Annotated in this window: 53 protein-coding genes, 1 tRNA gene and 1 pseudogene (1 of these 55 cut by a window edge); 30 read left to right on the top strand and 25 right to left on the bottom strand. The window is 60.4% G+C overall.

Translation table 11 applies throughout. From position 1 onward, the window contains the following. From glpR to HMPREF2896_RS05495, 4 genes are all read right to left on the bottom strand, one after another. Positions 1 to 920, bottom strand: partial view of a divisome protein SepX/GlpR gene (gene glpR / locus HMPREF2896_RS05510; RefSeq protein ID WP_070718332.1) — the 5' portion only. The gene continues 316 nt to the left of window position 1, outside the view; 920 of the gene's 1236 nt are visible here — the first part of the coding sequence; its start codon is at positions 918 to 920; its stop codon lies off the left edge, out of view. A 169-nt stretch (positions 921 to 1089) separates the two neighbouring features. Then, complete coding sequence (locus HMPREF2896_RS05505) at positions 1090 to 1806, bottom strand: GNAT family N-acetyltransferase (RefSeq protein WP_070718330.1); 717 nt, start codon at positions 1804 to 1806, stop codon at positions 1090 to 1092. A gap of 18 nt (positions 1807 to 1824) precedes the next feature. Further along, positions 1825 to 3117, bottom strand: a complete 1293-nt coding sequence (gene glp, locus HMPREF2896_RS05500; protein WP_070447222.1) for a molybdotransferase-like divisome protein Glp — start codon at positions 3115 to 3117, stop codon at positions 1825 to 1827. An 88-nt stretch (positions 3118 to 3205) separates the two neighbouring features. Next, a complete protein-coding gene (locus tag HMPREF2896_RS05495; protein WP_070447224.1) occupies positions 3206 to 4135 on the bottom strand; it encodes a UTP--glucose-1-phosphate uridylyltransferase in 930 nt (309 codons plus the stop codon). A 70-nt stretch (positions 4136 to 4205) separates the two neighbouring features. On the opposite strand from HMPREF2896_RS05495, the gene HMPREF2896_RS05490 reads away from it, so the two are divergent. The 3 genes from HMPREF2896_RS05490 to mscL all read left to right on the top strand — a co-directional run bounded on the left by HMPREF2896_RS05490 (position 4206) and on the right by mscL (position 6315). Beyond that, entirely contained in the window at positions 4206 to 4772 is a 567-nt protein-coding gene (locus HMPREF2896_RS05490) for a 5-formyltetrahydrofolate cyclo-ligase (protein WP_070718327.1), read from the top strand. 91 nt (positions 4773 to 4863) lie between these two features. Continuing rightward, on the top strand, positions 4864 to 5508 hold the full coding sequence (locus HMPREF2896_RS05485) for an SAF domain-containing protein (protein WP_070718324.1): 645 nt from the start codon (positions 4864 to 4866) through the stop codon (positions 5506 to 5508). A gap of 378 nt (positions 5509 to 5886) precedes the next feature. Next, on the top strand, positions 5887 to 6315 hold the full coding sequence (gene mscL / locus HMPREF2896_RS05480; RefSeq protein ID WP_070447230.1) for a large conductance mechanosensitive channel protein MscL: 429 nt from the start codon (positions 5887 to 5889) through the stop codon (positions 6313 to 6315). 91 nt (positions 6316 to 6406) lie between these two features. On the opposite strand, the gene HMPREF2896_RS05475 is transcribed toward mscL, so the two are convergent. The 7 genes from HMPREF2896_RS05475 to HMPREF2896_RS05445 form a co-directional block, all read right to left on the bottom strand. Then, the gene (locus HMPREF2896_RS05475; protein ID WP_070447232.1) at positions 6407 to 6673 is read right to left on the bottom strand and encodes a hypothetical protein; all 267 of its coding nucleotides are present in this window, start codon (positions 6671 to 6673) and stop codon (positions 6407 to 6409) included. Further along, positions 6673 to 7266 carry a MogA/MoaB family molybdenum cofactor biosynthesis protein gene (locus HMPREF2896_RS05470; RefSeq protein ID WP_010187605.1) on the bottom strand — a complete coding sequence of 198 codons (594 nt, stop codon included), beginning with the start codon at positions 7264 to 7266 and terminating at the stop codon, positions 6673 to 6675. Before HMPREF2896_RS05470 ends, HMPREF2896_RS05475 begins: the two co-directional genes overlap by 1 nt. A 109-nt stretch (positions 7267 to 7375) precedes the next feature. Next, the gene (locus HMPREF2896_RS05465) at positions 7376 to 8821 is read right to left on the bottom strand and encodes a S1C family serine protease (RefSeq protein ID WP_070731063.1); all 1446 of its coding nucleotides are present in this window, start codon (positions 8819 to 8821) and stop codon (positions 7376 to 7378) included. A gap of 132 nt (positions 8822 to 8953) precedes the next feature. Beyond that, a complete protein-coding gene (locus HMPREF2896_RS05460) occupies positions 8954 to 10564 on the bottom strand; it encodes a sensor histidine kinase (protein ID WP_070447234.1) in 1611 nt (536 codons plus the stop codon). Further along, positions 10561 to 11259: a response regulator transcription factor gene (locus HMPREF2896_RS05455; protein WP_070718320.1), complete on the bottom strand. Its 699-nt coding sequence runs from the start codon at positions 11257 to 11259 to the stop codon at positions 10561 to 10563. Before HMPREF2896_RS05455 ends, HMPREF2896_RS05460 begins: the two co-directional genes overlap by 4 nt. Positions 11260 to 11516: 257 nt before the next feature. Next, positions 11517 to 11690 (bottom strand): 50S ribosomal protein L32, encoded by a 174-nt coding sequence (gene rpmF, locus HMPREF2896_RS05450; protein WP_010187615.1) that lies wholly within the window; start codon positions 11688 to 11690, stop codon positions 11517 to 11519. A gap of 15 nt (positions 11691 to 11705) precedes the next feature. Beyond that, a complete protein-coding gene (locus HMPREF2896_RS05445) occupies positions 11706 to 11975 on the bottom strand; it encodes a type B 50S ribosomal protein L31 (protein ID WP_005530151.1) in 270 nt (89 codons plus the stop codon). On the opposite strand from HMPREF2896_RS05445, the gene HMPREF2896_RS05440 reads away from it, so the two are divergent. The 7 genes from HMPREF2896_RS05440 (at position 11976) to HMPREF2896_RS05410 (ending at position 15337) form a co-directional block, all read left to right on the top strand. Beyond that, positions 11976 to 12215 (top strand): hypothetical protein, encoded by a 240-nt coding sequence (locus HMPREF2896_RS05440; RefSeq protein ID WP_070718317.1) that lies wholly within the window; start codon positions 11976 to 11978, stop codon positions 12213 to 12215. It begins immediately after the preceding gene. A gap of 299 nt (positions 12216 to 12514) precedes the next feature. Next, positions 12515 to 12751: a 50S ribosomal protein L28 gene (gene rpmB / locus HMPREF2896_RS05435; RefSeq protein ID WP_010187623.1), complete on the top strand. Its 237-nt coding sequence runs from the start codon at positions 12515 to 12517 to the stop codon at positions 12749 to 12751. A gap of 2 nt (positions 12752 to 12753) precedes the next feature. Next, positions 12754 to 12918 carry a 50S ribosomal protein L33 gene (gene rpmG / locus HMPREF2896_RS05430; RefSeq protein WP_010187624.1) on the top strand — a complete coding sequence of 55 codons (165 nt, stop codon included), beginning with the start codon at positions 12754 to 12756 and terminating at the stop codon, positions 12916 to 12918. A gap of 3 nt (positions 12919 to 12921) precedes the next feature. After that, positions 12922 to 13227 (top strand): 30S ribosomal protein S14, encoded by a 306-nt coding sequence (gene rpsN / locus HMPREF2896_RS05425; RefSeq protein ID WP_010187625.1) that lies wholly within the window; start codon positions 12922 to 12924, stop codon positions 13225 to 13227. Between the two features lie 15 nt (positions 13228 to 13242). Further along, positions 13243 to 13497: a 30S ribosomal protein S18 gene (gene rpsR, locus HMPREF2896_RS05420; RefSeq protein WP_010187626.1), complete on the top strand. Its 255-nt coding sequence runs from the start codon at positions 13243 to 13245 to the stop codon at positions 13495 to 13497. A 240-nt stretch (positions 13498 to 13737) separates the two neighbouring features. After that, on the top strand, positions 13738 to 14532 hold the full coding sequence (locus HMPREF2896_RS05415) for a hypothetical protein (protein WP_070447238.1): 795 nt from the start codon (positions 13738 to 13740) through the stop codon (positions 14530 to 14532). 88 nt (positions 14533 to 14620) lie between these two features. Further along, on the top strand, positions 14621 to 15337 hold the full coding sequence (locus HMPREF2896_RS05410) for a TetR/AcrR family transcriptional regulator (protein ID WP_070718314.1): 717 nt from the start codon (positions 14621 to 14623) through the stop codon (positions 15335 to 15337). Positions 15338 to 15354: 17 nt separating this feature from the next. Here the strand turns inward: HMPREF2896_RS05410 and HMPREF2896_RS05405 are convergent, their stop codons facing one another. Together HMPREF2896_RS05405 and HMPREF2896_RS05400 are read right to left on the bottom strand one after the other, a co-directional pair. Further along, positions 15355 to 16035 (bottom strand): DNA-binding response regulator, encoded by a 681-nt coding sequence (locus tag HMPREF2896_RS05405; RefSeq protein ID WP_246821857.1) that lies wholly within the window; start codon positions 16033 to 16035, stop codon positions 15355 to 15357. A gap of 134 nt (positions 16036 to 16169) precedes the next feature. Next, positions 16170 to 17492 (bottom strand): serine/threonine protein kinase, encoded by a 1323-nt coding sequence (locus tag HMPREF2896_RS05400; RefSeq protein WP_070447244.1) that lies wholly within the window; start codon positions 17490 to 17492, stop codon positions 16170 to 16172. 144 nt (positions 17493 to 17636) lie between these two features. On the opposite strand from HMPREF2896_RS05400, the gene HMPREF2896_RS05395 reads away from it, so the two are divergent. Further along, a complete protein-coding gene (locus HMPREF2896_RS05395; protein ID WP_070646108.1) occupies positions 17637 to 18305 on the top strand; it encodes a hypothetical protein in 669 nt (222 codons plus the stop codon). A gap of 23 nt (positions 18306 to 18328) precedes the next feature. On the opposite strand, the gene HMPREF2896_RS05390 is transcribed toward HMPREF2896_RS05395, so the two are convergent. Next, complete coding sequence (locus tag HMPREF2896_RS05390; protein ID WP_070718311.1) at positions 18329 to 19219, bottom strand: serine hydrolase; 891 nt, start codon at positions 19217 to 19219, stop codon at positions 18329 to 18331. Between the two features lie 68 nt (positions 19220 to 19287). Then, a complete protein-coding gene (locus HMPREF2896_RS05385) occupies positions 19288 to 20211 on the bottom strand; it encodes a hypothetical protein (protein WP_070718307.1) in 924 nt (307 codons plus the stop codon). A 271-nt stretch (positions 20212 to 20482) separates the two neighbouring features. On the opposite strand from HMPREF2896_RS05385, the gene HMPREF2896_RS05380 reads away from it, so the two are divergent. Next, positions 20483 to 21316, top strand: coding sequence for a flagellar basal body-associated FliL family protein (locus tag HMPREF2896_RS05380; RefSeq protein ID WP_070718305.1), 834 nt, complete (start codon positions 20483 to 20485; stop codon positions 21314 to 21316). A gap of 224 nt (positions 21317 to 21540) precedes the next feature. Here the strand turns inward: HMPREF2896_RS05380 and purH are convergent, their stop codons facing one another. From purH to HMPREF2896_RS05365, 3 genes are read right to left on the bottom strand one after another with little or no spacing between them, the layout of a single operon-like run. Then, entirely contained in the window at positions 21541 to 23073 is a 1533-nt protein-coding gene (purH, locus tag HMPREF2896_RS05375; RefSeq protein WP_070718304.1) for a bifunctional phosphoribosylaminoimidazolecarboxamide formyltransferase/IMP cyclohydrolase, read from the bottom strand. A gap of 39 nt (positions 23074 to 23112) precedes the next feature. Beyond that, positions 23113 to 23718, bottom strand: coding sequence for a phosphoribosylglycinamide formyltransferase (purN, locus tag HMPREF2896_RS05370; protein WP_010187645.1), 606 nt, complete (start codon positions 23716 to 23718; stop codon positions 23113 to 23115). A 41-nt stretch (positions 23719 to 23759) separates the two neighbouring features. Beyond that, positions 23760 to 25430, bottom strand: coding sequence for a cell division protein PerM (locus HMPREF2896_RS05365; protein ID WP_246823997.1), 1671 nt, complete (start codon positions 25428 to 25430; stop codon positions 23760 to 23762). A gap of 447 nt (positions 25431 to 25877) precedes the next feature. Between HMPREF2896_RS05365 and HMPREF2896_RS05360 the strand changes: the two genes are divergently transcribed. The 5 genes from HMPREF2896_RS05360 (at position 25878) to HMPREF2896_RS05340 (ending at position 31978) form a co-directional block, all read left to right on the top strand. Beyond that, a complete protein-coding gene (locus tag HMPREF2896_RS05360) occupies positions 25878 to 26630 on the top strand; it encodes a M23 family metallopeptidase (protein ID WP_070646100.1) in 753 nt (250 codons plus the stop codon). Positions 26631 to 26883: 253 nt separating this feature from the next. After that, a complete protein-coding gene (locus tag HMPREF2896_RS05355) occupies positions 26884 to 27426 on the top strand; it encodes a PadR family transcriptional regulator (protein ID WP_070646097.1) in 543 nt (180 codons plus the stop codon). Next, positions 27423 to 28139: an ABC transporter ATP-binding protein gene (locus HMPREF2896_RS05350; RefSeq protein ID WP_070447267.1), complete on the top strand. Its 717-nt coding sequence runs from the start codon at positions 27423 to 27425 to the stop codon at positions 28137 to 28139. The genes HMPREF2896_RS05355 and HMPREF2896_RS05350 overlap by 4 nt, the downstream gene beginning before the upstream one ends. Position 28140: 1 nt before the next feature. Beyond that, positions 28141 to 30837, top strand: coding sequence for an FtsX-like permease family protein (locus HMPREF2896_RS05345; RefSeq protein ID WP_070718298.1), 2697 nt, complete (start codon positions 28141 to 28143; stop codon positions 30835 to 30837). A gap of 385 nt (positions 30838 to 31222) precedes the next feature. Then, the gene (locus tag HMPREF2896_RS05340; RefSeq protein WP_070718294.1) at positions 31223 to 31978 is read left to right on the top strand and encodes a M23 family metallopeptidase; all 756 of its coding nucleotides are present in this window, start codon (positions 31223 to 31225) and stop codon (positions 31976 to 31978) included. A 4-nt stretch (positions 31979 to 31982) separates the two neighbouring features. On the opposite strand, the gene pcrA is transcribed toward HMPREF2896_RS05340, so the two are convergent. After that, positions 31983 to 34508: a DNA helicase PcrA gene (gene pcrA / locus HMPREF2896_RS05335; RefSeq protein WP_070710664.1), complete on the bottom strand. Its 2526-nt coding sequence runs from the start codon at positions 34506 to 34508 to the stop codon at positions 31983 to 31985. A 122-nt stretch (positions 34509 to 34630) separates the two neighbouring features. Here pcrA and HMPREF2896_RS05330 point away from each other — a divergent pair, with 122 nt between their 5' ends. The 3 genes from HMPREF2896_RS05330 to pgi all read left to right on the top strand — a co-directional run bounded on the left by HMPREF2896_RS05330 (position 34631) and on the right by pgi (position 37690). Next, the gene (locus HMPREF2896_RS05330; RefSeq protein WP_070447280.1) at positions 34631 to 34993 is read left to right on the top strand and encodes a chorismate mutase; all 363 of its coding nucleotides are present in this window, start codon (positions 34631 to 34633) and stop codon (positions 34991 to 34993) included. Between the two features lie 67 nt (positions 34994 to 35060). Continuing rightward, positions 35061 to 35954 carry a trypsin-like serine protease gene (locus HMPREF2896_RS05325; protein WP_070447373.1) on the top strand — a complete coding sequence of 298 codons (894 nt, stop codon included), beginning with the start codon at positions 35061 to 35063 and terminating at the stop codon, positions 35952 to 35954. A gap of 101 nt (positions 35955 to 36055) precedes the next feature. Then, on the top strand, positions 36056 to 37690 hold the full coding sequence (pgi, locus tag HMPREF2896_RS05320) for a glucose-6-phosphate isomerase (protein WP_070447284.1): 1635 nt from the start codon (positions 36056 to 36058) through the stop codon (positions 37688 to 37690). Between the two features lie 164 nt (positions 37691 to 37854). Here the strand turns inward: pgi and HMPREF2896_RS05315 are convergent, their stop codons facing one another. The 5 genes from HMPREF2896_RS05315 to HMPREF2896_RS05295 all read right to left on the bottom strand — a co-directional run bounded on the left by HMPREF2896_RS05315 (position 37855) and on the right by HMPREF2896_RS05295 (position 46567). Continuing rightward, positions 37855 to 38922 (bottom strand): HNH endonuclease signature motif containing protein, encoded by a 1068-nt coding sequence (locus HMPREF2896_RS05315; protein WP_246815769.1) that lies wholly within the window; start codon positions 38920 to 38922, stop codon positions 37855 to 37857. A gap of 52 nt (positions 38923 to 38974) precedes the next feature. Continuing rightward, entirely contained in the window at positions 38975 to 39388 is a 414-nt protein-coding gene (locus HMPREF2896_RS05310; protein WP_070447292.1) for a YccF domain-containing protein, read from the bottom strand. Between the two features lie 10 nt (positions 39389 to 39398). Beyond that, positions 39399 to 40220, bottom strand: a complete 822-nt coding sequence (locus HMPREF2896_RS05305) for a DNA-formamidopyrimidine glycosylase family protein (protein ID WP_070718289.1) — start codon at positions 40218 to 40220, stop codon at positions 39399 to 39401. 27 nt (positions 40221 to 40247) lie between these two features. Further along, the gene (locus HMPREF2896_RS05300; RefSeq protein WP_070718285.1) at positions 40248 to 41516 is read right to left on the bottom strand and encodes an alpha-hydroxy acid oxidase; all 1269 of its coding nucleotides are present in this window, start codon (positions 41514 to 41516) and stop codon (positions 40248 to 40250) included. A gap of 86 nt (positions 41517 to 41602) precedes the next feature. After that, positions 41603 to 46567: an Lhr family ATP-dependent helicase gene (locus HMPREF2896_RS05295; protein ID WP_070718283.1), complete on the bottom strand. Its 4965-nt coding sequence runs from the start codon at positions 46565 to 46567 to the stop codon at positions 41603 to 41605. 34 nt (positions 46568 to 46601) lie between these two features. On the opposite strand from HMPREF2896_RS05295, the gene HMPREF2896_RS05290 reads away from it, so the two are divergent. The 5 genes from HMPREF2896_RS05290 to HMPREF2896_RS05270 all read left to right on the top strand — a co-directional run bounded on the left by HMPREF2896_RS05290 (position 46602) and on the right by HMPREF2896_RS05270 (position 49184). Then, a complete protein-coding gene (locus tag HMPREF2896_RS05290) occupies positions 46602 to 47360 on the top strand; it encodes a 3'(2'),5'-bisphosphate nucleotidase CysQ (protein ID WP_210384594.1) in 759 nt (252 codons plus the stop codon). 35 nt (positions 47361 to 47395) lie between these two features. Then, a complete protein-coding gene (locus HMPREF2896_RS05285; RefSeq protein ID WP_010187679.1) occupies positions 47396 to 48202 on the top strand; it encodes a thymidylate synthase in 807 nt (268 codons plus the stop codon). After that, positions 48202 to 48747 (top strand): dihydrofolate reductase, encoded by a 546-nt coding sequence (locus HMPREF2896_RS05280; protein ID WP_070718279.1) that lies wholly within the window; start codon positions 48202 to 48204, stop codon positions 48745 to 48747. The genes HMPREF2896_RS05285 and HMPREF2896_RS05280 overlap by 1 nt, the downstream gene beginning before the upstream one ends. Beyond that, the gene (locus HMPREF2896_RS05275; RefSeq protein WP_010187687.1) at positions 48747 to 49040 is read left to right on the top strand and encodes a mycoredoxin; all 294 of its coding nucleotides are present in this window, start codon (positions 48747 to 48749) and stop codon (positions 49038 to 49040) included. The genes HMPREF2896_RS05280 and HMPREF2896_RS05275 overlap by 1 nt, the downstream gene beginning before the upstream one ends. A 71-nt stretch (positions 49041 to 49111) precedes the next feature. Then, positions 49112 to 49184: transfer RNA gene (locus tag HMPREF2896_RS05270), tRNA-Arg, on the top strand. Positions 49185 to 49205: 21 nt separating this feature from the next. On the opposite strand, the pseudogene HMPREF2896_RS12390 reads toward HMPREF2896_RS05270, so the two are convergent. After that, positions 49206 to 49483 (bottom strand): annotated as a pseudogene (locus HMPREF2896_RS12390) (IS481 family transposase); the annotation flags it as partial. Between the two features lie 140 nt (positions 49484 to 49623). Between HMPREF2896_RS12390 and HMPREF2896_RS05260 the strand changes: the two are divergent. Genes HMPREF2896_RS05260 through HMPREF2896_RS05240 form a run of 5 tightly spaced genes read left to right on the top strand, consistent with a single transcriptional unit; the run spans position 49624 to position 55968 of the window. After that, positions 49624 to 50259: an MptD family putative ECF transporter S component gene (locus HMPREF2896_RS05260; protein WP_012714931.1), complete on the top strand. Its 636-nt coding sequence runs from the start codon at positions 49624 to 49626 to the stop codon at positions 50257 to 50259. Further along, on the top strand, positions 50256 to 50981 hold the full coding sequence (locus tag HMPREF2896_RS05255) for an energy-coupling factor transporter transmembrane component T family protein (RefSeq protein WP_010187692.1): 726 nt from the start codon (positions 50256 to 50258) through the stop codon (positions 50979 to 50981). The genes HMPREF2896_RS05260 and HMPREF2896_RS05255 overlap by 4 nt, the downstream gene beginning before the upstream one ends. Further along, positions 50978 to 52447: an ABC transporter ATP-binding protein gene (locus HMPREF2896_RS05250; protein ID WP_012714930.1), complete on the top strand. Its 1470-nt coding sequence runs from the start codon at positions 50978 to 50980 to the stop codon at positions 52445 to 52447. Before HMPREF2896_RS05255 ends, HMPREF2896_RS05250 begins: the two co-directional genes overlap by 4 nt. A 7-nt stretch (positions 52448 to 52454) precedes the next feature. Further along, the gene (locus HMPREF2896_RS05245; RefSeq protein WP_012714929.1) at positions 52455 to 54203 is read left to right on the top strand and encodes an ABC transporter ATP-binding protein; all 1749 of its coding nucleotides are present in this window, start codon (positions 52455 to 52457) and stop codon (positions 54201 to 54203) included. Continuing rightward, complete coding sequence (locus HMPREF2896_RS05240; protein WP_029158873.1) at positions 54196 to 55968, top strand: ABC transporter ATP-binding protein; 1773 nt, start codon at positions 54196 to 54198, stop codon at positions 55966 to 55968. The genes HMPREF2896_RS05245 and HMPREF2896_RS05240 overlap by 8 nt, the downstream gene beginning before the upstream one ends. Positions 55969 to 56020: the final 52 nt, after the last annotated feature.

Genomic DNA, 56020 nt, shown 5'->3' with positions numbered 1-56020 from the left:
CCCGCCAACCACCACGTCCAACCGCCCACGACGATGCCCAGGCAAACCGTTGCGACCACTGCCACGGCTAGGCCAATGAGCGTGCGCTGGCGGCGCTGGTACCGCGTGGCCGAAGCCTCCTTCTCCTTCACAGGATCCCAGCCGCCGCGGCCAAGACGGCGCTGCGCAAAGGCAAGCTCTTCCGCGGAGAGCTCGGTATCGCTGCCATTGGTTTTAGCGTCCGCAGAGTTCGTTTCTGCGACATCAATGCTCTCGCCGTCAACCGCTGTGGTCTCTTCCGGCTCCGGAGCATCATCAGCGCCGTCTGTTTCCTCGGCGTTAGAGTCCTCCGGCGTCTGACCCAGAGAGTCAATAGCTCCCGGATACATCAAATCGACCGGAGAGGTATAGGAGTCATCCAAGCCGTAGGCATCCTCTGCGACGCTAGCGTTGGCTGGAGCCGTGAAAACCTCGGCGGCGTTCGCTTCGACGCTCTCGATGTCATTATCGAGGTCGTGCTCTTTTTCGGCATCATGCTCAGGTTCCGCTGCTAGCTCGAAATCCTCTTCCGCATCTTCAGCCTCAACAACTTCGCCGTCAATCGTGTCGGCGACATCTGACTGCGCGGCAGCATCAGTCGCAGCGGTCTCAACAGGGCCGGATTGAGAATCCTCGCTGACTCCTTCGGCCTCGACCAGCTCGTAGTCTGCCTCCTCAGCACCAGCCTGCGCCTCTGCCTGGGAACTCATGCGGATATCTTCCTTACCCAAGCGCGGCTTACGGCGGCCCGGCACGGAGCCGGAATCGCCTTCGAAGAGCACGCGGGTCTCTTCAAAGGCCTCACCTGTATGGCTCATCGGGCGTTGCGAACGCAAAAGCAACGGGGCGAGGATGAAGAGCCACAACACGATTACGAGAATGATCGGCACGGCAGTCATCATGCGGCTGTGTCCCACTTTCAGGGGTCGACGAAAAAGGGAATATAACTAGGCCCCCTACTCTAGCCGCCCAGCCCTGGCCTGTGGGCATCAACGAGCCCATAAATTACAAGGTTGTTACTTAAGTGAAAGCAGAGGTAGTTGACCAAAATATCGACCGGTTCAGCATTGGCTAAACACCGCTGAGGCGGCCCGTCGCGCGCAAGCGCTCGACCGCCCCGGACGCAAAATCCTCACGGTTCAGTGCCAAGAAGTGGTGATCCCTCCACGCACCGTCGATATGCAGGTTGCGGCGCAGGAAGCCCTCATCCCGAAACCCGTTGCTGTGCAGTACCTTGCCGGAAGCAGGATTCTCCGGCAGATAGGTGGCCGTCACACGATGCAGCCCTACACGGTAAAAGGCATGGTCCACTCCGAGAGCGCAGGCGGCAGTAGCCACCCCCGCGCCGTGTACCGCGGAATGAACCCAATAGCCAATCCAGCACTCGCTGACCCCTCCGTGCTGGATATTGCCTAAGGTCAACTGACCCCGGAACTGCCCGTCGACATCAATGACGAGCGGCACCACCGTTCCGGCGCGAGCCGAATCACGCAGAAACATCAAGTGATTCCACCATGCCGACTGCGAATGTGCCGCATCCCATGACGTCGGCAGAGTCGGCTCCACCGGTTTAAGAAAATCCCTATCCTCGATGCGCTGCCACCGCCAAGACTCACCGTCCCGGCGCAGCAGGGGGCGCAGGCGCACTGTCGCGCCGCGCGGGAAGACACGAGATTCTCGCAATCGGACCGCAGGCGTAGCTTCTGGCCACCCCGGATGGTCGGGGTTTGCCTCACCGCTGGCGGGGGTGGAAAAGCGCCCCGCGGCGGTACCGAAAGGATCAAGCATGATGTCGGCGGTGACCAGCTAGGCGCGTTGGGTCAGGAACAGGACGTCCACCACGTCCCCGGGGCGGATCTCTGTAACTTCCTCCGGGATACGGATCATCGCGTTGGCCTCGGATAGTCCAGCCAGCAAATGCGCCGGCGCGCCAGCCGCGCCGCCCAGTCCTTCCACCAGGTAGTCGGAGGTGTCTGCATCTCGCATGAGCCGGGCACGAATATAGCCGCGGCGCCCCGGGCGGGATTCCATGTGATTAAGCACGCGTGCGCGCACCATGCGGCGTTGGCCGCTGCGCTTGCCCAGGGAGAGCCGGATCAGCGGGCGCACAAAGACCTCGAAGATCACCAGCGCGGATACCGGGTTCGAGGGCAACAGGAAGGTCGGGATGCGCTCCTCACCCAACAACCCGAAGCCCTGGACCGAGCCTGGGTGCATGGCTACGCGTGAGGTATCCACGTCTCCCAACTCATCGAGGACCTCGCGGATTTCTTCCGAACCCGCACCGCCCACGGCGCCGGAGATCACCAGTACCTCGCTGCGCGCCAGGTAGGTTTCCAAGGCCTCGCGCACGCGGCGCGGCTCACCGGCGGCAATGCCGACGCGATGCACATCCGCTCCGGCTTCCTTCGCGGCTGCTGCAAGCGAATAAGAGTTCACGTCGAAGACTTGACCCAGGCCGGGTTCGCGGTCGACGTCGACAAGCTCCTTGCCATAGGACACGATGGTCACGCGAGGACGCGGATACGCCAAGACCTTTGAGCGCCCCACAGCCGCGAGCAAGCCAATCTGTGCTGGGCCCAGGATGGTTCCGGAAGACACGGCAACATCCCCGGGCTGAATGTCATCGCCCACGCGGCGCACGAAGTCGCCCGAGCGTACCGGGCGGTGGGAGGTCACGCGCTTACGGCCGCGGTCCGTCCATTCGAGGGGAAGGACGGCGTCGGCAAGCGTCGGCAACGGCGCACCCGTGTAGACGCGCACCGCTTGCTTGGGCTGCAAACGCAAAGGCTGGCGCGAACCTGCGGGAACCTCCCCCACTACAGGCAGAGAACGTTCAACCTCCGTCTCCGTGATGGGAGCATCCGCGTCCTCGGAGTCGTGGCGCGAGCGCGCTTTGAGGGCTTTTTCTCCCCCGACGTCTACGGCACGCACGGCGTAGCCATCAATGGCTGCTTGCGGAAAGCCCGGAAGCGGCTGGTTTGCCTGCACCTCCTCCGCACACTTGAGACCTAGGGCATTCGCGATGGCGATGCGTACCGGTTCAGGTGTCATCGCTGCATCAAGAATGAACGCCATCTGGTCATCGACCGAACGCATGTACCGCCTGCCTTTACTCTGGGGTATGTGGGGCCTAAAGGGATGGAAGTTACTGGAGTAGAGCTTAGCGCGCTGGACGTGTGAAGGCTTAGCCCTTCAACCCCTTTTCTTCTTCGTAGTCCTCCACAATCTTCTTGATTGCCTTGTAGAGCGCAGGACCGTACTTCTCATCACGCAGACCAAAGTCAACGTTGGCCGGGATGTAGCCGCCCGGGTTGCCCAAGTCGTGGCGCTTACCCTGGTGGACTACGACGTGAACGGGGTGCCCCTCCTTAATAAGGAGCTCGATGGCGTCAGTCAGCTGCAGCTCCCCACCCTTACCTGGCTCGATACGGCGAAGGGCATCAAAAATCTTCCTATCGAGCAGGTAGCGCCCAGTAGCCACGAGATTCGAGGGCGCATCAGCCGGGTCCGGTTTTTCCACCATGCCCACGACCTTCTTCACTCCCGGCGCGTTCGTGTCCTCGACGTCGAAGACGCCGTAGTTATAGGTCTCTTCGCGCGACACCTCGAAGGCGCACAGCACGCTGCCGCCCAGCGCCGCACGAACGCGGGCCATCTCCCCCATGACGGTGGCCGGCAGGACAATGTCATCCGGGAGCATGACGGCGAAGAATTCTTCGTCATCCTCCAGCACAGATTCCGCCAAGCCCACCGCATGGCCCAGGCCCAGCGGCTTTTCCTGTTCCACGGAAATCGGGTGGATCAACTGAGCAGCGCGCTTGACCTTGGCTACCTGCTCATCTTTGCCGCGGGCGTCGAGGGTCTCGACGAGATCGGGGAACTCCTCGAAGTGCCGCATCACTTCCTGTTTGTTCGGCGCGGTAATCACCGCAAGGCGCTGGGCGCCCACGGACGCGGCCTCTTCCGCGATGAGTTCAATGCCCGGCGTATCAACGACGGGGAGCAGCTCCTTCGGCACGGTCTTGGTGGCGGGCAAAAAGCGAGTGCCCATGCCAGCAGCGGGGACAACGACCGTAGTGATCCCGGTATGGGAATCCTCGTGTGCAATAGCCATAATTTCCACTTTACAATGCAGCCCCCGCGCCCCCGTGCTGCGCTACGCCATCCCGCTATGATTAAAGCCTATGACGACCTCCCACAAGGACGCCTTAAGATCCTCACTCCTTAACGCCCGGCGCGAGCGCAGCGCCGAGCAGCGCGCTGATGACAATGCCGCGTGGTGCACCGGCGTGGGTGAGTTGCTCACTCCCGCGATGCGAATTGCCGCCTACCACCCACTGGGCACAGAGCCCGGCGGGCCCAACTTCGTAGAGACTGTGGCAACACTCTGCAAGGAGGTCTACCTGCCCATTTCCGGCAAAAACGGTGAGCTTTTATGGACGCTGTATGGCGGGCCGGAGGCCATGCGCCCGGGGGCATTAGGGATTGCAGAGCCCGTCGGGCAGCGCCACAGTAGCGATATCTTGGCGCACCTCGACCTCATCTTGGCGCCCGCGATGGCGGTGAGCGAGTCAGGTATGCGCCTCGGAAAAGGCGCCGGCTACTACGACCGCGCGCTGACACCGCTGCCCACTGGGCACCCGCCCGTCGTCGCGCTAGTTCACTCCACCGAGGTCCGCGAGGTTCCTTTCGAGGAGCACGACCGGCCAGTCGATGGCATCCTCACCGAGCGCGGAATGCGCTGGCTGTAGCCAGCACCCTTGTCTCGCACGCTTCGTTGGCTTGTGCGCTTTCCATCGATTTTTCGGGAACCATACGGCGCCGCGTGCAGTCTAAAAAGGCATGGGTTTTCTTCACGTTCTGCGCACTCCGGGGCATCAACGTAGCGTTATCCTTCGCCGCATAGCAGCCACAGTCTTGCTCCTTGCCGCGGCGGCGAGTGCCCTCGCCTCTACCCGCGAGCAGCCCCGCGTCGTGGTCATGGCCCGGGACGTCGCCGCTGGCGAGACGCTGGCGCTAAGCGATGTCTCCGTGGCGCGCGTCCCCTCCTCCGCTCTGCCCGCCACGGCGTTGGGGAGCAACCCGGAAGATGCAGTAGGGCGTGTTCTGGTGGCAGCGGCTAGCGCCGGTGAAATCCTCACCAGCACCCGCCTTCTCAGCTCTGATCTCATCGCGGATTTCGGGATGGAGGACGGCCACCTCATCCCGCTTACCCTGGCTGAGCCAGAAATTTCCCGGAACCTCCATCACGGCGATACAGTCAATATCGTCAGCACGGTCGACGACAGCGACGACATTTCTGCTCCCACTCGTGGCTCGACAATTGCACGGGGCGCACGCGTCGTATCGGTGGGCACTGACGAAGAAGATGCGCGCACGCACACACTCCTCGTCGCCCTTCCTGCTGAGGCAGCCGAAGCCGTCGCGGCCGCTTCTCTTGCGCAGCCGCTCACGGTTGTCATTGTGGGCGACCGCGCCCACAGTTAAGCCATGTTGTGAAGATCATCGCATTTGCACTGGTAAACCTCCACAAGATGTTGCCACGACATGAAAACTCTGCCTACTATAGGCACATCCACTCGGGCGCTTTATGCTCTTGCAGTCTCGTGACTGCCGCGCGACCCCCGCGGCACCACCTGCAGGATGGCGCACAGAAGTGGCTTTCGCTATTCCAGTATTTCCACATGCTTCGTCTTCCGTTGGAGTCCCTGCGCATCTAGAGCCTCTCTTAGAGAGCATTATTGCTCTATGCCTGCTTTTCTCCGACTTCTCTGAACAGCGCGCCTGCACACAGTGCGGACTACACAAAGCAGACGCTTAAGACACAAGAAGCACCTACCCCCCGTAGATAGGACAACCACCACCATGCTCAAGGGCTTTAAAGATTTCATCCTGCGCGGCAACGTCATCGAGTTGGCCGTAGCAGTCATCATCGGTGCCGCCTTCACCGCGATCGTTACCTCCATCACCGATCACATCATCCAGCCGCTAATTAACTCCCTCGGCTCCCCAGACTTTGGTGGCTTGGGCTTCGCAATTACCGATAACCCGGAGACCTTCCTGGACTTCGGTGCAGTCATCACCGCCCTTATCAACTTCCTCATCGTTGCCGCTGTCATCTACTTCGTCATCGTTGCTCCGATCAACGCCGTCACCGAGCACGCAAAGCGCCGCCAGGGCGTTGACCCGGAGGAGCCGGCTCCGACCACCGAGCAGCTACTCGGCGAGATCCGCGACCTGCTCGCTGCTGAAAACGGTGGCACGACCACCAACAAGCCTGGCTCCAACATCTAAGCCAGAAGCCCCAAGCCTAAAAATCCCGCAGAACCGGCATTTCGCCGGAGTTCTGCGGGATTTTCTTTTGCCTTCACACGCTGCTCACGCACTACTGTGTGGTGCCAAAATGCGGCGGCATGTTCTCGCGGTAGAAGGCCTCCCCCGTGACCTCGTCCTCGTTGTCACCACCGGGGCCGCCTGCGTCCATATCAAAGCTCACGGTGCGCAGCTCATCGGCCCCTGCGGCGGAAGAAGAGCCAGCGGCCCCAGACATTGGCCCGTGAGGGACATCGAAGCTGCGGTCGTAATTCTTGGCGGTCGACGGACGTTTCACGCGACGGCGCGCCCGCGGGGTACGCGGTGTGGGCTCGGCCATTAGACGCTGGATTTCTGCAGCTGATCAACGAGGTGATGCACCAACGGCGTCAAAGTGGCCATGCCATCGCGCACCGCCGCGCGGGAAGAAGCGACGTTGACGATGACCGTTGACCCAGACACGCCCGAAATGCCGCGGGAGGTGCACGCATCCACCGCGCCACAAGCCTGGCCGGAAGAGCGCAACGCTTGCGCCACGCCCGGAACCATTTGGTCCAACACCGCGCGGGTTGCCTCCGGGGTCTTATCACGCGGGCCGACTCCCGTGCCGCCAATCGTGAGCACCAGGTCTACTCCCCCGACCACGCCGGTTTCGATAGCCTGCCGGATCTTGGACTTCTTCGAGCGGACGATCACTGCACCGTCAACGGTGAACTCGGCTTCAGCCAGCAATTCACCGGCCAAGCGCGATGTGTCCTGGGCCGCTTCATCCGGGTGATCGGTGACGATCACAACGAGCGCGCGGCGCGGCGCTTGAACGCTTTGCTCTTGTTCGCTGGCAATGAGGAAGGCGTCATCGGGTTCGGTAACATCATCGAGTTCGCGTGAGGCATCGCGCCCCAACAGCTCGGTTGCGTCGGTGTTGTCTGCCACGGAGGTTCTCCTTAAAGGTGGGACGGAATCTTCCGGAAGTAGTTTCTTGAAAAGGTGTCAGGGTGCGAGGTTCACGCGGTGCTGGCGCACCGCCCAAGTATTTGTAAACTTACTCGCTTGCCAGCGTTACCTCTACCTTTCTCGCATCTTCGCTGTCGCGACTCTTCACCTCGAGAGTGACGGTTGCACCAAACTCTTGGGAACGGGTTGCCGCGATCAGGGCATCAGAGCTTTCAATGAGGCGCTCATTAACGCGGGTGACCACGTCACCGGACTTCAGCCCTGCCTTATCAGCCGGGCTATCAGGTTCCACGTCGACGATTTCTGCGCCTTGGGTCTCGCTCTGCGCGCGAACCTTAACGCCCAAGGTGGGGTGCTTGACCCTGCCGTTATTGATGAGCTCATCGGCCATGCGCTTGGCAAAGTTCGAAGGAATTGCAAATCCCAAACCAATGGAACCGCCTTCGGAACTCGAGCCCCTCGACAGCGAGGCAATCATCGAGTTCATGCCAATGATGTTGCCCTCCATGTCCACCAAGGGGCCACCGGAGTTACCGGGGTTTACGGCTGCGTCGGTCTGAATAGCGTCGATCAGCGAGGACTCCCCGCCTTCCTGCGAGGCACGAACAGGGCGGTTCTTGGCTGACACAATTCCCGACGTTACCGTTGCGTTGAGCCCCAGCGGGGAACCAACTGCGACTACTTCTTGCCCCACTGCAGCAGCGTCCGAATCCCCAAACTGAAGGTAGGGCAGGTCATTGGCATCATCAATCTTGATGACGCCAACATCCGTCGTCGCATCCGACGCAACAAATGTAGCGCTATGACGCGAGCCGTCATTCATTGTCACCTCTAGGCGCCCTCCTTGGTCTGCACCGGCAACCACGTGATGGTTGGTCAGCACATAGCCATCCGGGGAAATGATGGATCCGGAGCCCTCAGCACCACCCGAGCGGGTTATGGAGTAAATGGAGACCACTGCCGGGAGAACCTTCGACGCTACTTCTTCCACAGAGCCATCAGCCGGCTCTTGGCCGGTGCTATTTGCCACTGGCTGACGTTCCAATACTTCGTTGACGGTCGAAGTGGAAGACTTGTCCTTGCCCGCCGCGCCGACCACCGCACCGGTGACACCGCCAGCAGCGACGGCTGCGACGAGCATCATTGCCAGCGCAGTGCCCAGACCTACTTTGCGCTTATTCTTCTGATCGCGGCCCGGCTGCACGCCGTGCACGCCCGCACCTTGTTGTCCTGCATAAGGCTGCGTCGGATTCTGCAACTGCTGGCTGCTCTGATTGGGTTGGCCGAAGCCGTAGCCCGCTCCGCCATAAGGCGCTTGCGCGCCGTAGGGAACCTGGGAGGGCTGAGCACCAAACAAAGGTCGGTTCCCCTGCCCCTGCTGGCCCCCATAAGGGGCCTGCCCGCCAGACTCCCACGAGTTGGTGCGCGGTTGATTCCAACCATTCGATTCGCTTCCCGCCGAAGATGCCTCGCCGCGCTGTTGCGCCTGCCCCCGTCCATCAGAGTTCAGCGGGTTATCCATGGGACTATCCATGTTCGAATTCCTCATATTCATATCAGGTAGTGTGCTCTTTCAAGCTGGTGCGCATCTGTCTCTGCTCTGCCAGTGTGCTAGGAAAGCCTGGACGTTTCCTGTGTGCTCTGAACTGGGGCGATCCACGGCACGTCAACCTTGATTGAACCACCGCTCGGCAAAGATTCGGCCGCGGTCATTGTGGTTCTCCGAGTATTCTCCGGAAGTCTCCTGCGCCTGTCCCGTCGCTTGTTGTGCAGCGGTCGAATCTAACTGAAACTCGTTCGGCTGCTCTTCCAGGCCGTCCACCATGGCATCGCCCTCGGTAGGATGTCCTGGCAGGATGACTTCCATGCGCGTTCCTCCATCTGCAGATTCCTTGATGGTGATGGCTCCGTTGTGCCGCTCAATCACGGATTTCACGATGGCCAACCCCAACCCAGATCCCGGCATCGCTCGGGCTTCCGCGGAACGGTAGAAACGCTCAAAGACCTTGTCGCGTTCCTCTGGGGCAATACCGGGGCCCGAGTCATCCACGCGCAGGCGCACCTTATCCTGGGCTACTTGCTGCATCGATACGCGGACGGTGCCCGTAGCCGGAGACCACTTCGCGGCATTGTCCATGAGATTGAGCGTGGCTCGGCCCAAAGCAAAGGGATCCCCGTCTAGGACCCAGGGGATAAACCGCACACGGAAGTCGACGTCTGGGCGGCGGCGCTTAGCTCGGTTGAGGGAATGCTCCAAAACTTCATGCAGCTCCACCGGCTCGGGTTCCTTTTCGGTGGCATCCTCACGCGCCAAATCCACGAGGTCACCAATCAAAGTCGACAGCTCGGACATCTGCGCCATCACGTCCTCTTCCAAATCGCGCCGGTCTTCCTCACTGATACCGAAACCGCCACCGGATTTATTCAGCATCATGAGGAGCTCAATGTTGGTCCGCATGGACGTCAGCGGCGTTTTGAGCTCATGGCCGGCATCGGCCACGAATTGCGATTGTTGCACGCGCGCGTGTTGGAGTGCGGACAGCATTCGGTTGAAGGACACCGTCAGCTGCGACATCTCATCGTTGCTCTCGACCGCAATCGGGCGCAGATCATTGGTTTGCGTCACATAATCGACTGCACGTTTCAGCCGAGCAATGGGCTCCATGCCTGTCTTGGACACCACCATGCCCGCAAAGACGGACAGCAAAACGCCAAAGGCCACGATGATAAGCAAAGCCGAGCCTACTGCGGAGACGAGGTCTTCGGTAGACCCCAAGTCCTTAGCTAGGACTACCGTCGCACCGCCTTCTTGGTACTTGGCCAGTACCCGCTCACCGCCCAAGGTACGGATGGAGCTTTCCACACTGTCCCCATCCGACTTAAAATCACCACCCACGGGCAATGCATCACCGTAGGAAAACGCAACCGCAGGCGGAGAGATAGAGACCCGAGTCGAGGGGTTATAGAGCTTAAATGTCGCGATTTCTTGATCGATATTCTCTACAAAGGCTGGGTCCTGAGCTTGCCGCATCAGCACATCCGCTTGTTGCATGATCTGCTTATCGACGCTCGCCGTCATCGACGCTGCAACCAACCAGTAGGTTAAAAAAGTCATTACGGCTACCGCAACGGCGACAACGACACCGGTAACAAGAGAAAGGCGCCACCGAAGCGGCGCCCGCGAAGCCCAGCCACGACGGCCTGAGAGACCCAACCACGCAGTGGTATCTAGGGCTTCAGAAGGCACCGCGTCGGGCGCGGGCCTCCGCAGAATCACGCGATAGCCTCCCTCATGACGTAGCCAACGCCACGCACGGTGTGAATAAGACGCGGCTCGCCACTTTCTTCAGTCTTCTTTCGGAGGTAACCGATGTAGACCTCAAGAGCGTTTCCGGAGGTCGGGAAATCATAGCCCCATACCTCTTCCAAGATGGTATTGCGGCAGAGTACCTTGCGGGGGTTCTCCATGAGCAGGCGCAGCAGGGCAAACTCAGTGCGGGTCAAAGAAATCTGACGCTCGCCCCGAGTCACCTCACGCGTATCGGCATCGAGCTTGAGGTCCTCAAAGCTCAACTGAGTTTCAACTGGCTGCTTCTTAGCAATCGACTCCGCAGCGGCACGGCGGACCAAGGAACGCACGCGAGCTAGCAACTCCTCCAGCGCGAAGGGCTTGGGAAGATAGTCATCAGCGCCCGCGTCAAGACCCGCAACGCGGTCCGACACTCCGTCGCGAGCCGTCAATACCAGAATGGGGCGGTCCCAACCTTCGCTGCGCAGGGTGCGGCAGACCTCCAGACCATCCATGTTCGGCATCATCACATCGAGGATGAGAAGCTCTGGGTGCTCACTGTGCACCATCTCGACAGCCTGTACGCCATCAGCGGCCAATATGACCTCGTAGCCATTAAACTTCAGAGAGCGGCGGAGCGATTCGCGTACAGCCTGCTCGTCATCGACGACAAGAATTTTCATAATCTCAATTATGTCCTATCGGGGCCCTATTCACGAAGTAGACCCCAGCCTGTCGCCCTCTAAAAGCCACCCCTTAAGCACCGCAATAGTTTATACGTGTGCTAAACAATTGTTCCAAGCTGCATAAACAGTGGACACGACAACAAAAACAAAAATTTTCAGGCATAACAAAAATCCCCGCAAATCCACTTTTCTTTGTGGATTCGCGGGGTAACAGTCATGGCCCTAAGACCTCAACGCTGAAAGCGCCTCAGACCTTAGAACTGCTCGACGTCTACCAGGCCGAGCTTGGCAGCCTTGACCAGGCGGCGCGGAATGCGCACGGTCTGGCCGTCGATGGTGACTTCCTGGAGGGCGACATTGTCAGCCTTCCACTGGGAACGGCGAGAGTGGGTGTTCGCGCGGGACTTCTTAAACTTAGGAGTTGCCATCTTCTTCTATCCTCCTTACGCGTTCTTCTTCTTGCGGCGAGCCATTGCACCGAAGCGCTGGTTGAACTTCTCAACACGGCCAGCGGTATCCATAACGCGCTGCGCACCAGTCCAGAACGGGTGGGACTCAGCGGTCACGTCAACGACGATGAGCGGGTACTCGTTGCCGTCTTCCCACTCAACGGTGCGATCGGAGGTAGCGGTGGACTTGGTCAGGAAGGAGTGGCCGGTACCGGCGTCCTTAAAGACCACCGGGTGGTAATCCGGGTGGATATCTTTCTTCATATGTCGATTCCCTCAGGGTTGAACTACGGGTCGGTTCCTTCCGCGACGCTTCCCTTTTTCATAGCATCACGCATCGCCGCGATGACGGCGCTCGATGGCTTGTGGGAGCGTGAAAGGATCGTGCCCGAGTTGGGTCTCTATACTTACAAAATTGTGCGGCTCGCGCCGACAACTCGAAATATCCTACAGGCCAGCGGCATTAAAATCGAAATCGCCGCAGGACGCAGCCCGCAGAGTTAGGCACGGAAACCCGCCTCCAACGCCCCCGCCTGCAGCTTCACCACGGGAGAGCCGTGGGCGAGACACAAATAATAAGCGCCAAAGCCCGACGATAATTCAACGGTGATTAGGTTCTACAGTCCGTGGCATGTAAGATTTCCCCTTGCTGTTGTCAAAGTAATCGTTTTACGCCCTCATCAACTGGTGTTCAACGGATATATGCCTCCTGCTCAACCTCACTTTTCGAGCGCCGCGCCTCACCGCGGAATAGGCACTCCGTTAGTCGCTTTCGATGTGGGCGGCTAGGAGAAAGAAGACCCATGTCGGCTATTTGCCAGGTAACGGGCCGCAAGCCGGAATTCGGCAAGCAGGTCTCGCACTCGCACCGCCGCACCTCGCGCCGTTGGAACCCCAACGTGCAGCGTCGTCGGTACTACCTGCCCTCTGAGGGCCGTACCATCACCCTGACCGTTTCCACCAAGGGCATGAAGATCATCGACCGCGATGGCATCGAGTCCGTCGTGGCTAAGATTCGCGCACGTGGGGAGAAGATCTAAAGATGGCACGTAATGACATCCGTCCAATCATCAAACTGAAGTCCACTGCGGGCACCGGCTACACCTACGTGACCCGTAAGAACAAGCGCAACAACCCGGATCGCATCACCTTGAAGAAGTTCGATCCGATCGTCCGCAAGCACGTCGAATTCCGCGAGGAGCGATAATTTATGGCTAAGAAGTCAAAGATCGCCAAGAACGAGCAGCGCAAGGAAATCGTCGCCCGCTACGCGGAGCGTCGCGCTGAGCTCAAGGCAATCATCAAGAACCCGAACACCCCGGACGAAGAGCGCCTCGAGGCGCAGTTCGAGCTGAACCGTCAGCCGCGCGACGCCGCCCGCGTCCGCGTCCGTAACCGCGACTCCGCTGATGGACGTCCGCGCGGTTACCTCCGCAAGTTCGGTCTGTCCCGTGTCCGTATGCGCGGCATGGCTCACCGTGGTGAGCTGCCGGGCGTTCGCAAGTCCAGCTGGTAAAGGGGTACCCATACAATGGCTGTCAAGCGTAATAATCACAAGAAGTTCCGTATGGAGCAGACCCGCCGCCCGAAGAAGAACCCGCTCAAGGCCGAAGGCATTGAGAAGGTTGACTACAAGGAGATCAAGACCCTGCGTCTGTTCATCTCCGACCGCGGCAAGATCCGCTCCCGTCGCGTCACCGGTCTGACCCCGCAGCAGCAGCGTCAGGTTGCTACTGCCGTCAAGAACGCACGCGAAATGGCTCTCCTGCCGTTCACGTCCCGCTAAACACTAGCTGGTTTCAACAGCGCACTTTTGCCGCTGTACTCGTGACACACTAGGACAGGACAAAAGAGCTTTTAGCCGCCGCCTACCTTCCCTACTGAAAGGGGAAAGTAGGCGGCGGCTTTTATTTTCCAACCAGCAACCTTGTGCGCCCGTATCCACCCTGTCATGTTCAGCGCGCGCGTGCAGAGTGATAGATTGAAGGGCTAGAACGCCCCTGATGGAAAGGGAAACAAGGACCTTATGCCACTGCACGAATCCCTCACCGATCTCAGTGAACTCGCCACCCATTGCCACTCCCCTGCCCATGCCCGTGGCCTGCTAGAGGAGGCACAGGACCTGCTGCGCAACGCCACAGCCCACCGCGGAGATGGAGTTGAGCTCGCTGCCTGGTTTTCTCGCGTGGTGACCGATATTGTCCGCTCTCCCGGTCTGGCGAGCCCTGTGCGGCTCACCGGCGCCGCTGCCCGCGGCGACCTTCTCCCCTCGCTCCCCATCACGTGGCTGGGGACGGACGAACAGCTGGAGCAGATTATCACTGAAGCCGGTCTATCCTGTGGTGCGGTGCAAGACCTAGCATCGACGCGTGCGGACGCCGGCCTTCCCCTAGGCGCGGGCGGCGAGGAGGAACTCTACGCCGAGGCAGTGTCTCAGCGACCGGCACCACTGAAGCTCGTCGACGGTCTCCCCGACCGCTCTGCCGACGTGTCCATTCGTCTCTCCTTGCTCGCACCGGTGTCTGCCATCGCCCGTTGGGCAGCTCCCGCGCCCCGCCCCACCCCAGACCGCCTCGCCATTGGCGTCGAGCGTGAGCTTCTTACCTCCGCCGAAGCGGAGGGGCTGAGCCTAGCTTGGGGCACGGGCATCGCCCTCGAGTTGGGTCGGTGGTACGAGGGCGTCGATCAGCACAGCGTTATGCTGGCAGATTTGCCGCCTTTGGACCGCACCGCCTACGGTTCGGCGTGCCGCACTGTCTCTGCTGCTATCGAATCCATCGTGGCTAGGCACGGTAGTGTGGTTAGCTGTAGTGAAAGCTAAGCGTTAACGATCGCCGTTCACGGCGGGGTGTAGGATTACTGACTTGCCGTCAGTTATTACATGAATTTTATCGAAGGGAGTCCGCCTCATGGCAGGGAGCGTTGGCAGGCCACGGAAGAACAGTCCGCGCCGCCGGGGAAACACCGCGCGCGAGGAGATCCTGGATGCTTCATCCGAGCTCTTCACCACCCAGGGCTTTGCGACAACCTCCACGCACCAGATTGCCGATGCCGTCGGTATCCGTCAGGCCTCGCTGTACTACCATTTTCCTTCGAAGACGGATATCTTCCTCACTCTGCTCAATTCCACCATTGAGCCTTCGCTGGAACTCGCGGATGAGCTCGCGGCCTCAGACGCTGCACCGGCACAGCGCTTGTGGTCCCTTGTGGCCGCAGAGTCGCGCCTGCTATTGACCTCAGCGTGGAATGTAGGCCGTCTGTATCAACTGCCGGTGGCCAACTCCCCCGAATTCGGCGAGTATCACGAACAGCGTGACCGCTTGAAAGAGCACTTCCGCACTGCCGCAGCGGGGATTGTGGGCGAGGATGATCCGCGCCTCGAGCTGCCCTTCCACATCGCGCTCTCCGTCATCGAGATGCGCCCCAACGATGGCAACGCGCCATTTGATGCTTCGCAGCGCGTGCCGGAGCAGTCTGCCATGCTTGCCGACGCCGCCCTCGCAGTCCTCGGCGCCACCCCGCCTAAGGACGCCGAAGCGAGCACCTTAGATCTGCTCAAGAACCGCAACGACTCTATTTCCTCCGCTGCCGCTGCCGCGGCCGACCGGAAGAAGACGACTCGCTAGCGGCCGTAGCGGATGCCCTAGCGGCCGTGCCGGATGGCATAGTGCGCTAGGAAGGTCTTATAAGGCTTATACGCCTTTTCACCGTCTGCTCGGAGGCTGTCCACAAGCCGGTCCATCTTGTGATTCGTCTTCTTTTCCGTCCACCCCAGCTCCTCGGCGATCTCGCGAACCGAAGGGATATCAGCATCGGTGGAGCCCGGCTTTTTGAGGTAGCTGGCTAGCAGGCGCAGCAGCTCTTCTTGTTCATCATTGGGAACGTGGCGGGTGCGCGTGCGCTCCTCATCGACATCCTGCTCGCGTTTTGTGCGACGCGAGTAGTTGCTGTTTTCCACGTCGATATACAGCTCATAGGGGCATTCGGGAGTCTCAAAGGTAATCCGCGATGGCCCCGGGGGTACAGCCGCTACTGAACGCGGGCCCAAATCGATGCGGGAAAACCCCGTGACACCGCGCAGCTCGATGCGCAGTGGGATATGGCTGCCCACGTTGCAAATCATCCAGCCCTGTCCGCCGTACCACAGCTGAAAAAGCTGGCGGTGCAGGCTGAGGTCCTCCTCGCCTACCCGGAAGTCACCGGCGCGGCCGACAATGACTTCTTGGCCCGGGGACATGACCATCACGCCACCGATCAAATCATCAATGCGCAGCCGCGGCCCCTGAGGAGCGTTCTGCGGTGGGAGTGGCTGCTGCGGGCTCATAGACACCTCCGTAGGGCTGGGAAACGTGCGCACATCGCCATCCATCCCGGCGAGGCGCCTTCAAACAGTGTCTTTCAGTGTAGCGGCTCTCACTTTAGTTCCGCTCGCTAAGTTACTGCCCCACCCCGCTAGCGCTAGGCCACGATAGCCCACGTCACCACAAAGATGAGGATGATGACAACGACGGTCACCGTGATAATGAGAGCGTTTGAATTATCCCTCGCAGGCGGCTTGTTGTTTGCTTGCTGCGGCGTGGAACGGCGTTGGACGGTAGACCCTGGCATCGCCGGCGTAACCGGTGTGGAAGGTGACACAGTCCCCGGGGACGCGATCGGGTTCGAAGGGGCAACGAAGCCAGTAGGCCTTGCCCGTTCCACGGATCCGAAGGAAGCGGCAGGTTCCGGCCAGCGTTGGGAGGGTTGAGGATGCCGACCAAACTGGCTCGGCTGCCCAGCTCTTCCCGCATTTCGCGGTTGCTCTGGCCGTGCCGAAGGCTGCGGCGTGGGCGCGATACGCGGAGCATCGGCGGCCGGTGCCGCCACACGCTGGGCGGGGCGGGACTGGGAGACGTCGCCAAGCGCGGCAATGAAGTCCTGGGCCCGCGCATAGCGCTGCATGGGCACGCTGTTGAGTGCCTTATTCAGTACGGTCTGTACTTCCGACACAACTCGGCTTGTGTCCCCTGCCAGGAATTCGGCGAAGGCATCACTGGACAGATCCGGGATGCGCCGCTGCCCTTCCCACTCGCTGCGCGGCATCGTGTCCTTAAGATGATGCAGCGTAAGCATCTCGAAGGCGATAAGGGCCAAGGAATAGTCGTCCGCGCGCGCCGACATATCATCATCGCCATAAGCATTACCGTTATTTTCCGGGGCCAAGTATTTCTCAGTTCCCACAATGTGGCCGATTTTGGTCAGCCGAGACTGGCCTTCCTCAATGCTGATTCCGAAATCACTCAGCACAGCCGGTGGCAAGCTGCCGGGGTTCTTACGCAATAGAATATTGGCGGGCTTGATGTCCCGATGCACCCACCCAGGGTGCAGCTCATGGTGCATATAATCCAACGCCGAGGCAATTGGTTTGAGGTAATACACAACCTCCGCCACGCTAAATCCCCGGCCCTGGTGAGCCCGCTCACGGATAGCATGCCCCAAGGTTTTGCCGTCGATGAAGGCCATGACCATAACGTCATCGCCGCGCGGGGTGGACTCCTTGGAATAAAACTGGACTACCCCTGGGTGGCTACCGATCTTCGTGAGCGCCTTCATTTCATTGTGGAAACGGGCGCGGGAGGCTTCATCACGGACGTCATCCAACAGCACCTTGACGGCGAGCTCACGGGAAAGGTCCGGATCCGTGGCATGAAAGACCTGCCCCATGCCGCCTTCACCCAGCAGGTACACGTTGGTGTAGCGCTTCTGCTGAGTCAGCCATTGCACGAAGTAGGAATTAGTCACTGCCCCATTGGACCATATGCACTGGGCAGCATGATGTTGCCATGTCCCATCGCCCCCAAATGGAGGGTACTTAAGCGCGGTTCCGTCCGGTGTTGCCAGGCCGGTTATGCTACGTGTTGTTCTCTACCGTTTTCCAAGGACCCTATGACGACCCCAGGATTTGGCACTAACCATCACGAGCATAAGCCCCCTACACCGGTGTCGGGCCAGTCTCGGCAGCCTCAATCGGAGCAGCGCAACCTCGTTCCGATTATCTGCGCGATCGCAATTCTCATTGCGCTGGTGATTGCAGGCCTCGTTATCTGGTACGACGCCCGCTCCACCAGCCAACAAACGTCCAGCACCAGCGAAAACTCGGAGCAGACAGCCCCTCAGGAGGAGGCTGCCTCCCCGGAGGAGACTGCTGCGCAGAAAGATGAAGAAACGGACGAGGCAGAAGCACCGAGCGAGCAGGCTCCGGGAACCTCAGTGAGCGCCGGGGCTGCCGACGTCCCCGAGGGACTCACTGCCGCCGGTTGGTCCGATTATCCTGAGGCACGCTGCCAACAGGGGGAGGATATGATCTTCGCTGCCCATGGCACCGATCCCGATTCCCACATTGTGGTCTGTGAGAAACAGGACTCCCTCTTTTACCGCGGTGTTTGGTCCAGCGGCGCTGCCTTTGGCCCGGCGCGTGGTGAAGGGGATTCCTTCAGCGCCACGATTCTTGATCCAACCAGCGGGAAAGACACCGGCTCCGTGCTGAACATTCGCGGCACGGACTATGACATCGACGGCGAGGCCGGCGAATTCGAGGACTATTGGCCGCGCTAGCGCCTTTACATCGCTCGTGCTTCTTAAACAGCGCCCTGCTGGCATCGCGCATCGGGCCACTCGACCTCTGCCGTGGCCAGCTGTTTGACCACGCGGCTCAGCATCTGCTGTGCTTCGCCATAATCGCCGGAAGGCGCTGCGGCATAGATCGCCACTGCCACCGTGTGCCCGCCTAGCGTGATTAATCCCATCTGGCGGGCTTCATAAGAGCCGTCCTCGGCCGGCCCCCAGCCGCCTTTCATCACCGCGCTTTCTAAAGCCCGAAGACCATAGTTCTGCGCGGGATCCGGCTGTCCCATGGCTGCAAGGATCGGATCCGCGCCTTCGTGGCACCCCAGCGCGGCGATGAATTCTGCTTGCTCAGACACCGACCACTGTGTTTGGCCGAAGGCGCTAAAACCGGGGCGCGGTGGCGTAGCGGGGACCTCAGTTGTGCCAATGATGGCCTGGGTGGCTTGTGCGGCTTGTTCTCCCCCGCCGAGGGCCTCCCAGAGAGAATCGGCCGCGGCGTTATCGGAATAGGTGATCGCCCGGGATACGGTATCGGGATCCGCCACCCCAGCGCGTTCGGCGGCGATGGCCAACGGGACTTTCACGGTGGACCACGCAGGCAGCGGGCCGGTGTTGCCAGCCGCTGCGACGGTTCCTGAGCCGGCCACCGCGATCCCGGTACCGGGGTTGTCTGCAGCGATGGCGTCGACAGCTTCCTGAAGGTCGGTAGCATTAATCACGGTTGGTTCCTTGTCGAGGGCTGAATCAGCGGCGGGTCCATCAGATACCTCTGCCCCGGAATCAGGCAGCGTGGGCTGTGGGCTGCTCGCCGGAGTGCTGGTCTCAGGTGTGGAGACATCACCAATGGTGCAGGCGCTTAGCGACGCCCCCGCAATCCCCACCAGCGCTGCTAGTACTGCCATCCTACGCCGCGGCTGTGCGGGGCTGTGACGTCGCATTGCTACCTGTTTCATTGTTGACCGCCTGAGCATTAGAGGATGAGCACAACCGCGTTGTTGCCGCCGGTACAGGTGACAAATTCACCGTTGTCGGAACAATCCATGGTGTAGGTGATCTCGGTGACTGGGCTGTAGGCCTTAATGGTGGCATCAAACTCGTGGGTTTCCACGTAGTGCTTGACGTACTCATCGCGCACAACGTTGGCGAAGGATTCCGTCGTTACCACTGTTCCACGGTAGACACTGTTGAAGTTGCCACCCGGTTCGTTGTTGCGCGCGGCGTCGTTCGCCGGAATCGCCCCCTCCGGCAAGTCCGGGTACTCGGGGCGCTTGTGAGACTGCGCGGTCGTCGTGGTCTGTTCTGTCGTTTCTTCAGAGTTCTCCTCGCTCCCCGCGCTCTCTGCGTCTTCCTGTGCACTCTCATTCTGCTCGGTGAGTTGCGCGGTGGTCAGGGGCGAGCCGGCTTGAGAATGTGAGTCGGCATGTTTGAAGAAAAAAATGTAGGCCAGCGCGGCCATAACGAGGACGACCGCCAGGATCAGCACGGCGATAAGCACAAACTTGCCGGAGTTGGAGGAGCTGCCACGTCCGCTGCTCTCCTGAGAATAGCCAGCGGGGTACCCTGCTGGCTGCTGGTCATACTGTCCGCTACCGTCCTGCGGCACCTGCTGGGACGCGAAGTGCTGCGTCTGGAACTGCTGTTGCTGGCCGTACTGGCCTGATGCACCGGAGGCGGCAAAAGGGTTCGAGTAATTGCGCTCGCCGGAGTGCGCATAACTCTGATTGTTTCCCGTGTTCTGCGGGTAGCTCTGGGGCGGCAGGGGACGCTGTTGCGTTGGCGGCGCTTCAAAATCCGCGGTTTCCGGGTGGGTATCTTTACGGGAAGGCTGCGGCTGGCCGCTATTTCCCTGCGGGTACTGTGCGCCGAATCCGTGGTTGCGATCTGAGTCAGTCACCGAAGCCTCCGTAGATCTAGACGTTCTGGTTATGCCGTATAGGCGTTTTCTATCTTTCTTATCTTTGCACAGCTACCACGATTGCGGTGAGGTTCGTGCATCGTGCTTCATTCACGACGCCGTGTTTCCACGACTTTTCTGATTCTGATGGGGAGTATTCCCACGAGTTTGCATCTCTGCCCGCGCGGACAGCGGTGGAGGGTTTAGATTATTAGAGGTATCTCAAAGCTCTATCTCCCCTGTGCACGGAAAGGTTGTTATTCTCCCAGCCATGACGTTTCCTACCGGCCCTTCGGGCACTCCGCCACGCAATTCCGGTTCCTCCGGCTTCGGTTCACCCGCTCCGGGGTTTGGCCACCCCGGCGCCCCCGGCGGTGCTAACGGCCCACACCAGTCCGGCCCGGGCGGTTCTCCGAGCAGGTTCGGCAACACTCCGCCGTTTGGTGGGCAATCTGCTAGCCCCAGCTCACAGCCTTTCGGCGGGAGCGCTCCAACTCCGCCGAGTCCACCTCAACCCACCACGTACACCGCTCCACAACCGCCGAAGGGCACAGGTCGTTTCAGCGGTGCCATCGCCGCGCTGATTGCTCTGCTCGTCATCCTCGCGGTCATTCTCGGCGTCGGTGCATGGTTTATCTGGGGACGCGAGTCGTCCGGCTCAAGCCACACCGCTGCATCCTCCGAACCGACCTCAACAGCTACGCTTCCGGGAACTCCTCTTGCCACCAGCGGCCGTATCGATACTGACCTGGAGGCTGACGGCGTGGTCATTGCCCGCACCTTCTTCCCGGATTCCTATGTCTCGCGCTCCGGCAGCACTAACATCGCTGATGTGCAGCTGGCCGAAAGCCATAGCCAACTCAACGCGGTCTTTGGTTTCAGCGATGACCGGGAGAATACTGATGTTGCCAGCGCCACCGTTACCGTCAACGGAGCTGACGGTGCTGAGCTGGCTTCCTTCGAGGTCCCGGCAGAGGAAGCTCTCGAGATGCCCATCAACATCGCAGACCACCAAGCCCTGCGCTTTACTTTTACGTATAAGGACGCCAACGGCAATCCTGCGGACAACACTGGCTTCGCGGTGGCTTCCCTCCACGCGCAGTAGCGCACCCCCGACAGCCCCTCGCGCAGTAGCGCCGAAGCTGCCCTAGTTGCCAAAGTTATAGCCTCTGACTGCAGTGGCGGCGCATAACTTCGTCGTTTAGGGCAGTTACTGCCCTCTAGGGAAAGCTGCCATATATACGAAAGCCGCCTCCTCCCCGCGCGGCGAAACAGCAACGGCGAAGAGAGACGGCTGCGCGCTGCCTACGGCAGCGGGCTATCCAGGATTTAGTGGAAGAAGTGGCGGGTTCCCGTGAAGTACATGGTCACCCCTGCCTTCTTAGCGGCCTCGATGACTTCCTCATCGCGGATAGAACCACCTGGCTGCACCACGGCCTTCACGCCGGCTTCAAGGAGAACCTCCAGGCCATCGGCAAACGGGAAGAAAGCATCGGAAGCAGCGAAGGAACCTTCGGCGCGGTTGGCGCCGTCGGCCAGCGTGTTAGCACGCTCCACCGCGAGCTTGGCGGAATCGACGCGGTTGACCTGGCCCATACCGACACCCACGGTGGCGTTGTCCTTGGCCAGCAGGATGGCGTTGGACTTCACCGCGCGCACGGAACGCCAAGCGAATTCGAGCTGCGCCAAGTCGGACTCGTTCAACGCCTCACCCGCAGCCAGCGTCCAATTGGCCGGGTTATCGCCCTCTGCCTGGTAGGTATCCGGCTCTTGGGTGAGCATGCCACCGGAGATGTACTTAACTTCCTCCTTGGGCGCTTCATGCTCTGCCTGCAGCACGCGCAGGTTCTTCTTGGCTTTGAGAACTTCGATGGCGCCCTCCTCGTAAGACGGAGCCACAATGACCTCAGTGAAGATCTCCTTGACCTGCTCGGCCATCTCGACGGTGACCTCGCGGTTCACCGCGATGACTCCGCCGAAGGCAGACATTGGATCGCAGGCGTGTGCTGCGCGGTGGGCAGCCGCGATGGACTCCTCAGACACCGCGATGCCGCACGGGTTGGCGTGCTTGATGATGGCCACGCACGGGCGCTCATGATCCCAGGCAGCGCGCCAGGCGGCGTCAGCATCCTGGTAGTTGTTGTAGCTCATCTCCTTGCCGTTGAACTGCTTCGCATTGGCCAAACCAGTGGTACCGATGCGGGTCACGGTCGCGGACTGGTGGGAATTCTCGCCGTAGCGCAGCGGAGTGGTCACGTCACCGTCGCTGAGCTGATCGACGAACCATGCGGACACCGCGGCGTCGTAATCAGCGGTGTGCAGGAAGGCATCGCGGGCGAGGCCGCGACGCTCTTCCAAGGTGAAGCCACCGTTGGCCACAGCGTCAGCCACATCACCGTAGCGGGCTGGATCCACGACGACTGCGACGGACGGATGATTCTTCGCGGCAGCGCGCACCATGGATGGACCACCGATATCGATCTGCTCCACGCAGCCATCAAAGTCCGCGCCGGAAGCCACAGTCTCGCGGAAGGGGTACAGGTTGACTACGACGAGCTGGAAGGGCTCTACCTCCAGCTCCTCCAATTGCTTCAGGTGGTCCTCCTTGCGGATATCCGCGAGGATTCCTGCATGCACGCGCGGGTGCAGGGTCTTTACGCGGCCTTCGAGGAACTCTGGGAAGCCGGTGAGCTTCTCGACGGGCGTGACATCAATGCCCAAGTCCGCGATCTTCTTCGCGGTGGAACCGGTGGAAACGATCTCCACGCCAGCGTTATCAAGTGCCCGGGCAAGGTCTTCCAGACCGGTCTTGTCATAAACGCTAATTAGCGCGCGCTTGATGTTCTTAGGATCTTCGCTCATGGTACGGGGACTTAAGCCTTCCTTGCGGTAATGAGATAGTTAGAGCTGAATGCTGAGCGTCTCGCCCTCCACGCGCATCGCGCGGAGAACATCGACGATAAGTTCTCTTTCGACCACTTTGATGCGCTCGTGCAAACTGGCTTCATCATCCTCTGGCAGGACCCGGACGGGTTCCTGGGCAATGATGGAGCCGGTATCGACACCAGCATCAACGAAATGGACAGTCGAGCCTGTGACTTTGGCGCCATAAGCCAGCGCATCGCGCACGCCATGCGCGCCTTTGAAGGCAGGCAAGAGCGCAGGGTGAGTATTGATGGTGCGACCTTCGAAGCGATCCAGAAAATCCTTACCCAGGATCTTCATAAAACCTGCGGAAACAACAACGTCTGGTTGCGCAGTATCCACTGCGGCAACCAGACGCTTATTCCAATCGGTGCGGTCAGCACCCATCTCTACGACCTCGGTGGCAATTCCCGCCGCCTGCGCGCGCTCAATGCCTTGGCAAGGCACGTCCGCGATGACTTTCACGACGCTGTAGTGCTCATCCTGGCCATCCAAGATGGCCTGCAATAAAGAGCCGGTTCCAGAAACCAGAACCACGACGTTGAGGCGGGCAGTAGCAGCGGGCTGATGCGGTGTAGTCACGCGCTACAGCCTAGCCGCTACCGCTGCGAACCGGGGAATTTTCACTCTTTAACGGAACCTTCAGGCTCTTCGCTCTCCTCTGTTTCTGGAGCGCGCTCCGCATCGCCGTCTTCATCCGCTACTGCTTCGTCCTCGACTTCAGCTTGGGTGTCGACGTCAACATCGCCCGTTTCCACGATTTCTGCATCACTCACATCAGCCTCAGGCACAGCCTCCGTCTCAGCGTCAGCCTCTACTTCGGGATCGGCTTCCTCCGTGTCAGTCTTCGCCTCGACATCAGCCTCGTCCTCGGTGTCGGCGTCTATGTCGGTGTCTATGTCGGTATCGGTGTCGGTATCGACACCGATGTCGTCGTCAAGCGCTGCCTGTTCCTGCTCGTGCTCTTCCTGAGCGGCGCTGGTGGAGTCCTCAGTGACCTCCTCAACGTCCTCGGCTGCAGCCGAAGCTTCCGGCGCAGCAACCGGAGCAGTGGCGCGGCGCGCACGCCACGCCGTCACTGCCTGTGCGGCGGCAAAAGCACATCCCACGACGAGGCACCACAGGGAGCTCAAGCCCACTGCGGTCCAAACCTCAGGGCCTGTGTATCCATACACTCCCAACGTTCCGGAAACACCGTAGATTGCCACGAGGGCGGTCACTGCCACCGTGATGGTTGCAACGAGCACGACCTGGAAAGACACCAGGGCGCGGCGACGAGCAAATGCCGCCACGGCTGCGATTGCTGGGACCACCAACAACACCGCGAACCAAGGGCTAATGGAAGGCGGAACCGCGGCGGCCAAAGGTAGCGGAGGAAGCGGAACTACATGGCCGCTAAAGAGGCTCACACTGGTTCCCTCACCAATGTGCATCTCCGAGCCGCTCAGCACTGCGCCGGCTGCCACCGCGGCGTTGGGCAGGTACACAATGCTTACTAGAAACAGGCCGATTGTTCCCAGCGCATTGAGCACCGGATAGCTGGCAAGCATCTCGGCCTGGCGCGACCAACCGAATCCCCACAGAACCACCACGAGGACGAGCCCAGCCGCAACCAGGTATCCGAGGTAGCTCAGGCCGATGCCGGCGGCGTCGACGAACACGCGCGGAATGCCGCTGCGCTTGGCCAAGGCCTTCCACAAGCGAGGCCCCATGCCACCAATTAGGGCAACCGCATGAAGCAGAAGCATGCGGGGAAGAACGCGATAGAGCTCCGGAGGAGAAACATCATAGACTTTCCCGGCATCCCACAACATCAACCACGCAATGAAAGTCAGGACGAGTGGCACCACCAGCACGCAGGCGCTCAAGACAAGCAGGTCGTTGATGCTCACCCTATCCTTCACCGCCGCGCGCACACGGCGACCCACCAACCAGGCCAAGAGCAGTGCAGGTAGGGCTGGAACGAAGCCCACATCAATTCCACCAGCGCGGATAGGCGCAAGGTTGAACACCATCCAAGCCTCCCCGACGATGGTGTTCAGCCACGCCGACGGGGAGCTGGTGAGGAGAAGTGCTGCGATGGCGACCACCAGGATGCCGAGGACAACAACGAGGTGCGGAACACCGACGACGATGAGCATGCGGCGGATGCGCCCGCGCAGTGTCGTTGGGGCCTGTGCGCGGCGGGCACGTGCCTTGTCTGACTCGATTCCTTTAATACGCTGCGCAGGATCCCGGCGATCCCGCCGGTGCCCGCGCTCAGAGCGCTCAGCACCATCACCGCGTCCACGCACGTGCGCGCGTGGACGGGCAGACGACCTAGACTGGGGACTCGTGTTCTTATTCATCGGCGTCCACTTTGCCACGGGCACCTCCCCCACCGAGTGTGGCGCGACGAGGTCTAATTTAAAAGGTCGCGCACACCCCCGAACGGATACTCTTTATCAGCTATATCCCTAGCCCCATCCGCTCATGAGAACTACACACGCGCACTGCGCTACCGGAGATCGAAAGCACCGCCAGAGAATCACTTCATTCACAGGAATCAGCTACCGCATCAAAACAAGCAAATCTTTCGACGTATCAAGAAGAAAACCGCAATCCGGGTTGCTCCGCTCTCGCCGAGACGCTACTGTTACATCTCGTTGGTAACAGGAAGGTCACAATCGGATAACCAACCAGGTTTAGATGTAACGATTGTTCTGGCTGGACGATAGTGAATTAGGACGGAAGTAGAGTTCATGCGAAGCAAGACTCAGCGAAGCGCAGGTCGCCACCGCAAGATCACCACCTCGCAGACCGCGAAGGGGCGCTTGGCGGTAATGACCGTCGCCGCAGGCGCCGTATCCACCGCAGGTGTTGGCGGCGCCGCAGCCGGCACCATTCAATCCGCTGGCACTGGTGAGACCAAGGCACAGTCCATCGACTACACCTTGCAGGCAGATACCGATCCACTCAAGGGCGCACAGGCCGCCGTTGAGGATGCCGCACCACAGATCCTCTCCATAGCTGAGACCAAGCCGGTCGCTGACCTGGCTACCCAGCTCGACAAGGCCATTCAGGCCGCCGATGCGCGCGCAGCTGCTGACGAAGCCAACCGTGCACCGTCCGTTGCTCGCCCGGCAGAAGGTACTTTCACCTCTGGCTTCGGCCCCCGCTGGGGCTCCTTCCACTCCGGCATCGACATTGCCAATGCCGTAGGCACCCCAATCCTCTCCGTTATGGACGGCACCGTCATCGATTCCGGCCCGGCTTCCGGCTACGGCCAGTGGATCCGCATCAAGCACGATGACGGCTCCATGAGCGTCTACGGACACATGCAGACCCTCGACGTCGCTGTGGGCGAGCGCGTCCACGCCGGCCAGAAGATCGCCGGCATGGGCTCTTTGGGCTTCTCCACCGGCTCCCACCTGCACTTTGAAATTCACCCCACCGGTGAGGGCGCTGTGGACCCGATTCCGTGGCTTGCAGAGCGCGGCGTCAACATTTCTTAGGCCCTACCCAACCTAACCTTCCAACAACTTTTAGGCGGCATAGAGCACTTTTGCTCTGTGCCGCTTTTTGCATCTCTACCACCCCGCCCTTGCCTTCGAGCACGCTCCACCACCTACTCCACACCGGGCAAGCGGACGGGGGTACTGAAAGATTCCTTTCCCGAAAACTCTTGACCACCCCAAACGTTACCCGGTAACTTACCGGGTATGTACCGATCGTATTCTCCCTCTTTCCTCCGCGCAGGAGGTGACCATGTCCGTCAAACACTCCGTGCTTGCTCTGCTGAGTGAAGAACCCGCCACAGCTAGCCACATAAAAACGCGCTTTGCCGAGACCTTCGACAACCTCTGGCCGCTCAACATGGGTCAAGTTGCCCAGACCTTAAGCCGCTTGGAACGCGATGGCCTTATCGCCACCGACGGTGAGCTCACCGGCCCCACCGGGCGCCGCGCCACCAGCTATGCCATAACCCCAACTGGCCGCGAAGAGCTCTCACAGTGGTGGATGTCCACCCTGCACAACGACGCCATCGAGCGCGATGAACTCGTGCTCAAAGTGTCGCTTGCAGCGCGACGCTCCGATGTCGACGTCATTGCCGTGCTCGACGCCCAGCGCTTTGCCACCGTCCGCCAGCTGCGTGAGCTCAACCGCCAAGCCTCGGAACTGCCCGCAGAGCGCAGCGCCCAGCGCTTGGCTGTTGAGCGCCAAATCTTCGACCTGGAATCTCTCTCACGCTGGCTCGACCGCGTGGAATCCCTAGCCAACCCAACCGCCACCGAGGAGGCCCCGCGATGACCCCCGACTCTATCCCCACGTCCCAGCACATGCCTTTCCCGCTCGAACTCGAGAACATCACCTGCGTCTTCGGTAGTGGCGCCCGCCAGGTCACCGCCCTGGATTCCGTCAACCTGCAGCTGAAACCGGGTGAACTCGTCGCGGTCATGGGCCCTTCTGGTTCCGGCAAGTCCACGCTGCTCAACGTCGCCGGGCTGTTGCAGCCACCGACGTCGGGACGCGTGCTTCTCGACGGTGCCGATGCATCCCAGCTTTCCAAAGCCAAGGCCGCCATCGCCCGCCGCCGCCACTTGGGGCTCGTGTTTCAGCACTTCAACCTGGTGTCTTCCCTCACCGTGGGCGAGAACGTGTCCCTCCCTCTTGAGCTGGACGGGCTCTCGCCTGCGCAATGCCGAGAAGCTGCAGAGGAAGCGCTCAGTGAGGTCGGTCTCGACGGCACCATCGACCGCTTCCCGGAAGAAATCTCCGGTGGCCAAGCCCAGCGCGTGGCGATTGCCCGCGCGCTCATTGGACCGCGCAAGGTGCTTTTGGCGGATGAGCCTACCGGTGCCTTGGATACCTCAACGGGTGAGGAGATCATGAAGGTTTTGCGCGCACGTATCGACGCCGGCGCCTCAGGCATACTGGTCACTCACGAGCCGCGTTTCGCCGGCTGGGCTGACCGTGTTGTCATGGTTCGCGACGGGCGCCTCACCGGCGAGGAGGTGCGTTAGTATGTCCGGCATTAATGCTGCTACCCGCCCAACGAGGCGCGACCTGTGGCGCCACCCGTGGCGCACGCTGGCCGCTGTTATGCTCATCGCGCTGCCAGTGGCACTTGTGGTTGGAATGGCACTCTTTGATAATTCCTCTGGTCGGCTCTCCGCGGCCTTGAGCTCACCCGAGCGAACCCTGCAGATCAGCGCCGAACACCCGGAGATTAGTTATGAAGACGTGCCAGGTCTGGCTGCCGACGTGCTTCCTGGAGGCCTCAGCGTCAGCCCGGTCACCGCTTTTTCTAGCACGTCACTAATCCATAATGGGAAGTCAGCCAGCTCCTGGGTAGATCAATTCGACGCAGAGAATCCGCCGGAGCCTGCACAGGAGGCCGTCGATAAGTTCAATCTTGGCCCCAACCAGGCAGTTCTATCGCGCTCTACCGCACACAAGCTCGACGCCTCCGTTGGAGACGTCATCACCGTGCGCACCAGTGCTCTGAGCGGCGACCACCAAGTCACGGTCGCGGCTATTGCTCCCGAAAACTATGACTTTGTCACCTCCCCCACCCTCAATGACGCTCTCAGCGACCCGTCCTTTCAGATAAACACCTCCTGGGTCATCGTGGGTGATACAACGCTGACCAAAGAGGATGCCGACCGCGCCCATGAGGCCGGGCTGGAAATCTGGGCACCGGAGCTGCGAGATACGGACCGACCCGATTCTGAGTCGGATTCCTTTGGCGGAATCCTGAGCAGCATTCTTTTCGTGCTCTTCTTCTTCGGCCTCTACGCCATCGCCGGATTGCTCATCCTTTTCCTTCTCGCGCCCGTCTTCACGCTGGCTACCGGACGCAATACGCGCCTGTACGCGCTCATGTCGAGCCAGGGTGCGCTGCCGCGCCACATCATGTTCGCAGTGATGGCTTATGGCCTGCTGATGGGACTAATCGGCGCCACCATCGGTGCAATCGTTGGCCTAACGGTCTCGTGGGTGTGGTGGACAGCCCGCTATCCGGACTTTGCTGCACGCCCGCCCTTCCTAGCTATTGGCCTCGCATGGCTCGTGGCGGTGGCAGGCTGTGTCATTGTCTCCATCGTTCCCGCGTGGTTGGCGCAACGTGGCGCCCTGTCCACAGCAATTCAAGGCACCGCCCCCGACCGCCTCTTGCGCTTCCGTCGGTGGATGGCCATCGGCCCGGCATTCTTGCTTCTGCTCGTGCTCTTCAGCTTCAGCCCATGGGGCGGGTATATCCCCACGGTGCTGGCTCTCTTCGGAGTCATCGCGGTTGCCGCGTCTGCCCCCGCTTTGGTCTTCCTATGCTCCTTACTATCTCATCGCGGCCCCCTCGCGTTGCGTCTGGCTGGACGCGGCCTGACCCGGCGCAGCATGCACGCCTTGCCGACGTCCATCGCTCTCGTCTCAGTTGCCTTCGTCGCCTCCCTGTTTGGCGTGGGCATCATGACGGATAGCGCAAAGTCCACTGCCGAAGAAAAACTCGTCATGCCACCTACTTCTGCGCTGATTGAGGAGACGACCTTTGACCAACCAGCGCAGGTTTCTACGCCAGAAGAACGCGCGGCGATAGAGGCAATCCAGCAGACCACCACCGCCCGCTCCTATCCCTTCTATGCTTTCCCCTCGTGGACGACGTCTTTCAGCCTTCCGGAGGAAGACACTTTTTACGAGCTCACCACCGAATTTGATTACCTGTGCGAGCAGGTCGATTTCAGCAAGCCGGTTGAGAGGGCTGTGTTCGTGGATAATCAGGGGCGGCGCACCGATGATTCCGAAGAGGCTCGCCAGGAGTGTGCGCACGAGTTGATGACGTCATTTCCTTATAACCCGTTGATCTATCAAAGCAGGATGGTTCAAACCGATTCTTCCCAGCTTGAGCTCTGGCAATTCGACTCGGAGGAAGATCGCCGCGCGGCGGCACAGACGTTGGAGGCCGGCGGCATCGTGCTCCCCCACAGCAGCCACGTCGGCAATAACACGCGCGGCACGGTGACCGTAAAAACCTATAACGGCATTGACAGCCCAGAACCGAGCGGGACACAGGACGCGGATCTGCCGGTTGTGGAGGCCCTGCCTACCGCGGCCCGCGACGTGGTCTTGATTAGCCAGCAGGCAGCAGAGAAGCTGAACATGGAGCCCTTCTACGTGGGCCAAGCCCTCGCGTTCGACGAACCACCGAGCGAGTCAGAGCGCGAAGAGCTGCGAGACCTGACAGCGAGCGCTTCGCAGTCGCAATACTCGCTAAGCTTCGCAGTCTCTACTCCCGAAAGTTTCCGCTACTACCTAGGCCTCGGAATGGGGATCGTCTGCCTCATCGTGCTGACGCTCATCATTGCCAACGCAGCGAGCAGCATGCGCCAGGAAAGCACCGTGCTGCAATCCATCGGCGCCCACCCTTCACTGATGGCCAAGGTAGCGGCGTGGCAGACCTGGATGCTGGCCACCGTAAGCATGTTTTTCGGCGTGATTGCCGGTCATCTCGGCACGTACTTCTTTGCCGATAGTTCTGGATTCGTTTTCTCGACGCCACCTTATGGTCTGCGCCCGCAGGACTACTTCACCCCGGATTGGTGGCAATTCCTCGCCGTGCTTATCGTGCCGCTTCTGGCCGCCGCACTGGCGGCTGCGGTGAATCGCAGCGACAAGACGGGGCCACTGACCGCACGGGATCGCAGCGAGTCGCGTTCGTTGACCTAGCCCTCGTGGCCCACCGTTCCCCGACCGAGCCTTCGGCCGGGGAACCACTCTTTTCACACCCCCATAGCCTACCCCCATCCTTTAAACCTCTACTTTACCCCTGTAACAATTTTCACTTCTTTCACACATGTAACACGCTGGGCTGTTCGATAGTTTTTCGAACAATCCCTGTATTTACCTGCATTTTTAGACGTTGCGCAGGGTGATAGCTCGGGATAGTTTGTATCTCGTTGCCACAGAGCCTCAGCACGCGGCCGCACCCGCGCCGGCGTGTCGCAGGCTTCAAGGCGCATAACGGCTGTATGGCCGTGCCCTATCGCTCACAAGCTTCCTGCCGCTGACGCCGGCGGAAGCGAGCCACAGCAGGACTTAAGGACGTGAAGTTATGAAGCGCACGCTCAGCGCACTCGCCGCCGCGGCGGTCACCACCGCTACCGTGACGGCCCCAGCGTTCGCCGCCGAACCGGCAGCAAGCGTGGATGTCTCCGACGGGTCCTCCCAGGGCCCTAACGCCGGCGACATCGAAGTCAAGGAAGACTCCAAGGCCGACCTCTTCAAAGCATTCTCCGGGCTAATCGTTTCCACGGCCGGAGCCCTCAACGGGGCCTCCACCCCGGAAATCAACTCCACGCAGGACGGCTTCGATATCGTCCTCGATCCCTCCAGCATTCCTGGTCTCGCCGAGGCCTTCGCCCCACAGGGCGATCACTCCGGTCTCACCCCTATGCGCGGCCAGGATGCCAACGGTAATACCGTGGTCTTTCCGACCTCCGGTACTTTTACCTCTGGCTTTGGCCCGCGGTGGGGGTCCTTCCACAACGGAATCGATGTAGCGAACCCAGTCGGCACGCCCATCTACGCAGTCATGGACGGAGAGGTCATCTCCTCCGGCGCAGCCCAGGGCTTCGGCAACTGGATCCGCATCCAGCACGACGACGGCACCATCACCGTCTACGGCCACATGCCCGGCGATCAGCTCTTGGTCAACGTCGGTGACCGAGTCACGGCCGGCGACCAGATCTCCGTCATCGGCAACGAGGGCCACTCCACCGGCCCACACCTGCACTTCGAAGTGCACCCGGGCGGCGGCGCGGCCGTTGATCCGGTGGATTGGTTCAGCGAGCGCGGCATCCTCATCTAAAGCTTTAAAGCTTTTCCATCGGCACACCGCCGATGAGCATGAGGCGGACCTTGCCCGCTGAACCGAAGTCCACGGTGACCGTCGCCCGCGCGCCGGTACCGGAGGCTTCGATGACCGTGCCCAGCCCGTACTTCGCGTGGTTGACACGGTCCCCCACAACTAAATTGAGATGGTTATTCTTCGGCATCGATGTTGCCGGAGCTGGCTTGCGCGAGCGCTGCGAAGGGGAAGACGCAGCGCCCCGCGAGCCATAGCCGCCCCCACGGGAACCAAAGAACCCGCTATCTGAGCCGAAGGTTCGCCCGTATTGATAGGAATCATCTCCGCCCCACGCGCCGGACAGCGAGCTGTCTGGTTCTTCACGGCGCCAGTCGATGAGGTCCTCTGGGACCTCGGCGAGGAAGCGGCTGGCCGGGTTCGTCACCGGGTTACCCCAGGACGAGCGGAGAATAGCGCGCGTGAGGTAGAGCTGTTCCCTAGCGCGCGTAATACCTACGTAAGCAAGGCGGCGCTCCTCACTGAGCTCCTTCGGGTCCCCCAGGGAGCGCATGTGCGGGAATTGGCCATCCTCCCAGCCGGTGAGGAAGACAACGGGGAACTCTAGGCCCTTCGCGGTGTGCAGGGTCATCAACGTGACTACCCCAGACTCATGATCCGGAATCTGGTCAGCATCCGCCACCAGCGAAACCTTTTCAAGGAAGGCTTGAAGCGAGCCCGGCGCGGCTTCACCTTCCGAGAGCTCCGGGGCTTCCTCTGCATCTGCACCCAAGAAAGCCATCTCATTGGCCGCCTCAGAGCTGAACTCGCGCGCCACCGACACCAACTCGTTGAGGTTGTCGAGGCGTGCCCCGTCTTGCGGGTCATTAGAGTTTTCAAGCTCCGCGCGGTAGCCGGTGGCGTCAAGAAGCGCGTTGAGCAACTCCCCCAAATCCGGTTGACCCGTCACTTCGTTGACCATGCCCGGAATCTGCGCGCGCACGCCCTCCATCATCTCGTTGAATTTGCTTACGGCATTCACTGCCCGTGTGCCAAGCCCGGCAACCTTGCCCGCTGCCGCATCGCGGAGAGCAGCCCCAAAGCTAACACCAAGGTTCTCCGCGTGCAGAGCAATCTGTGCCTGTGCCTTGTCACCAATAGCGCGCTTCGGCACGTTGATAATGCGGCGCAAGCTCACCGTGTCATCCGGATTATCCATGATGCGCAGGTAGGCCACCAGGTCCCGGATCTCGCGGCGTTCGTAGAAACGCGTGCCACCGACCACCTTGTACGGGATGCCCGAGCGCACGAAAATATCCTCCAACGCGCGGGAGGCATTGTTGGTGCGGTACATCACCGCAATATCCGAATAGGCCGTGCCTTTATCCGCCAAGGAATCAATTTCCGAGGCGATATACCGCGCCTCGTCGTGCTCATTATCCGCCACGTAGCCGACAATTTGCTCACCCTGACCGTGGGCGGTCCACAGGTTCTTCTCGCGGCGACCCTCATTCTTCGCAATGACCGCATTCGCCGCGTTCAGGATGGTCTGCGTCGAACGGTAGTTTTGCTCAAGCAGAATCGTGTGCGCCTGCGGGTAGTCCCGCTCGAACTCCTGAATATTCCTGATGGTGGCTCCACGGAAGGCATAAATTGACTGATCAGAATCACCCACCACGCATAGTTCCGGGGCATCCGGCGGCAGCTCGCCCCGGCCCACCAAGGCCGAGACAAGCGCGTACTGCGCGTGGTTGGTGTCCTGGTATTCGTCGATAAGCACATGCTTAAAGCGGCGGCGATAAAACTCCACTACCTGCGGGTGCTGGTTAAAGATGCGCACCACTTCCCCGATGAGGTCATCGAAGTCCACCGCGTTCGCGGCACGCAGGCGGCGCTGATATTCCTCGTACACGCTCGCCACAGTGAGCTCGAAAGGATTCTTCGTCCTCTCTGCCTCCGCGCGCGCCTGCTCTGGAGAGATAAGCTCATTCTTGCGGTTGGAAATCTGATTCGCCAGAACACGTGCCGAGTACTTCTTGAGATCCAGCTGCATGTCCTTGGCGATCATGGTGAGCAGCCGACGCGCATCATCGCCGTCATAGATGGTGAAATTGGTATTCAACCCAGGCACCAGTTGGGCGTTATTACGCAAGATACGCACACAAATGGAGTGAAAAGTGGACACCCACATTCGTTCTGCCACAGGCCCGACAAGCTGGCCCACGCGCTCCTTCATCTCCGCGGCTGCCTTATTAGTAAAGGTGATGGCAAGGATCTGCCACGGGGCGACCCCGCGCTCGCGCATGAGATATGCAATGCGGCGGGTCAACACGGCGGTCTTGCCCGAACCCGCGCCGGCCACGATGAGCAACGGTGAGCCCGAATGCGTCACGGCCTCTTCTTGTTGGGGGTTTAATCCTTCCAGCAACGGATCAGAAGCCTGACCGGAAGGGGTATCCGCGTTGGGTCCGGGCACGGGGGAAAAACCACCGGCGGAGGCGTCGGTGGAAGGAGCGGAAGAAGAACGGGGCCTAAACGGAGAATTGTTATTCATAATGCTCTCCAACCTACTAGCACCACCGGACATTGCCTTCCCACACCACTTCCTACCGGCGAAGACCAACGTCACGACTCATAATTCCCCTTTGCTCGAACGTGGTGGCACAATCTGAAGACATGAGCGCTTCACAATCTGGCCCCCCTGACTCGGGCTTGGGCCCCGAACACCAAGACCCCAACGTCGTGGACAACGGCCTCGATATTCGTATGCCCTCGGGCACCGATGATCCACTGAGCGATGCCGAGATTCAGCGCTACCGCGAAGAAATCAACCGCCTCGACCGCGTTATTCTCGACGCCATCAAGCGCCGCACCGATATTTCCCGCACCATTGGTAAGACGCGCATGAGCTCAGGTGGTACCCGTTTGGTGCATACCCGCGAAATCGCTATCCTCAACGAATTCCGCAGCGAGTTGGGCGAGGAAGGCCCCGCCATTGCCTCTGCCCTGCTGCGATTGGGACGCGGCAAGCTTGGCTAGCTGAGCGGCCCGCGGAATAATCCCCAACGCACGCGCCTCACGCTAGGTCGTGAGCTACTCTCTCCTCATGCGCTTTTTCTCTCGTCTCGCTGCAACTCTCGCCGCAGCTACTTCCGCCTTCGCGCTGACCGCCTGCAGCGGTTCTTCCTCCCACGTCGCTACCATCACCACCACAACCCTGAACCTTCCTGCCATCGGTGATTCCGGCCGCGCACAGGACTCCGGAACAAATAGGGGTTCGGAAGAAGTCCTCGACAGCGATTCTCTCTGGGATAACACCACTGAAATCCCCCAGGCGGAACGCCCCGATCCCCGCGTGGATCTGGCCCAACCGGAGGCAGCTGAATACTTCATGACGGCTGGTGTTCTCACTCCGGGGGTCGCAATTTACAACGCAGACAGCAGCGGACGATGCTCCGCTGGTCATTTCGTTGGCGACGGCGAGCGCCTCTTTATCCTCACCGCCGGCCACTGCGGGGATCAAGGCGACACCTTTTTCTACAAGGATCGCGCTGGAGACAACGTGAAGATCGGCGAGATGGTGTTAGAGGCCCGCAATACCAATACGGACAGGATTAACTCAGCCGACATCGCGCTCATCGAGGTCTCCAACCCAGCCGCCCAAGTCTCGACGTCACCTGCTCTGAACGCGCCTTTGGCGGGATGGATGCCCCTTGAGGACGTTGCTTTGACGAAGCCCACAATTTGCCGCGCCGGCTCCACGCGAGGAGTCTCCTGTGGCAACTTCATCGACCGCCACGAGGATCAAGGGCTGTTTACTTTCGGCAATGACAGCGCCCCGGGAGATAGTGGCGGACCAGTCTATGCTTCCATCGACGGCAAGCTCTGGGCCGTTGGTGTGCTGTCCTTCGGCAACGACCAGGATCCCTCTGACGTCGAAGTGGGCGCCATGGAGATCGGAAACACGATGAAGCAATTCGATTTAAAGCTCTACGCCTAGTTCATCGCAGTGCAGCCTTCTGCTTCGGCAGCGAAGGGATTTCTGGACTACGGTGGACACAGTAAGTTTCATGTCTGCTACCTGCCAGAAAGGCTTTTGCAATGGACATCACCGCTCAGCCGCAGTGGGCCGCGCTCACCTCGCTTTTTGAGAGCAAAAAGGACCTCAACCTGCGTGAGCTTTTTGCCAACTCCACTTCCCGCGCCGCAGATTTTTCTTTCGATGCTGCGGGCCTGCACGTGGATCTGTCAAAGAATCTCATCGATGAGGAAGTCCTCAACGCACTGGTGGACCTCGCCCGCGCCGCCGACGTCGAGGGACGCCGCGATGCCATGTTCGCCGGCGAGCATCTCAACAACACTGAGGACCGCGCCGTGCTGCACACCGCGCTGCGCCTGCCTGTTGAAAAAGATTTGAGCGTGGACGGCCAGGACGTCGCTGCCGACGTCCACGAAACTTTAGGCCGCATGCGCGACTTCGCCACCGCGCTGCGCTCCGGCACGTGGCTGGGACATACGGGCCACACCATCAAGAAGGTGGTCAACATCGGCATCGGCGGCTCCGACTTGGGCCCGGCCATGGCCGCGAAGGCCCTGCGCTCCTACGAGGTAGCGGGCATTAGCGCGGAGTTCGTCTCCAACGTCGACCCGGCAGATCTCGCCGCAACTCTCGACGGGCTCGACGCAGGCTCCACCCTCTTCATCGTCGCGTCCAAGACCTTCACCACCCAGGAAACCCTAGCCAACGCTCACGCCGCGCGCCGCTGGCTCATTGAGCAGTTTGATGGTGACGAGTCGGCCGTCGCCAAGCACTTCGTTGCAGTCTCCACCAACGCGGAGAAGGTCGCGGAGTTCGGCATCGACACCCAGAACATGTTCGGGTTCTGGAACTGGGTGGGCGGACGCTACTCCGTCGATTCCGCCATCGGCCTGTCCCTGATGTGCACCATCGGCCCCCTGGACTTCATGCGTTTCCTCGAAGGCTTCCACGCCATGGATAAGCACTTCCGCACCGCTCCTCTGGAGCAGAACGTGCCGGCTCTGATGGGCCTGCTCGGCGTGTGGTACTCCAACTTCTTCGGTGCGCAGACCCACGCGGTGCTGCCTTACTCCGAGGACCTCGGCCGCTTCCCTGCCTACCTGCAGCAGCTCACCATGGAATCCAACGGCAAGTCCGTGCGCCGTGATGGCACCGCAGTCAGCGCCGGGACCGGTGAAATCTACTGGGGTGAGCCGGGCACCAACGGCCAGCACGCTTTCTTCCAGCTCATGCACCAGGGCACCAAGCTCATCCCGGCGGACTTCATCGGCTTTGCCCGCCCGAAGGAGGACTTCCCCACTGCCGACGGCACCGGCTCGATGCATGACCTGCTCATGGGTAACTTCTTCGCGCAGACCAAGGTTCTGGCCTTTGGCAAGACCGCTGAGGAAATCGCTGCTGAGGGCGTGGACGAAGCCCTCGTTCCGCACAAGGTGATGCCGGGCAACCGTCCCACCACCACGATTCTGGCGGAGGAGCTCACCCCGCAGACCCTTGGCGCGCTCATCGCGCTCTACGAGCACATCGTGTTCACCCAGGGCATCATCTGGGACATCAACTCCTTCGACCAGTGGGGCGTGGAGCTTGGCAAGCAGCAGGCCAATGACCTGGCACCGGCTGTCTCCGGCAAGGAGGAAGCCGCATCCGGCGACGGCTCCACCGATGCTCTCATCGGCTGGTACCGCAGCCACCGCTAAGCACTGCTTGGCGACGTCTCCCCCGGCCGAACGGTCGGGGGTTCACGCGTTTTTAACGCGCAATCGACATGCGGGATCGCCAACGCCGCGGAGGCCCTGTGGGCGTCCGCGTGGTGTTTTACCTTCCTGCGGGCATCCGGGTGTCTTTTGTGTTGCGTGGCGGTTTAGCTGTCGGGCGGTCCAAGTCCGTGTTGCGCGGCTTGATACGCCGCCTGGGCGGTGATTGGTTCACCCCAGGGTGGGATGTAGTCCACATCGCCGCGTAGTCGGAAGACGTAGCCGGCACCGGTGGGTTTCTCTGGGTCATCATCGTTGACGCCGTTGTGATAAGCGCACAGCATCGTCAGATTCGGCGGGTCGGTGGTGCCTCCTGCCTTCCACGGCACAAGGTGATGCACCTGGGCATAATCAGCAGGCTTATTGCACCCCTTCCTGGCACAGGTCGGATGCTCGGCGCTGGCCATCATGCGCTGCTCAAACCCGGCTAGGCGTTTCATGCGGTGCAGCCACACCGGCCCGATGGTGGGGTGGATGAGGGTGACGTAGCCGATCTCGGCAAACTTGTAGTTCAAAAACTCCGTGCCGGTCATTCGGCCACCATTGGTTAGTTCGAGCACGATGTCATCGCCGTCGCCGCTAACAATCTTGTCGAGCTTGTCCAAGGTCACCACCACGCTGGTGAATACGGCTGGTTTGGTTCCGCCGTGGGACTTGGTGAAGAAGACGTGATTGGCTGCTTCCAGCAGGTTGTCCTGGTTGATGGATTCCAGCACGCCGCGCATCTCGGTCACGGTCATGGGGTCATCGGTAATGGTCAGCGAGTGTGGACCGTCAGCGCGATAGGTCATGCGCACACCAGGTGTGGGCACGCGTTTGGGCTTGAGCTCTTTTAAGCGCTTGGCCGCCACGGCTGGGATGTTGTGTGCTGGGGTACCGGCAAGCTTGACCCTTAGGTTCCAGGCATGCAGCTGATTCTTCAGTTTCTTGGTATAGGACTCGATGAGGCTGAGTGTGGCCAGATCATGGCGTTGTTCGGCAGCTCGGGCTCGAGCTTGTCGTTGCTTACCCGTGAATTTCGTGGCGCCGAAGTAAATGTGGTTCAGGCGTGCCAGTTCGGCGGCGTCAGCAGGCGAAGCGCCGAGTGCGCGTAAACGTTTCTCGCCTCCTACCGCCAGCTCCACCAAAGAAATCCCCGAGTTGCGGTAGGAGAAATAGGTCTCTAAATCCCCCATGACCCAGAACACTAAAGCACCCTGACCACCCCCGCAACCGGAGAGAGAATCGTTAAAGCTTGATCATCGACTCCCAGCCGAAGGGGATCTCATCTGAGTCGACAATCTTGCGGCCGAACGGGAAGCATGTCACCGGGATCATCTTTAGGTTGGCCCAGGCAACCGGAAGACCCACGATGGTCACCGCCTGGGCTGCCGCGGTGGTGACGTGGCCAATGGCGAGCCACAAGCCGGCTACCAAGAACCACACGACGTTCGAGAAGGCCGACATGCCGCCAGTGCCCTTGACCGGCTGCACCACGGAGCGCCCAAAGGGCCACAGCGCGAAGTTGGCCATGCGCATCGAGGCCACGCCTGCGGGGATGGTCACGATGGGGATGCACGCCAGGATGCCAAGAAGGAAGTAGCCTAGGGCGAGGACAAGGCCACCAGTTGCCAACCAGATGATGTTAAAAATGATCTTCATACATCCCAGCCTAGCGGCGCGGCTGGCAGTGTGGGCACCACCAGATCACACGCTCCAGCTCTCCTTCGTCGCCGCCGGCGTCCACGCCACCCAGCGTGGATTTCTCAATCAGCGTGCCGCAGCGCCGACAGCGCCGTCGGTTGCGCCCGAAGACATACGTGGTCTCCCCTGCTCGCTTCACACCGGTGGTCACGCGCACCGGGGAATCGCGGTTGGCCCAGATGAGGCGGCGGGAGAGGGTGAGGATCTGGGGGACGTCGACAAGCGCTACCGGCGTCGCTGGATGAACGCCGGCCAAGAAACAGATTTCGGCGCGGTACTCGTTGCCCAAGCCCGCCACGTTGCGCTGGTCCAAGAGGGCCGCACCGATGCTGCGCTCCGGGCGGGTCTCGATGCGGCGCACGGCCTCCTCGAAGCCTCCTTCTTCCCATTCTGGCGCGAGGATGTCGGGGCCAAGGTGCGCCATGCGCTGCTCAAATTCGCGCGTGGGAAACACTCCCACGTGCCCCAGCCAGTGCCCTACCAGCTCGATATCACGCGGGGCGTTCTCCATCTGTAGCACTACGCGCGCGCTGTGGCCGGGCTTGCGCCAGCGGTCACCGGCGTAGTGGATGGCCCACGTGCCCTCCATCTTGAGGTGCGTATGCAGGATCAGCTCGCCGCCGAAGTCCATAAAGAGGTGCTTGCCATAGGGCCAGACTTCCTCGCACACCAGCCCGTCGAAACGCACGGTGGCATAGCGCGGCACGCGCAGGGAGGAGGAGGTCACGCGCCGGCCTTCCATAAACTGCAGCCGGTTCGACAACTGCAGTACAGAATCGCCCTCTGGCACAGTAGAACCTCCTCACCGAACGGGTGCCTACTCTACCGGCGCATCCTTTCCCGCACCGAATGCCAGCGCGCCCGGCTCCCACGGGGTAACCACGTGCTGCCGGCCTAGGTCTTCGATCCTCTTCACACCGAGCAGCTGCAGGGTGTTCTTAAACTCCTCCGCCAGCAGCTCAATGACGCGGTCGACGCCTTCCTTGCCGCCGGCCATCAGCCCGTAAAGGTAGGCGCGGCCGATGAGGACGAAGTCCGCCCCGAGCGCCAGCGCAATGGCGATATCGACGCCGGACATGACGCCGGAGTCGTAGATGATCTCCACGTCCGGGCCCACCTCGGTGCGCACGGCCTCCAAGGCTTGCAGGGTGTTGACCACGCGGTCGAGCTGGCGCCCGCCGTGGGAGGACACCACGATGCCGTCGGCGCCGAGGTCGATGACCTTGCGGGCGTCCTCGGGGTTGACGATTCCCTTGACAAAGAGCTTGCCCTGCCAGGACTCGCGGATCCACGCCAGGTCCTCGAAGTTAAGGCCTGGGTCGAACATGGTGTTGACCAGCTCGCCCAGGGTGCCGGTGGTCGAGGTCAGGGAGGCAAAAGTAACCGGGTCCGTGGTGAGGAAGTTGAACCACCACTCCGGGCGCCACGCGGCGTCGAAGACGGTTCCGGCGGTCAGGCGCGGCGGGATGCGCATGCCGTTGCGGGTATCGCGCAGACGCTGGCCGGCCACGGGCGTGTCCACGGTGACCACCAGGGTGTCATAGCCGTTGGCGGCAGCACGTTCGATGAGCTCCTGGCAGGCGGAGTGGTCCTTCCACAGGTAGAGCTGGAACCAGCGGCGCCCGCTAGTGCCTTGCGAGGCCGCGACCTCCTCCACCGAGCGCGTGCCCATCGTGGAGAGCGTAAACGGGATGCCTGCGTCGCGGGCGGCTTGGGAACCGGCGTCCTCACCTTCGGCGTGCATGAAGCGGGTAAAGCCGGTCGGCGCGATGCCGAAGGGCAGGGCCGCGGGCTCGCCAGCGATCTCGGTGTTTAAGGAAATGTCGTGTGCGCCGTTGAGAACGTTAGGGAGCAAGCGCACGTCGCGGAAGAAATCGCGGGATTCTTGGTAGCTGACCTCGTCGCGGGCTGCGCCGTCAACGTAGTCGAAGGCGGCCTTGGGTGTGCGGCGCTTGGCTATCTTGCGCAGATCCCACACATCAGCGGCCTCCGCCAAGCGGGCAGCCCGGCGGTCGAGGTTGGGCGCTTCAAACCTCATGAGGTTCTTCAGCTCGGACACGTTAGGCAGTTGGCGCTTTAGCCGCATGGCAACAAGACTCCTTTTCTATAGGTCTATCAACATCTGAGGGTAGACCTAGGAAAAGCCCATGCCCAAACGCTGCTAAATAAAATTCAGCGCCGCCGCCGGCGGGGGCGAAAACCTCCTGGGCTCCCCGGTGTATCGGGCGCACCGGGGTCCCCCAAGGCCTCAGAAGCTTCGCTGTCCAGATCATCGAAGGAGAGCTCCTCCATCGCCTCGACGGCGCGACGCCCACCGCGACGTGCGGGACGGTAAGACTCGGCGGAGCGCGTGGCTTCTCCAGATTGGCCGTGCTGTCCTGCACGGCCGGAAGAGGCGGTGTGGGCAGATCCGGTAATCCGCACGCCCTTCGGGGTCAGTGCCGCCCCCAGTGCGCGCAGCTCGCCGCCGAGCTTTGAATCGAAAATGGGCCGCCCATTCGCCTTCTCAATAACCACCTTGCTCAAGCGCCCGGCGGCCACCAACTCGTTGAGGCCAGCAAGGACTGCGGCTAGTACCTCAGTGCGCTCGATGCCCTCGGGAAGAACGTTAAAGAACGTCGTCAGCGTCTTCCCACCCCGGGTCAGGTGCGCCACCGGCACGCCATCCATGAGCACCACCAAGGCACCCGCGGCGCGGGTGGGGCGGGCACCAGAGTCACCAGCATCAGTCGGCGGCCAAGACAGCGCTGCGCCATAAGGGTTGGCCGGGTCCGTCGCGGCAAGAACATACGTCTGCGGCTCGCGGGTTCCGGAGGGCCAGCCTGTAACGTCCGGGGAATCATCCACACCGCGCAGGCGGTCGATGACCGCGGGCGTGGAGAACTGCGCAGCGCCCAAGCCCTCGATGACGTAGCCGCGCATGGCCTTGCCGGATTCCTCAAAACCGGAGAGCACCTTATAAGCCAAGGCGAAGCCGCCGAGCACGTCTTCGGCCACCACAGAGCCACGGGTAAGCACGCCGTAGCGGTCCAGCCAGGCCTCGCCGTGGGCAATGGAGCGCGACGTCGCATCCGTGGCGGCGGGTACGGACAGCGACCACCGCCCCACCACGTCGGACGCGGTCGGCGCACTGGAGACATTGTGTGCTTGTGCAAAGGACGTGCGCCCCATACGCAGACGCGAGCGGGAAGGTCTGCGCCGCGCGCGATGCGCCGCACGCCCGGCAGGACCGCCTGCGGCCAGGTGGGCCCGGATAGGAGCGAAGGAATCGGGGCTGACCAGACCTGCTTCCACCAAGCCCCAGAGCGCCTCCCGGACCTCCTGGGGTGTGCCGCTGAGCTGCGGTTGAATATCGGAGATGAGGTAGCTGCCGCCGCCCTGCAGGGCCTCCAGCAGCTGGGTCTGCAGCAGGGACACGCCCGCCTCCTCCGCAGAGACCTGCGGGGCGAGCTGTGCGGCATAATCCACCGGCAGCAGCATGATCCACGGGTCGTTGGAGCCGGCCTTGCCCGCGCCCACGATGAGGACCTCGCCGCTGGCGGTGAGCTCATCGAGCATCGTCGGCGAATAATCCCCTACACGCGCAGGCAAGATGAGGCTCTCCCAGGCCGAGGCCGGCAGGCGCACGCCGGCCAGCTGCTCGATGACGGCGAAGACGCCGTCCACCCCACGCAGCACCGGGCGCCGGCCCACCGCCGCCACCTGCAGCCAATCCGGCAGGAAACGCCCGAAGGCCGCGGGAGAAACAGGCTGCGTGGCAGCTCGGGCAGCCGCCAGCGAGCGCGAGCGGATGACCTTAAGCACCTCCGCCGCGCAATACTCCTGCTCCTCCACGCCTTGCCGGTAGTGCCCCGCCAGGATGGAATCCAGCCCATTCAGCGTCGAGTGCGCCACCGCGGCCGACAGGCCAAAGGCCTCCTGCACATCGCGCGCCACAAATGGCCCGCGCGTGCGCGCCCAGCGGCTAACCAGCTGATCGACGGCATCGGTAATCGTGGCCTGCTGGGCGGGGATGCCGGGCGGGACGGGGATGCCGAGGCCGTCGCGAAGCAGCGGCGCATCGAGCGCTTGGGCCACATGCTCGCGGCCGTTGATGCGCACCCGCATAATGCGTGCACCGAGCGCATCGAGTGTGCTGAGTGGCACCGTGGCATGCGCACCGAATTCCTCGACCGGGATGGGGCCGAGCACGCGCAGCAGGTCCGCGACCTCCTCAGTGGTGCGCGCCTGACGTTCCGGAGTGGTGCGCTGCAGCTGGGCGTGGACATCGGCGATGATGGAGCCGTCGAGAAGCTCGCGCAGCTCCACCGTGCCCAACAGCTTCGCCAACAGCGCCGGGTCCAATGCCAAGGCCGCCGCGCGCTTTTCCGCCAGGGGCGAGTCCCCCTCGTACATGAACGCGCCGGTGTAGTTGAACAACAGCGAAGACGCGAAAGGCGAAGGCTGCTCCGTGGTGACCTCCGCGATGCGCACGCGGCGGTGCGCCAGCTCCCGCATGACCTCCGTGAGTGCTGGCAGGTCATAGACATCCTGCACGCATTCGCGCACGGTCTCCAGGATGATGGGGAAGGATGGGTAGTTGCGGGCGACGTCGAGAAGCTGCTCCGCGCGCTGGCGCTGCTGCCACAAGGGCGCGCGCTTGCCCGGGTTGCGCCGCGGCAGAAGCAGCGCTCGCGCCGCGCACTCCCGGAAACGAGAAGCAAAGAGCGCGGAATTTCCCACCTGCTCGGTGACGATGTCCGCGATCTCATCAGCATCAAACAGGAACAGCGCGGCATCCGGATCCGCCTCCCCCTGCGGCAGGCGCAGCACAATGCCGTCATCGCCTGCCACGGCCTGGGCATCCATCCCGGTGCGCTCCGCCACGCGCTGCCCCACCGCCAGCGCCCACGCCGCATTCACCGGCCGGCCAAACGGGGTGTGCAACAGCACGCGCCAATCCCCCAACTCGTCCGTGAAGCGCTCCAGTAGCAACGTTTTCTCATCCGGGATGAGCCCGGTGGCCTCGTTCTGTTCCTGCAGGTAGGCGGAGATATTACGCCGCGCGTTCTCATCGGCGCCGCGCACGATAGACGCATCCGCGTGCGCCTCACGCCGGAATGCGCCCAGCGCCTTGCCTAACTCATAGGGCCGCCCAGCTTGGTCACCGTTCCAGAAGGGCAAACGCCCCGTATGCCCCGGCGCGGGTGTCACCAGCACTTGGTCACGCGTAATCTCCTCCACGCGCCAGCTTGTCGCACCGAGGGTGAAAATATCTCCCACCCGGGTTTCATAGACCATTTCCTCATCGAGCTCACCCACGCGGCGCGGCGCGGAACCGGCCTCACCAGTACCCACCAGGAAGACGCCGAACATGCCGCGGTCCGGGATGGTGCCGCCGTTGGTCACCGCCACGCGCTGCGCGCCGGGGCGCGGGGTGAGGATGCCTGTCACGCGGTCATAGACCACACGGGGTTTGAGCTCTGCAAAATCCGTCGACGGGTACACGCCGCTGATCAGGTCCAGAACGGAGTCAAAAACCTCGCGCGCCAAATCCTTATAGGGCCAGGCACGGCGCACGGTGTCGTACCAACTGTCGGCCTCGAGTCCCTCGCTCGTGCCCGCGCTTGCCGACGCCACCACCGCCGCTACCGTCTGCTGTGCCAAGACATCCAACGGGTTGCGCGGGGCGTGCATCTCCTCAATGAGGCCCTCCTCCATGCGGGCGACGGTGAGTGCTGATTGCACGAGGTCCGCGCGGTGCTTGGGATAGAAGGAGCCATGGGAGACCGCGCCGACGGAGTGCCCGGCGCGGCCCACGCGCTGCAGACCAGAAGCCACCGAGGGTGGGGATTCCACCTGCACCACCAGCTCCACCGCGCCCATGTCGATGCCCAGCTCCAGGGAGCTCGTGGCCACCACGGCTTTGAGCGTGCCTTCCTTGAGCATCGTCTCCGTCAGCGCGCGCTCATCCTTGGACACCGAACCGTGGTGCGCGCGGGCAATAACGGCAGGTGCCTTCCCGGCAACGTCCACCTGTTTCATCAGCTGGGCTGGGTCGCGCCGGGTCGCTGGGCTCAAGGATTCCGGATCGTGCTCCTGGGCATAAAGCTCGTTGAACCGGCTAGTAAGCCGCTCGGCGGTGCGACGGGAATTAACAAAGACGAGCGTGGAGCGCTGCTCCATAATTTCGGCGTAGAGCTCTTCTTCGATGAAGGGCCAGATGGACTTCGCCGTGGGCAGGGCGGAGTCTCCTACCCCGCCGTGTGTGTCCGTTTCCCCACGCTGCGCCTGCACGCGCAGGGCGTCTTGGGGGCCTTGGGTGATGCCCAGGGGGTCGTCGACAGTCGCCTCCCCGATGGGGGATCCCTGCTCCGGGGTGGGCAGGTCCGACATGTCCTCGACCGGCACGTGGACGTCGAGCTGCCAGCGCTTCTTCGCGGGCGGGGCGATGATATCCACGGGACGGTCGCCGCCCAAGAAGTTGGCAACAGCACTCAGCGGCCGCACCGTAGCCGACAGTCCGATGCGCTGGAACTCCCCGGCGATAAGCCCGAGGCGCTCCAAAGTCAGCGCTAGGTGCACGCCGCGCTTGGTGCCGGCTAGGGCGTGGATCTCATCGATGATGACGGTATCCACGGTCTTCAGAATCCCCGCCGCCTTGGAGGTGAGCATCAAGTAGGCCGATTCCGGCGTGGTGATAAGGATGTCTGGCGGCTTGCGTACCTGGCGGGCGCGCTCTGCCTGCGGGGTATCCCCTGAGCGCACGCCGACGGTAATATCCGGCACCTCCAGGCCCAGCCGCTCGGCGGTGCGGGCAATGCCGTTGAGCGGGGCGCGCAGATTATTCTCAACGTCCACGCCCAAAGCCTTGAGCGGTGAGATATACAGCACTCTCACGCCATCATGAGCGCCCTCGCGGGAGGGTTCATTACTCAGTGGCAGCGCGGTCTGACCCTCGCGCTCCACCAAAGAATTCAGCGCCCACAGAAATGCCGCGAGCGTCTTACCAGAGCCGGTTGGCGCTACAACCAGCGCATTCGCACCACCAGAAATCGCCTCCCATGCCTGCTCTTGGACGGGGGTGGGGGCGGCGAAAACGTCCTGGAACCACCCGGCCACCTGTGGGCGGAACTTCGCCAGAACGTTTTTAGACATGCCCTACTGTATCGCGCGCGCTAATCTGGTCACTATGACCGTTGAGATTTCTGATTCCCGTCTAACCAACTCCCTCGCCGATGGCTGCGGCGAAATCCTCAAAGGCGTGCGCAACGGTGGCCTGCTGCGCGGCTTGGCGCTGGGTGATGCCGGCGATGAGGCCGCTCAGGAGTGGATCTCCCGCGTCCTTGAGCAGCACCGTCCCAAGGACGGCGTCCTGTCGGAAGAGGCTGCCGATGACTTGAGCCGTTTGAAGAAGGACCGCGTGTGGATCATTGACCCGCTCGACGGCACGAAGGAGTTCGCTACCGGCCGCCAGGACTGGGCCGTCCACATCGCGCTGGTAGAAAACGGCACCCCCATCCACGCGGCCGTCGGCATGCCGGACATGGGCGTGACTTTTAAGTCCTCCGATGTGCGCGCGGTAACGGGCCCGCTGTCAAAGAAGTTCGTGGTCTCCCGCAACCGTCCGCCGAAGGTGGCGGATTACATCGCGGAGAAGATGAGCTTTGAGACCGTCGGCGTGGGCTCCGCGGGTGCGAAGGCCATCCACGTGCTCTTGGGTGACTATGACGGCTACATCCATGCCGGCGGCCAGTACGAGTGGGACCAGGCCGCCCCGGTGGGCGTGGCTTTGGCCGCGGGCCTGCACTGCTCGCGCCTGGATGGCTCCCCGATCAAATTCAACAATGAGGACACCTTCATCCCGGATCTTTTGATCTGCCGCCCGGAGCTGGCAGAGGAGATTCTGGAACACGCCGCCGCCTACGCGGAGGCCAACGGCGGGTACTAACCCCACGCGCGTGGCACGGGCGCAAGAGCGCTATCATGGCGACCATGATTGAGACTCCGTACGAGGACCTCCTGCGCCGCGTCCTGGAAGAAGGCGCTCCCAAAGGCGACCGCACTGGCACCGGCACCCTCTCCCTGTTCGGTGCCCAGCTTCGCTATAACCTGGCGGAGTCTTTTCCCCTGCTGACCACCAAGAAGGTCTACTTCCACGGCGTGATTGGTGAGCTGCTGTGGTTCCTGCGCGGTGACTCCAACGTGAAGTGGCTGCAGGAGAACAAGGTTCGCATCTGGAACGAGTGGGCCGATGAGGACGGTGAGCTAGGCCCCGTCTACGGCGTGCAATGGCGCTCGTGGCCCACACCGGATGGCCAGCACATCGACCAGATTCAGGTCGCGCTGGACACGCTCAAGAACAACCCGGATTCCCGCCGCAACTTGGTCTCCGCGTGGAACGTCTCTGAGTTGGACAAGATGGCGCTCATGCCCTGCCACTTGCTTTTCCAGCTTTATGTCGCCGACGGCAAGTTGTCCATGCAGGTTTACCAGCGCTCGGCGGACATGTTCCTCGGCGTTCCCTTCAACTTGGCCTCCTACGCGGCGCTGACTCACATGTTTGCGCAGCAAGCAGGTTTAGAGGTAGGCGAGCTCATCTGGACCGGCGGAGATTGCCACATCTACAACGACCACATCGAGCAGGTTAAGGAACAGCTCTCCCGTCAGCCCCGCGAGTACCCACAGCTCAAACTCCACAAGGCTGAGAGCCTCTTTGACTATGACTTCGATGATTTTGAGGTCATCGGCTACGACCCCCACCCCACCATCAAGGCGCAGGTGTCCGTTTAATGCTGGGCGCAATCTGGGCCCAGTCCCTCGACGGGGTCATTGGTGACGGCGTGGTCATGCCCTGGCACGTGCCGGAGGACCTCAAGCATTTCAAGGAAGTGACCATGGGCGCGCCCGTCATCATGGGCCGTAAGACGTGGGAATCCCTCACCCCCAAGTTCCGCCCACTTCCGGGCAGGGACAACATCGTGCTGTCCCGCCGCGAGCCCGGCGAGTGGTCTGCGGGCGCCACCGTGGTGGACAACCTCGACGCCGCACTTCACGCCACGCTTGACGACGCCTGGATCATCGGCGGCGGCCAGCTCTATAGCTCCGCCCTCGACCGCGTGGATACAATCGAGCTCACCCTCATGGGTGTACAAGTCGGCGATGCCTACGGCGCAGATGCCGTCCTGGCCCCGAGCGTTCCGGAGGAATTCAGCCTATCTGCCGATAGTGACTGGCTGACCTCCGAATCAGGCCACCTCGCCATTCCCGGCCAGCCGCCCAGCGAGCTGCCGATGAAATACCGTTTCCTCACCTACGACAGAAAGGCTGCTGCTTAATGAGCACCAACGTTGCCACTCCCGAAACCACTGAGCACGTCACCATCTTCTTCGCCGATTGGTGCCCGTTCTGTGCCAAGCTGATCAAAAACCTGGACCGCACCGAAACCCCATACGAGCTCGTCAACGTCGAAGCGGATTCCCCCGACACCGCCGACATCAACGCCTGGATCGAGTCCGTCAACGACGGCAACCGCATCGTGCCCACCGTCCTCTACTCCGACGGCACCCACGCCACCAACCCTTCCGCCAGCGAGGTCCGCGCCAAGTACGCGGAGCTGGCCGGCGAATAAACGAAAGGCGACGCATTTAACGCCGCCCCACGCGGGGCTGCTAGTCTTACCTAGGTGCGCAACGCACCCCCGCCCCAGTAGCTCAGGGGATAGAGCACGGCTCTCCTAAAGCCGGTGTCGGAAGTTCGAATCTTCTCTGGGGCACGCTGTGAAGTCTCGAGACATCGTTCCGGTCGGTGTCTCGAGATTTTTTAGTTGCCCCGACTGGGGTTGAGTTCGTTGTCTTTCTAGTTGTAGTAGATCTTTTCTTCGGTGAGTGTGTAGGCGGCGATTTGTGCCCCAGTGATGGCTATTTTGACGTCGACGTGGTTGTCGATGCAGACCATGGTGATTGGTTCCCCGCCCCATCTGCGTCCGATGTAGAGGCGGCGTAGTTTGCCGCCCCATCGCAGGGTTGTCTTGCCGTTGGTGCCGATTTTGTCGGTACTTAGTCGGTAGTCGTGGTCTGGTTTGATGTCTACTTATCTGCATTCACCCCCATTAAGGGTGAATCTTCAGATCAAAACTTGAAATGTTTTATAAACAGTATTACCTAACTTAGGTAAGCCTTACCTTTCCTGCTGTTCATAAATCGAGGTTTACTATGACCCAACAGTCCTCTACGCCCGCACGGAGTGCAAGCTCATCCAGTGGGTCGACGGCACGTTTAAACACCAGAGATCTCATCAACGCTGGCATCTTTGCTGCACTTTACTTTGTAATCACCTTTGTAAGCGGAATGATTGGATTCGCAGGACCACAATTCATGTTTATTGGATGGTTCATCGCGGCAATCGCAAACGGAATCGTGCTAGCGCTTTATGCCGCCCGCACGCCCAAAATGGGTGCTTTCACCCTCGTCGGTGGTATTAACGGACTAGCATTCATGCTCACCGGACACTACTTCTGGACCCTGCTGGGAAGCATAATTCTAGGGTTTATCGCGGATTTGATTATTACAAAAAGCCACCTCAGTATTGCCAAATCCTTCCCTATTGCCTACAGCGTCTTCTGTGTCTGGATTTCTATGCCTTTTATCCCGCTAATTCTGGATACGGACTCCTACTACGTCGATATCGCAGACCAAATGGGTCAAGAATATGCCGATGCCATGTCGGATATCTTCCAGCCATGGACCATTGGAGTACTGGCCATTTGTGCGCTCATCGTCGGCTTTATCGGAGGAAAGGTCGGAGTTCGCGTCAGCCGCAAACACTTTGAAAGCGCTGGTCTCCTGTGAGCCTGCAAAAACAGGGCGTGCTTCATCGATCTTCGATCGATCCACGGACCGTGCTGCTTTCTGTTCTAGTAATCAATGCGGTAGCTCTCAGCCACGGCCACCTACCGACACTGCTGATTTCTATCGCTTTCAGCTCCATCGCACTAGCTACAGTAAAGCCACACTATGGTCTTATTTGCCTGTTCGCTTTTGCATTATCCTATCTAGGGTACTGGGGCCTATTACAGCTTCCTGGCTCCACATTTTTCGCTTTTTCAGCGGCAATTTTTTCGTGGCTAAGCCGTTTTGTCATCAGCATGTCCATCGGCACATTCGGCTTGCTCACTCTCACACCATCCACGTTGACCTCAGCACTGCGGGACCTGCGTTTACCAGGCTGGGCCACCATTCCACCGGCGGTATTCCTGCGCGTTTTGCCGATCATCGTGGCAGAAGCCAAAGCCATCCGCGATGCCATGGTCCTTCGGGGTCTCCAGCCTGGAGTAAAAAGCTGGATCACACAGCCCACACAATCGTCCGCGATGTTGATCATCCCCTTATTAGGTGCCGTCGTCCGCGCTGGTGATGAGCTCGCTGCCTCTGCTCTTGTCCGGGGATTGGGAGGACCCGCACGCCCAACCACCACCGCCGATCTTTCCTTCAAGCTTGTCGATGCAACTGCACTAGCTGGGTTGGGCCTCGTTGTTGCCTCTGTCTGGCTTCCCACGGAGGTCCACTTATGAACGAACGCAGTATCGCAACCAGTGTAGACGCCCACAACGTTTCTTTTACATATCCATTGGGAGCTCGGCCAGGTATTCAAGGTGTATCTGATGTGTCTTTTTCTGTCTCTCCAGGACAGTGTCTACTGATTACCGGTGATTCCGGATCGGGAAAGTCCACGGTACTCAAGTTGATCAACGGACTCATCCCCCATTTCAATCCAGGAGAGCTACTAGGCACCATCACTATTATAAAGGATGACCAGGCTTTTACCCCTGCGGAAGAACCGCTGTCCCGAGCCATCGAGTTCAGCGCCTCAGTATTCCAGAATCCAAGGACACAATTTTTCACTGAAAGCGTCAATGCAGAATTGGCCTTCGGGCTAGAAAACCTTGGTGTAGATCCCAAAGAAATTGAGTCGAGGATTCAATCAGCGGTCGAGCTACTAGGCATTAACGATCTTCGGGGCCGGCGATTCAAAGAATTATCCGGTGGGCAGTTACAAACCGTGGCATGCGCATGCGCGCTTGTGTCCCCGGGCAGTCTCGTGCTTCTCGATGAACCCACGTCCAATCTCTCTATGGAAAGCATCGATATTCTTGCACGCGTGCTACACCGCTTGAAGGAATTAGGCACAACGATCATTATCGCTGATCACCGTCTCTTTTTCTTAAAAGATATCGCTGACCAAGTTATTTACTTGACTCAGGGAAAAATAACGCGGAGTTTCCGCGCTCAGGAGTTTTATGCCTTAGACGAACCCGAACGCAAACAATTGGGGCTACGCAGCTTACACCATGTTCCCCTGCCCGCGAGCGTGCCGGTACCACCCACGCTCGAAAACGCCGATCCCCAGCGGAGCGGACTCGAGCTAAGCAACATCTGTTTTTCTTATGGCGCACATGAGGTATTAAACATTGACCACGCATTTTTCCCCAGCGGCGAAGTCACCGCCTTAATCGGGCCCAACGGCGCTGGAAAAACCACCCTCGCCAGGATCATTTGTGGTCTTGCTTCTCCCAAACGCGGCGGTAGTCTCCGTTTGAACAGCAAACGAGTAGGAGCGGCTGCCCGCAGACGTGCCGCGTACATGGTGATGCAAGATGTTGGCCGCCAATTATTCGCAGCCACCACCGAAGAAGAAGTCACGCTCGGACTGGCAAAGAAGAAGCGGGACCACATCGATGTCAATGAGATTCTCCATCGCCTCGATCTGGCAGGAATGGCCCAACGGCATCCGCAGTCTCTGTCCGGTGGGCAACGGCAACGCTTAGCCATAGCTTCAGCCCAAGCCGAGCAAGCAGCGATCTACATCTTCGATGAACCTACCTCTGGCGTGGGCTGGCGCCAACTGCAATCCATCTCTGCGCTACTTCGATCTCTTGCAGCAAGCGGAGCAGTGGTCATCGTCATCACCCATGACCACGAATTCATCCAAGAATCAGTCACCAGAATCATCGATATGACTGACATCAACAAGAATTGAGAAAGAAATGTCTGAACTAAAACAAAGTTCCACAGAATCAAGCGGAACCCACGCACCAGAATCACACGGTGCGTCACCGGAAGAAGAGGCTCGCGCAAAACTAAAAGCCGGCCAGGTCGCTCTAAAAAAACTACTGGCCCCAGTGCAAACAACCATCTACTTCGCACAGTTTCTCGCGCTTATATCCTCGGTACTCGCCGTAGCACCCTACGTCGCGTTGGTGGCACTGGGAAATGCTCTAATCGACGGCAATACTGATGACGTCGCGTCCATTGTGAAATGGCTACTTGCTGCATTTTTGGGCCAGCTATTCTTCTATTTCCTTGCCCTTGCAATCACCCACTTCGCTGATGCAAAGCTGGTGGGGATTAACCGGCGCCGAATTATTACCGCTATTGCGAAAGCACCACTCTCGTGGTTTAGCCAGACTAATTCCGGCAAAGTCCGCAAAGCCGTCGAGGACGATACGTTAACTCTGCACACCCTGACAGCCCATGCTCCTGTAGAGAAGGTCGCCGCGATCTTTACGCCCCTCGCGCTTCTGGTTTATGCCTTTATCTTGGATTGGCGCCTTGGTCTACTTTCTATTGCCACTGTGCCCATTTTCCTAGCAATCCAAGCATATTCAATGAAAGATATGGGCACAAAAACTGCGGAAATGGATAATTATCTGGGTGAGGTCTCTGCGACTGCGGTGGAGTTCTCCGAAGGTATTTCCGTCGTCAAGGCTTTCGGCACCGTTGGCAAAGCCCACGCTCGATATCGCGAAGCTGCCCAAAAATTCGCGGAATTCTATTACGAGTGGGTACGTCCGCTTCTGCGTGTTTCCGCAATCTCAGAGTCTGTGGTGGCGGTTCCTGTCCTCATCCTTATCAATCTAGGAGTCGGTTCCCTGCTGATAGCTGGTGGCTATGTCACGGTCGCTGAAGTCATCGCAACAACGTTAATTGCGCTGGTGCTCCCGGGCACGATTCAAACCGTCGGCCAAATGATGTGGTCTTACCAGCTCGCTGGCAATGCGGCGTTGCGCCTTGATGAAGTCATGACAATTTCCCATGTGAAAGAAGGCCAAAAGAGCCTCGACGCCAATAGTCAAGACATGGAGGTGGAGTTCCATAAGGTCAGCTTTAGCTACGCCCCAGACACACCAGTCCTCCAAGACTTTTCTGCGCAACTAAATGCAGGCACTGTCACGGCATTGATTGGCCCCTCCGGGTCTGGCAAATCCACAGCAGCAACGATGTTGGCGCGTTTCCAGGATCCAGATTCGGGCACAATCACTATCAACAACGTGGATATCCGTGATCTCACTTTCGACAGTTTGTACCGCACTGTGGCTTTCGTCTTACAAGATCCTCACTTACTGCGTATGAGTATTCGGGAAAACATTCGCCTTGCACGCCCAGAAGCCCGCGATGAAGAGATCTGGCAAGCCGCAGAGGCTGCGCACATAGCTGCTGATATTCGCGCTTTACCGGCTGGGCTCGACACCGTTGTTGGTGAGGACACCTCTTTATCCGGTGGACAACAGCAACGCATTTCTATTGCCCGGGCAATCATTACCAATGCCCCAATCTTGATCCTGGATGAAGCTACTGCGGCAACTGATCCTGACTGCGAAGCAGAAATTCAAGCAGCTCTAGCCACACTCGTCAGAGGCAAGACCGTCTTAGTCATCGCCCACAAGCCGGAGTCCATCCAAGGAGCAGACCAAATAATCTGCCTCAAGCCTATGAAGGATAATTCTCATGTCTAATGCCACTACGCCTGTTAGTTCGCGTCTTCGTGATCCGCTACTCACTCGCAGTGTCAAAAAGCTGCAAAGTCCTGTAGGCCATAAGCTCAATAAAAGGTATGCTTGTCTATCGCTTATCGTTGGCGTGCTTGATGGCCTCGCCGTTCTCACGCTCGTGCCACTTACAAAGGCACTCGATGGGGATACGACGATCGCACCATGGATGTGGACGCTTTTGGCAATTGCGCTCGTAGCTTTTGCGCTACGATTTTTCGCAACCATGGCCTCTTACCACACGGCCTTGGATTTCATCCGAGCCGCGCACACGACTGTGGGCGATAAATTAGCAACGCTACCGCTCGGCTGGTTCGTACCGGCTAATACCGGCGGCCTATCTCGCCTCGTTTCAGATCGCTTTATGGTGGCGGCCGAGACCATTGCGCATATTCAAGGAACGATATACCGCGATAGCGCGGCACTTGTCACCTTGTTAGTAGGAGCGTGTTTCTGGAACCCGAAGCTGGGCTTGGTCCTTCTTATCATCGCACCATTGGCGCTCGTGGTGATGCAGTTGGCTGCATGGATTCGTGAGAAAGCATCGAACCGCGCACTGGGGCCGAGTAAAGAGCTCTCCCAGCGCATCGTAGAATTTGCTAACCGTCAACCAGCCCTGCGCGCGGCAGGACAATCACAAGTTTTTGCGCCACTAGAGCAAGCGCTAGAAATCGACCATAAAGCACGAATACGCGAGCTATGGGTATCCACATTAGCTTTGCTACTCAACGGCATAGTAGTGCAGATCTTCATTGTGGCTCTCATTATGGTCTCCGCGGATCTTGCCGTTGAAGGCGCCCTATCGCCACTAGAAACAATTGCGATCATCGGAATCAGCTTGAGGTTTACCCGCACGCTTGAGCAGCTGGGTTCTTCTTTCGTCGGTTTAGATGCCGGCCGTATCGCGCTCACAGAAACTGAGCTCATCACCGATGCCCCGTCCCTACCGGAACCCACTACTCCGCGCCCAGGCGATGGTTCGGGAAGTGTAGAGCTGCGTAATGTCACGTTTGGATACGGCGATAAACCAGTATTGGTAGATATCGCTTTCCATGCTCGACCAGGCACCGTTACCGCCATTGTCGGTCCTTCTGGCTCCGGAAAGACCACAATTGCGCGCCTTATTTCGCGATTCTGGGATGTAGATTCCGGGGCGGTGATGGTTGACGGCGTAGATATCCGCGAGCTTGGAACCGAACAGTTAATGTCCAGACTGTCCATGGTTTTTCAGGATGTCTACCTCTTCGACGACTCGTTAATCGCTAATATCCGCGTTGGTCGTCCCGACGCCTCCGATGAGGAAGTCTTCCGCGCAGCTGATCTTTCAGGCGTGACTTCTATTGCCAACCGCCTAGGGTGGCATACTCCTGTTGGTGAAGGCGGTCGGCTTCTATCCGGTGGTGAACGCCAGCGCGTATCTGTAGCTCGCGCGCTTCTCAAGCAAGCGCCGATTGTACTCTTTGATGAGGCTACCTCCGCGCTCGATGCAGAAAATGAGGCAAACATTCTTGCTGCGATGGACGAGCTACGGGAGCAATCTACTTTTATTGTCATCGCCCATAAGCTGGATACAATCAAATCTGCTGATCAAATCGTAGTCTTGGATGAACACGGGCAAGTCAGCCAGCTGGGCACGCATTCTGAGCTTTCCGATGTCCCCGGTATCTACCGTCACTTCTGGCAGCAACGCAAAGCAGCACGCGGGTGGAAAATCAGTTCGGGACGCGATTAACGCGGGCACCGAGATCGGCGTTGTTTGCGGGGGCACCCTTCTCCCCCCCCCC

The organism is Corynebacterium sp. HMSC069E04, from assembly GCF_001813175.1.
Lineage (GTDB): Bacteria > Actinomycetota > Actinomycetes > Mycobacteriales > Mycobacteriaceae > Corynebacterium > Corynebacterium aurimucosum.
Note: the sequence above shows the minus strand (reverse complement) of the source record. Positions and strands in the feature narration are given on the sequence as shown.

Bases quoted from the DNA above. Each gene is read 5' to 3' on its own strand.
- HMPREF2896_RS05455 (WP_070718320.1), bottom strand. From the start codon at position 11,259: ATGAAAATTCTTGTCGTCGATGACGAGCAGGCTGTACGCGAATCGCTC.
- HMPREF2896_RS05290 (WP_210384594.1), top strand. From the start codon at position 46,602: ATGACCGTTGAGATTTCTGATTCCCGTCTAACCAACTCCCTCGCCGAT.
- HMPREF2896_RS05300 (WP_070718285.1), bottom strand. From the start codon at position 41,516: ATGCGGCTAAAGCGCCAACTGCCTAACGTGTCCGAGCTGAAGAACCTC.
- mscL (WP_070447230.1), top strand. From the start codon at position 5,887: ATGCTCAAGGGCTTTAAAGATTTCATCCTGCGCGGCAACGTCATCGAG.
- HMPREF2896_RS05295 (WP_070718283.1), bottom strand. From the start codon at position 46,567: ATGTCTAAAAACGTTCTGGCGAAGTTCCGCCCACAGGTGGCCGGGTGG.
- HMPREF2896_RS05345 (WP_070718298.1), top strand. From the start codon at position 28,141: ATGTCCGGCATTAATGCTGCTACCCGCCCAACGAGGCGCGACCTGTGG.
- pcrA (WP_070710664.1), bottom strand. From the start codon at position 34,508: ATGAATAACAATTCTCCGTTTAGGCCCCGTTCTTCTTCCGCTCCTTCC.
- HMPREF2896_RS05360 (WP_070646100.1), top strand. From the start codon at position 25,878: ATGCGAAGCAAGACTCAGCGAAGCGCAGGTCGCCACCGCAAGATCACC.
- HMPREF2896_RS05275 (WP_010187687.1), top strand. From the start codon at position 48,747: ATGAGCACCAACGTTGCCACTCCCGAAACCACTGAGCACGTCACCATC.
- HMPREF2896_RS05245 (WP_012714929.1), top strand. From the start codon at position 52,455: ATGTCTGAACTAAAACAAAGTTCCACAGAATCAAGCGGAACCCACGCA.
- HMPREF2896_RS05505 (WP_070718330.1), bottom strand. From the start codon at position 1,806: ATGCTTGATCCTTTCGGTACCGCCGCGGGGCGCTTTTCCACCCCCGCC.
- rpmG (WP_010187624.1), top strand. From the start codon at position 12,754: ATGGCACGTAATGACATCCGTCCAATCATCAAACTGAAGTCCACTGCG.
- HMPREF2896_RS05310 (WP_070447292.1), bottom strand. From the start codon at position 39,388: ATGAAGATCATTTTTAACATCATCTGGTTGGCAACTGGTGGCCTTGTC.
- HMPREF2896_RS05475 (WP_070447232.1), bottom strand. From the start codon at position 6,673: ATGGCCGAGCCCACACCGCGTACCCCGCGGGCGCGCCGTCGCGTGAAA.
- HMPREF2896_RS05325 (WP_070447373.1), top strand. From the start codon at position 35,061: ATGCGCTTTTTCTCTCGTCTCGCTGCAACTCTCGCCGCAGCTACTTCC.
- HMPREF2896_RS05330 (WP_070447280.1), top strand. From the start codon at position 34,631: ATGAGCGCTTCACAATCTGGCCCCCCTGACTCGGGCTTGGGCCCCGAA.
- pgi (WP_070447284.1), top strand. From the start codon at position 36,056: ATGGACATCACCGCTCAGCCGCAGTGGGCCGCGCTCACCTCGCTTTTT.
- HMPREF2896_RS05405 (WP_246821857.1), bottom strand. From the start codon at position 16,035: ATGAGCCCGCAGCAGCCACTCCCACCGCAGAACGCTCCTCAGGGGCCG.
- HMPREF2896_RS05280 (WP_070718279.1), top strand. From the start codon at position 48,202: ATGCTGGGCGCAATCTGGGCCCAGTCCCTCGACGGGGTCATTGGTGAC.
- HMPREF2896_RS05445 (WP_005530151.1), bottom strand. From the start codon at position 11,975: ATGAAGAAAGATATCCACCCGGATTACCACCCGGTGGTCTTTAAGGAC.
- HMPREF2896_RS05410 (WP_070718314.1), top strand. From the start codon at position 14,621: ATGGCAGGGAGCGTTGGCAGGCCACGGAAGAACAGTCCGCGCCGCCGG.
- glp (WP_070447222.1), bottom strand. From the start codon at position 3,117: ATGCGTTCGGTCGATGACCAGATGGCGTTCATTCTTGATGCAGCGATG.
- purH (WP_070718304.1), bottom strand. From the start codon at position 23,073: ATGAGCGAAGATCCTAAGAACATCAAGCGCGCGCTAATTAGCGTTTAT.
- HMPREF2896_RS05465 (WP_070731063.1), bottom strand. From the start codon at position 8,821: ATGGATAGTCCCATGGATAACCCGCTGAACTCTGATGGACGGGGGCAG.
- HMPREF2896_RS05415 (WP_070447238.1), top strand. From the start codon at position 13,738: ATGCCACTGCACGAATCCCTCACCGATCTCAGTGAACTCGCCACCCAT.
- HMPREF2896_RS05380 (WP_070718305.1), top strand. From the start codon at position 20,483: ATGACGTTTCCTACCGGCCCTTCGGGCACTCCGCCACGCAATTCCGGT.
- HMPREF2896_RS05485 (WP_070718324.1), top strand. From the start codon at position 4,864: ATGGGTTTTCTTCACGTTCTGCGCACTCCGGGGCATCAACGTAGCGTT.
- HMPREF2896_RS05340 (WP_070718294.1), top strand. From the start codon at position 31,223: ATGAAGCGCACGCTCAGCGCACTCGCCGCCGCGGCGGTCACCACCGCT.
- HMPREF2896_RS05315 (WP_246815769.1), bottom strand. From the start codon at position 38,922: ATGGGGGATTTAGAGACCTATTTCTCCTACCGCAACTCGGGGATTTCT.
- HMPREF2896_RS05390 (WP_070718311.1), bottom strand. From the start codon at position 19,219: ATGGCAGTACTAGCAGCGCTGGTGGGGATTGCGGGGGCGTCGCTAAGC.
- rpsN (WP_010187625.1), top strand. From the start codon at position 12,922: ATGGCTAAGAAGTCAAAGATCGCCAAGAACGAGCAGCGCAAGGAAATC.
- HMPREF2896_RS05440 (WP_070718317.1), top strand. From the start codon at position 11,976: ATGTCGATTCCCTCAGGGTTGAACTACGGGTCGGTTCCTTCCGCGACG.
- HMPREF2896_RS05490 (WP_070718327.1), top strand. From the start codon at position 4,206: ATGACGACCTCCCACAAGGACGCCTTAAGATCCTCACTCCTTAACGCC.
- HMPREF2896_RS05250 (WP_012714930.1), top strand. From the start codon at position 50,978: ATGAACGAACGCAGTATCGCAACCAGTGTAGACGCCCACAACGTTTCT.
- rpsR (WP_010187626.1), top strand. From the start codon at position 13,243: ATGGCTGTCAAGCGTAATAATCACAAGAAGTTCCGTATGGAGCAGACC.
- HMPREF2896_RS05355 (WP_070646097.1), top strand. From the start codon at position 26,884: ATGTCCGTCAAACACTCCGTGCTTGCTCTGCTGAGTGAAGAACCCGCC.
- HMPREF2896_RS05260 (WP_012714931.1), top strand. From the start codon at position 49,624: ATGACCCAACAGTCCTCTACGCCCGCACGGAGTGCAAGCTCATCCAGT.
- HMPREF2896_RS05395 (WP_070646108.1), top strand. From the start codon at position 17,637: ATGACGACCCCAGGATTTGGCACTAACCATCACGAGCATAAGCCCCCT.
- HMPREF2896_RS05495 (WP_070447224.1), bottom strand. From the start codon at position 4,135: ATGGCTATTGCACACGAGGATTCCCATACCGGGATCACTACGGTCGTT.
- HMPREF2896_RS05240 (WP_029158873.1), top strand. From the start codon at position 54,196: ATGTCTAATGCCACTACGCCTGTTAGTTCGCGTCTTCGTGATCCGCTA.
- rpmB (WP_010187623.1), top strand. From the start codon at position 12,515: ATGTCGGCTATTTGCCAGGTAACGGGCCGCAAGCCGGAATTCGGCAAG.
- HMPREF2896_RS05285 (WP_010187679.1), top strand. From the start codon at position 47,396: ATGGCGACCATGATTGAGACTCCGTACGAGGACCTCCTGCGCCGCGTC.
- rpmF (WP_010187615.1), bottom strand. From the start codon at position 11,690: ATGGCAACTCCTAAGTTTAAGAAGTCCCGCGCGAACACCCACTCTCGC.
- HMPREF2896_RS05350 (WP_070447267.1), top strand. From the start codon at position 27,423: ATGACCCCCGACTCTATCCCCACGTCCCAGCACATGCCTTTCCCGCTC.